Source organism: Lacinutrix neustonica (genome assembly GCF_026625145.1).
GTDB lineage: Bacteria > Bacteroidota > Bacteroidia > Flavobacteriales > Flavobacteriaceae > Lacinutrix > Lacinutrix neustonica.
The window spans coordinates 692056-749726 of record NZ_CP113088.1 but is presented as its reverse complement, the minus strand read 5'-3'; the positions used below and the strand labels follow the sequence as shown (position 1 = coordinate 749726).

Here is a 57671-nt window from a genome sequence, read left to right as displayed (position 1 = left end):
CCATGTGATTGTGGTTATTAAAGGCGCAAATACCATTACGGTTTTTAAGGACAAATTATATATCAATACCACAGGGAATCCAGGCTTAGCAACAGCAGGCAGCGGAGATGTGTTAACAGGAATGATTACTGGTTTAGTGTCGCAGGGTTATGAAGCATTAGCTTCTGCTATTTTCTCCGTTTACTTACATGGGCGCTCTGCAGATTTGTTAATAGAAAATCTTGGGTATCAAAGTTTAATAGCGAGTCATGTTATCGAGGGTATAGGTGAGGCCTACATCGATTTATTTAAACAACCAGAGCCACCTCAGTTAGAAGACGTTGATGAGGATACCAATAAAAAATCAAAAACGAACAGGAAGAAAAAGAAATAACCATAAAAAAGGCGACCATTTTAAAATGGTCGCCTTTTTTTAATTAGAGTAGTTATAAGTTCAAATATTTTCTAAACTATTAAGTACTTCTCTTAATTTAGGACTCGAAGGTCTTGGTGCATCGGCATTAACAATGTTTCCTGCGGGATCAATTAAAATAAAACGAGGAATCCCTTTTATTTCAAAGCCTTGAACAAAATCTGATTGCCACCCTTTATCTGATAATACTTGAATACCTCCCAAGTCTTTTTCTTTAATCATGGTTTTCCAACCTGCTCTTGCAGCAGCAGCATCACGATTTTTATAACCTCTGCCATCATCAACAGACAAACTTAAAAATGCTATATTTTTATCATGAAATTCTTTTTCTATTTCTTTCAAAGCTGGTATTTCTTTAATGCAAGGACCACACCAAGTTGCCCATACGTCGACGTAGACATATTTGCCTTTTAAATCGGATAAAGAAGTGGTACCTCCTTTTGCGTTTTCATAGTTCTCAAAAGCAGGAGCAGGTTTCCCAATATAATCTGCAAATTTAGAAGCTCTAGCCTGAGCAGATGCCATATTTTGCTTATATGCATTAAAGATGCCATCCTTAAACGCCTCTAAGCCCTTCTTCTCTTGAGAAAGTAAGGTAGAATCTATATTTTTGTTTTTATCTAAAAAGGCAGTCAACTTGGCATGAATTTCTGCTGTTGTAGATTTAAAATCGGCTTCTTCAAAATCCCAAAGTCCAGGAGGATAAAGCGTTTCTTCCATTAAAGCTTTTTGTGCTAAATAATTATTAGTTTCAGCGCCCACACCTTCATAGGTAATACTTTCGTCAAACCGTTTCGTGTCTATTGTAACATTTAAATCATAACCGTTCTTTAAATAGAGGTTTGTACTTTCTCCACCATCGTAAAAATTATAGAGTCCTGCGTCTACTTTTAAAGTATCTCTAAAAGTGCCATCGTCGTTTACCTTTATGGTTTTTGAATAGGTTTGTGTTCTTAATACCACAGAATCACTGTTTTTATCTGTAATCTTACCGAAAAAGTAACATAATCTTTAGGTGCTTCTTTACAACCTACTATTGCTAAAGCAGAAAGGCATATTAATAGTTTTTTCATTAATTGAAAGTTTTAGTTCGATCAAAAATAATTGATTATAATTATCTTTATTATGATTTTCATAAATTATTAACATTTCTTGCATATCAGTATACGAATGATGACTTTTGAGCCTGTACAAATAAATTTATGAATACTACACATTATATCTCTTCTGAAGTTTTAGAATTAACGACTGTTCATGCTATTATTAATGAGCAAAAACAGATACAATTATCTGAAGACGCAAAGCAACGTATTATTAATTGTCGCACGTTTTTAAATGAAAAACTAAAAGTTGAAACCAAACCCATTTATGGTATCAATACCGGTTTTGGTTCTTTATATAATGTAAAGATTTCTAATGAAAATCTAACAAAGCTTCAGGAAAACTTAGTCATGTCTCACGCTTGCGGTACAGGAGAACAAGTGCCACAAGAGGTTGTAAAACTCATGTTGCTTTTAAAAATACAATCACTTAATTACGGCCATTCCGGAAGTCAGTTAGCAACGGTTGAACGCTTAATCGATTTTTATAATCATGATATTTTACCAGTAATTTACACACAGGGTTCGCTGGGAGCCTCCGGCGATTTAGCTCCTTTGGCGCATTTGTCACTGCCATTAATTGGTAAAGGCAAAGTTAATTACAAAGGCGCTGTGTTGCCTTCGGAAGTGGTGCTCAAAAAATTCAACTGGCAACCTATTCAACTGCAATCTAAAGAAGGATTAGCCTTGCTGAATGGCACCCAGTTCATGAGTGCTTATGGTATTCACTTACTTTTAAAATCTTTTAAACTCTCGTATTTAGCTGATTTGATTGGAAGTGTTTCTTTAGACGCTTTTGATGGCGGATTAGCCCCTTTTAATGAATTAGTACATTTGGTTAGACCACACAATGGGCAAATAAAAACAGCTGCACGGGTGCGTGAGTTTCTAGAAGGAAGCGTGCTAATCAATCAAGAAAAACAACACGTTCAAGACCCCTACTCATTTCGTTGTATTCCGCAAGTGCATGGTGCAACAAAGGATACCTTGAATTTCGTGCTAAAGACGTTTAAAACAGAAATTAATTCCGTGACCGATAATCCTAATATTTTTTCAAAAGACGACGAAATTATCTCTGGTGGAAACTTTCACGGTCAGCCTTTAGCATTAGCATTAGATTATTTAAAAATTGCTATGGCCGAATTGGGAAATATTTCTGAGCGTCGTGTATTCCAACTAGTTTCTCGGACTAAGAGGCTTGCCAGCTTTTCTCGGTTAATAATCCAGGATTGAACTCCGGACTTATGATTCCGCAGTATACCGCGGCTAGTATTGTGAGTGCCAATAAACAATTAGCGACTCCAGCAAGTGTTGATAGTATTGTGTCTAGTAACGGCCAAGAAGACCATGTTAGTATGGGTGCCAATGCCGCAACTCAAGCCTATACGTTGATTAATAATGTGGAACGTATTTTGGCTATCGAATTACTTAACGCATCCCAAGCTTTAGCCTTTAGAATGCCTTTAACATCGTCCGCATTTATTGAGCAGTTTCTGCAAGCCTATAGAGTGGAGGTGCCTTTTATAGAAGAAGATGAAGTGCTGCATGATAGCATAGAAGCGTCTATACAATTCATTCAGCAGCTTAATATTGATGTGAACGAGTTGTTTGATTAAACGGCGTTTAGTAAATTTTTAGCCCAATGTTCTGCGGCAGAGGTCTCATTAAAGACTTCAAAGGGTTTTTGCAAGAAGTTTTTTTCGTAATTCGCACTACTAGCGGCAAAATAATTAAATGCAACAACCGCAAAACCTTTAAGGCTTTCTACTTGGGAAGAGCGACTATAAATAGAGGGATCTACAGAATAAGAATGAATCCGTTCTGTAATGTATACAAACGGTTTTTTTTGGAAATGATTTAATAAGAAAACTGTAATGACATGGCTCTTTTCAGGACATAAGGTAACACCTTCATTAACGTTGCAGATGACATAATCTTCAAAAAGTCTAATTTTACAAAACTCTAATTCTATAGTCATTTAAAAGTGATTTGGGAATTCAAAATTAGTACTTAAAAAGGGATATACATAACTCACGGACTAGTTTTAGACCGTAGTAAATAACATCTATAAAAGGTCTCCTTTCAATATATTTTGTGCGTTACAAAAGTGATCAGTTCATACAATTACAGCTCTGCTAATAGCTACCTTTTACTTTATTTTGGGGATACTAGATTGGTTTGTAATTTTAGTTTGGTGCATAAAAAAAGCTTCCATATGAAAACATATCGAAGCTTTTTAATTTATAGGTATTATTATTTATTTTATGATTCAGCTGGTTTCTCAGCTTTTTCAATAGTGATTTTTATTTCATCATTTTTCTTATCCAAGTCCATTTTTATCACGTCCCCATCAGTAACTTGAGCGGTGATAATTTCTTCTGCTAACGCATCTTCAACATATTTTTGAATCGCTCGTTTTAAAGGTCGTGCACCATATTGCTTATCAAACCCTTTTTCTGCAATATAATCTTTAGCTGCTTTCGTTAATTTAAGTGTATACCCTAAACCTGTGATACGATCTAATAATTTGTCTAATTCAATGTCTATAATCTTATTGATATCCTCCTTTTCTAAGGAATTGAAAACCACAACATCGTCAATTCTGTTTAAAAATTCAGGCGCAAAAGATTTTTTCAAAGCATTTTGAATCACTGCACGGGCATTCGCATCTTCCTGAGATTTTTGAGAGGCCGTACCAAAACCGATACCCGTACCAAAATCCTTTAATTTACGTGCTCCAATATTTGAAGTCATAATCACAATCGTGTTTCTGAAATCAATTTTTCTACCTAAAGAATCGGTTAAATACCCATCATCTAAAACTTGTAAAAGCATATTAAAGACATCGGGATGGGCTTTCTCAATTTCATCTAATAGAATAACAGCATAAGGTTTACGTCTTACTTTCTCTGTTAATTGTCCACCCTCTTCATACCCCACATATCCTGGAGGCGCACCAACCAAACGAGAAATAGCAAATTTCTCCATGTATTCACTCATGTCTATACGAATGAGAGAGTCTTCACTATCAAACAACTCTCGAGACAACACTTTGGCTAACTGTGTTTTACCAACACCTGTTTGACCTAAAAAGATAAACGACCCAATAGGCTTATTAGGATCTTTAAGTCCAGCACGATTACGTTGAATGGCTTTCACTACTTTAGCAACCGCTTCATCTTGACCGATAACTTTTCCTTTAATAAGCTCAGGAAGTTTAGCTAGTTTGTTGCTTTCGGTCTGCGCAATACGATTCACAGGTACCCCGGTCATCATAGAAACAACATCTGCTACGTTGTCTTCCGTTACGGTGACTTTATGTAATTTGGTGTCTTCTTCCCATTTTTCTTGTGCGATGGCTAACTCTTTTTCTAACCGTTTTTCATCATCTCTTAAACGGGCAGCTTCTTCGTATTTCTGTTTTTTAACCACAGAGTTTTTAGTCACTCTAACCTCTTCAAGTTTCTTTTCTAACTCAATGATTTGTTTTGGAACATTGATGTTAGTTATGTGAACGCGGGATCCAGCTTCGTCTAAAGCATCAATGGCTTTGTCCGGAAGAAAACGCTCAGTCATGTATCGATTGGTTAACTTCACACAAGCTACAATGGCTTCGTCTGTATAAGATACATTATGATGTTCCTCGTATTTACTTTTTATATTGTTTAGAATTTCTATAGTTTCATCTACTGTAGTGGGTTCTACTATCACTTTTTGAAAACGACGTTCTAGAGCGCCATCTTTCTCAATGTATTGTCTGTATTCATCCAGTGTTGTGGCTCCTACACATTGTATTTCACCGCGCGCTAATGCCGGCTTAAACATGTTTGAGGCATCCAAACTTCCCGTAGCACCTCCAGCGCCTACAATGGTATGAATTTCGTCAATAAAAAGAATCACATCATCGTTTTTTTCTAGTTCGTTCATTACGGCTTTCATACGCTCTTCAAACTGGCCACGGTATTTGGTTCCAGCAACAAGGCTTGCTAAGTCTAAAGTCACGACACGTTTGTTAAATAAAATACGTGATACCTTACGTTTAACAATACGGTTCGCTAAGCCTTCTGCTATGGCCGATTTACCAACTCCTGGTTCACCAATAAGTAAGGGGTTGTTTTTCTTTCTGCGTGACAGAATCTGAGACACACGTTCAATTTCTTTATCACGTCCAACGACAGGGTCTAGTTTTCCTTCTTCTGCCATTGCTGTTAAATCACGCCCAAAGTTATCTAAAACAGGTGTTTTAGACTTCTTATTACCTTTTCCGGTAGGTGTATTGAAAATGTCTTTAGACTCGTTGCCTTCATTAGCTTGAGAATCATCATCTTGAAATGACTCCGCTTTAGGCTCTATGTAATTATCGTCGTTTGTAATCATAGACTTGAATTGTTCTTTTACGTTATCATAATCCACTTTTAACTTATTTAAAAGCTTTGTAGTCGGATCGTTTTCATTTCTTAAAATACATAATAACAAGTGAGCTGTATTGATGGACGTGCTCTGAAACAATTTAGCTTCTAAAAACGTAGTTTTTAAAGCGCGTTCTGCTTGTCTTGTTAAGTGTAAGTTCTTTTTTTCGTTTGAGGTGATGGTTACATTGGGGTTAGCGGGACTTAAAATTTCCACTTTACGCCTTAAATGATTTAAATCAATATCTAGGGCGTGTAATATATTAATGGCTTTCCCATTACCATCTCTCAATAAACCAAGCATTAAATGTTCTGTCCCTATAAAATCATGACCTAACCGAAGTGCTTCCTCTTTGCTATATGCTATAACATCTTTTACTCTTGGTGAAAAATTATCATCCATAAATTGTTTCCTTTCTGCATTAAATTTACTAAATCATAATATCAATCGCAAAAACTATTCCTTAAATATTATGTCTGTAGCTAATAGACAAAAAAAACTTTATAAAATCAAAACAATTAACAAGATACTTATTAAGAGAGAACAGGCGTAATTGTTAATAAATACCTTTAAAAAAGAAAGCTTCAAGGCCTACTATCACTAATGAAATATTTATATTAGCACGTTTTGAAATACTTATAAAAACTAAATAATATTTTATATGGCAGAAGGAGAAAAACTGATTCCAATCAATATTGAAGATGAAATGAAATCGGCTTACATTGATTATTCAATGTCAGTCATTGTGTCACGTGCTTTACCAGACGTAAGAGATGGATTAAAGCCAGTTCATAGACGTGTACTATATGGTATGCACGAACTGGGTGTTAGAGCAAATAGTGCACATAAAAAATCTGCAAGAATTGTGGGTGAGGTTTTAGGTAAGTATCACCCACACGGTGATACTTCGGTTTATGATGCAATGGTGCGTATGGCTCAGGAATGGAGTTTGCGTTATATGTTAGTTGATGGTCAAGGTAACTTTGGATCTGTAGATGGCGATAGCCCTGCAGCCATGCGTTATACTGAAGCAAGAATGCGAAAAATATCTGAGGATATGCTTGCTGATATTGACAAAGAAACAGTAGATCACAAATTAAATTTTGATGATACATTAGAGGAACCAACCGTTTTACCAACACGTATTCCGGGCCTTTTAGTTAATGGAGCTTACGGTATTGCGGTAGGTATGGCAACAAATATGCCACCACATAACTTAACAGAAGTTGTCGATGGAACCATTGCCTATATTGAGAATAATGACATTGAGATTGATGAATTAATGCAACACATTAAAGCGCCGGATTTTCCAACAGGAGGAACTATTTATGGTTATGATGGTGTTAAAGAAGCATTTCATACAGGTCGAGGACGTATAGTAATGCGGGGGAAAACAGTATTGGAGGAGGTTCATGGTCGCGAATGTATTATCGTAAATGAGATTCCATATCAGGTCAACAAAGCAGACATGATTAAGAAGACTGCAGATTTGGTTAATGAAAAGAAAATCGAAGGTATTGCTACTATTCGTGATGAATCTGATAGAAATGGAATGCGAATTGTTTACGTGTTAAAGCGTGATGCCATTCCAAATATCGTTCTTAATAAACTATATAAATATACCGCATTACAATCGTCGTTCAGTGTTAACAATATTGCATTGGTTAATGGGCGTCCACAACTATTAAATTTAAAAGAGCTCATTCATTATTTTGTTGAGCACAGGCATGATGTTGTAGTAAGAAGAACAACATACGAACTACGCAAAGCAGAAGAACGCGCGCATATCTTAGAGGGTTTAATTATTGCTTCAGACAATATAGATGAAGTTATTAAAATAATAAGAGCCTCTTCGAATGCAGATGAAGCTAGGACGAACTTAATAGAACGTTTTAAACTTTCTGAAATTCAAGCCAAAGCAATTGTTGAAATGCGTCTACGTCAATTAACAGGACTAGAGCAAGACAAGCTAAGAGGAGAGTACGATGAAATAATGAAAACGATAATTGAATTAAAGGATATCCTCGACAAAAAAGAGCGTCGTATGGCTATCATTAAGGAAGAATTAGTGGTTGTTCGCGATAAATATGGTGATGAGCGTCGTTCAGTTATTGAATATGCAGGGCGAGATTTAAGTATCGAAGATATGATTCCAAATGAACAAGTAGTCATTACTATTTCTCATGCGGGTTATATTAAACGTACGTCTTTAAATGAATACAAAACCCAAAATAGAGGAGGTGTTGGACAGAAAGCATCAACCACGCGTAATGAGGATTTCTTGGAACATTTATTTGTGGGTACTAACCACCAATACATGCTATTCTTTACTCAAAAAGGAAAATGTTTCCGGATGCGTGTGTATGAAATTCCTGAAGGAAGTAAAACTTCAAAAGGAAGAGCCATTCAAAACCTTATTAATATTGAGCAAGATGACAAAGTGATGGCGTTTATTTGTACTCAAGATCTTAAAGATGAAGACTACATTAATAGTCATTACGTTATTATGGCGACTAAAAAAGGTCAAGTTAAAAAGACCTCTTTAGAGCAATATTCACGTCCAAGAACCAATGGTATTAACGCCATTACGATTAAAGAGGATGATGTTTTATTAGAAGCAAAATTAACTACAGGCGAAAGCCAAGTTATGTTAGCCTTAAAATCGGGTAAAGCCATTCGTTTTGAAGAAGCCAAAACACGACCAATGGGGCGTAGTGCTTCGGTGTAAGAGGTATTCGTTTACAAAATGAAGACACAGATGAGGTTATTGGAATGATTGCTGTAGACGATATGGAAAGTGGCATCCTTGTCGTATCAGAGAATGGGTATGGTAAACGATCTAGTCTAGAAGACTATAGAATTACTAATCGCGGCGGAAAAGGTGTAAAAACGATTTCTATTACAGAAAAAACTGGTAACTTAGTATCTATTAAGAGTGTAACCGATGAGGATGACTTAATGATTATCAATAAATCGGGGATAGCCATTAGAATGGCGGTAGCCAATTTACGAGTGATGGGTCGTGCGACACAAGGCGTTAAACTGATTAATTTAAAAGGCAAAGATTCTATTGCCGCAGTTGCAAAAGTGATGCATGAGGACGAAGAAGTTATTGAAGAAGGTATTGAAGGCGTTGAAAATCCGGATGAAATAGACAATGGCACGACTCTTGCTTCTAACGAAGAAGAATAAAAAAATCTTTAAATAAAAATTATAATTTAACATGAAAAAACAATTAATTCTCTCATTAGCATTAATGATAACCTTTTTTTCTTTTGCACAAAAGAAAGAATTAAGAGAGCTAGAGAAAGCAGTAAAAAATAATAATTATGCAGAAGCTAAAGCTGCAGTTTTAGAATTAGAGCCATTACTTTCATCTATGGACGATAAAAGCAAAGCGAAATTTTATCTTAATAAAGGAAAAGCATTCTTTGCCAATGGTGCTGGTTCCGGCGAAGAGGTAATGATGGCTGTAGAAAGTCTTGAAAATATATCTCGGAAATTCCTATGCTGATGAAGTTGCAGATTTGAGAAAATTAATGGAAAATGACTTACTTCAAAAAGCAAACACTTTATTTACAAATAAAAATTTTAAAGAAGCAGAAATGGCTTTCGCTAATTTGCACGAAGTTGTTCCTGCTGATGCCGAGTATTTATATTATGCAGCAGTAAGTGCAGTAAGTGGACAAGATTTCGATGCCGCTTTAAAACATTATTTAAAGCTTAAAGAATTAGGATATACTGGAGTTAAAACGGAGTATTTTGCCATAAACAAAGAGACTGGTGAAGAAGAGGTTTTTGATAAGGCAACAAGAGATTTGTATGTAAAAACAATTAAATCTCATATTGCTCCTGGCGAAAGAGATACAAAATCTAAAGCTCCCGAAATCACAAAAAACATCGCTTTTATTTATCTTCAGCAAGATAAAATGGATGAAGCATTGACTGCCATTAAAGAGGCGAGAGCTACAGATCCATTAAACTCTGATTTAGTCATTACAGAAGCTAACATCTATTACAAGTTAGGTGATACTCAAGAGTATGAGCGTTTAATTAAAGAAGCTACCGCTAGGGACCCGGAAAATAAAGATTTATTATTTAATCTAGGGGTTCTATCTTCAAAAGCAGGAAAGAAAGAAGAGGCGAAAAAGTACTACTTGAAAGTGGTATCATTGGATTCAAACAATGTGAATGCATTAACCAATCTAGCTGTTTTAATATTGGATGAAGATAAAGCTATTGTAGAAGAAATGAATGGATTGGGTAATTCTAGTGCAGATAACCAACGTTATGATGAATTAATTGCCAAACGTAAAATTGTCTATAAAGAAGCGATTCCTTATTTAGAAAAAGTAGTGAACAGTGGTAATGCAGATGCAGACGTTGCTAGAACACTTATGAATATTTATTCGGCAGTAGGAGAAGCGGCAAAAGCTAAAGAAATTAAAGTGAATTTTAACCTTTAGTAACACGTTCAACGATATAAAAAAAACCGCTTTTTTGAAAAGCGGTTTTTTTATATGATTTTTTTAATGACACGAAGTTTATGAGTGTGTATGTGTTTATCTACATTATAAATACCGGAATGATCTAATCGATCAATACGAACTTTGCCATGAGCATGAATGATGTAGTTGTCTTTCATAATGATACCTACGTGTACAATATGCCCCTCAGCATTATCAAAAAAGGCTAAATCCCCAGGGTCACTTTCTTCTATAAAGCTTAAAGCCTCACCTTGAGTGGCCTGTTGCGAAGCATCTCGTAATAATTTGTAGCCGTTAAGTTTGTAAACCATCTCGGGTAAACCCGAACAATCAATACCAAACGGCGTTTTACCTCCCCATAGGTAGGGTGTGTTTAAATAGGAAAAAGCTGTGTTTATAAGCGCTTCTTTTCTTTGTATTATGTTAGAAGCATGGCCATCAAAATGATGATTTAAAAATTTTAATCCGTTTAATGTGGACCCTAAAGGAATGGAATATAATTGTTTATGGTCATCTTCAATAAACTCAATTAGATCTGTAGATAAATTTGGTTTCTCTTGGATGATGATACCATAAGCTTCTTCCGATAGTTCTATATATTGCTTTTTGTCAATCCAACCTTCATATTGGTCAAATGCTAAACGGATTTTACACCAAAATTTTCGTTCTTCTATGATTTTAAAAACATCACCATACAACACTTGCGAAACCATTTCGCTAGTGTCTGCTGCTTCAAGTCTTAAAGGAACAATGCTTAAGTTGCAAATGCCGTATTGCATTAATCTACCAAATTTAATTACGTTCTATAACCATTGCTGAGGCGCCACCACCACCATTACAAATGGCTGCAGCTCCAATTTTAGCATTATTTTGTTCTAATACATTAAGTAACGTAATAAGAATTCTAACCCCCGAACAACCTAGTGGATGTCCTAATGATACCGCGCCACCATTAACATTAACATTACTATCTTCTAGGCCTAAGATTTTCATGTTTGCTAAGCCTACTACAGCAAAAGCTTCATTAAACTCAAAGAAATCAACATCTGTTATATCGATACCAGCACGCTTAAGTGCTTTTGGTAATGCTTTAGCTGGAGCGGTTGTAAACCATTTTGGTTCGTGTGCAGCATCGGCATAACCTTTAATAGTAGCCAAAGGCTTTAAACCTAATTCATCTGCTTTTTCTCTACTCATTAAAACCATGGCGCCAGCACCATCGTTTATAGTAGACGCGTTAGCAGCGGTAACCGTACCGTCTTTACTGAAAGCAGGACGTAAGGTTGGAATTTTGTCCATTCTCACGTTGCTATATTCTTCATCTTTTGTTACAATGATGGGTTCTCCGCGACGTTGCGGTACTGCTACGGGTACAACTTCATTGTTAAATCGTCCATTCTCCCAAGCATCAGCCGAGCGCTTATAAGATTGTATCGCATACGCATCTTGATCTTCACGTGAAAAACTGTATTCGGTAGCACAAGCATCCGCACAAACCCCCATCGCATTTTGATCATAAACATCAACGAGTCCATCTTTTTGCATCCCGTCTACAAGTGTCGTTGGTCCAAATTTTGTGGCCGTTCTTGCATAATGATAATGCGGAATCAAACTCATGTTTTCCATCCCTCCAGCAACAATAATATCGGCATCACCTAGAGCAATAGCTTGAGCCGCTTGCATAACGGTTTTCATTCCGTAAGCACAAACTTTATTGATAGTCGTACAAGGTACGGTGTCCGGAATACCCGCGAAAATAGCAGCTTGTCTCGCTGGTGCTTGTCCCGTGCCAGCTTGTACAACATTACCCATTAATACTTCTTGAACCAATTCGGATTTAGATTTATTTTGTCTAATGCGCCTTTAATCGCAATGGCGCCCAGTTTTGGCGCAGGAATAGTAGATAAAGCACCTAGAAAACTTCCAATTGGAGTACGTGCGGCAGAAACAATAACAACTTCTTTATTCATGATGAGAGTATAAATATAATTCGTTGCGAAATTAATGAATTTTTCCTAAAAATGGGAGGCATAAATTGAATATAACAGAGAATAGAAAACAATATTTGTTACATTTGAAATTAGAAATTAATTTTCAATTCATAATGAAGGACTTAATCAATAAATTCTATAAAAATCACTCACTAATATATAAAGCACTTCTTTTTATTTCTACTACTTTTTTAATTGTTTACCTATTTCCTAAAAGCGGAAAATTTAAATATAATTTTGAAAAAGGAAAACCTTGGCAGTCTGAAACACTCTATGCCCCTTTCGATTTTGCGATTCAAAAAACAGAAGAGGAGTTAACGCAAGAAAAAAATAATATTGAAAAGAATAGCACCAGGTATTTTGAACTGGATAACGCTGTAGCGCCGTTTGTGTTAAATGAATTTAACAACACTTTTAATAAAGCCATTCCGGACTCAATAAAAAAGAACAGGTCCCGATTAAAAAGGATAGGAAGAGATATTATTAAGGACCTGTATGACTATGGCGTACTAAACGATATTACCACTATTAAAGATAATGCCAACATCACCATTTTAGATAACCGGGTTGAAAAGAAAAAAACAGATTTTGGAAGTCTTTATAACCTATCTGAAGTTAGCAAAAAAATAGATTCGGAATTAGAAAATTCAAATTTAAAGGTCTATTCAAAACCGCTAACGGCTTTGTTTTTCAATATTATAAAACCAAACGTGACTTATAATAGGGATTTAACTGAAAAGGCTCTACAGGAAGCAATGGGTAAAATATCTTATACAAGAGGCAGTATTGAAAAGGGGACCTTAATTATTTCTAAAGGAGAGGTCGTTGAAGGCAACAAATTTTTAATTTTAACCTCGTTAAAGTCTGAATATAAATCGCAAGTTTGGAACGAATCAAATTACAATTTAATCATTTTTTCCTACACACTATTAGTAGCTTTAGCCCTGCTAATGCTTCTATTATTTCTAAGAAAATATAGGTTAACAGTCTTTAATAACAATACAAAAGTCACCTTTATATTCTTTAATATTTTATTAATGGTGTTGCTAACAACACTATTGGTTAATTATAATTCTTTATATATTTATATTGTACCTATCGCTATTTTGCCTTTGGTTTTAAAAGCCTTTTTTGATGCGCGTTTAGGGCTGTTTACACATGTTATTACCGTTTTGTTATTGGGTTCTATAGTGCCTAATAGTTATGAATATATGTTCTTACAAATTATAGCTGGAATAGTCACTATTTTAACGGTTTCAGAATTATATAAACGCGCGAACCTATTTATATCGGTTGGACAGATTACCTTAGTTTATATCATCGCCTATTTTGCGTTTTTTGTTATTCATGAGGGCAGTGTTGATACCTTAAAATGGGAAACTTTCGGAATGTTTATTCTGTGCGGTCTAGCGACTTTATTTGTACAACCCCTTATTTATATTTATGAAAACCTTTTCGGATTGGTCTCAGATGTATCGCTTTTAGAATTGTCAGACACCAATACAAAACTTTTAAAACGGTTATCTAATGAAGCTCCAGGCACTTTTCACCATTCCTTAAACGTTGCGAATTTGGCAGAAGCATCAGCCAATGAAATTGGAGCCAATGCCATGTTAATACGGGTGGGAGCACTGTATCATGATATTGGTAAGATGAATAATCCTACCTATTTCACAGAAAATCAATCTTCAGGATTAAATCCGCATGACGAATTATCACCAAAAGAAAGTGCTAAAATAATTATAGATCATGTCCTTGACGGTATAGAAATAGCAAAGAAAAACAATCTTCCAGATCGTGTGATTGATTTTATTAGAACCCACCACGGTACAAGCAGTGTTTATTATTTTTATAAGAAAGCACAAGAGGTCAATGAAAATGTAGACATCGACGATTTTTCATACCCAGGGCCGAAGCCTTTTAGTAAAGAAACGGCAATACTAATGATGTGTGATAGTGTTGAAGCCGCTTCAAAAAGTTTAAAGGAGCCCACATCGACAAAAATTGATAATTTTGTAGAAAGTATCTTAAGTAAACAAATGGAAGATGGACAATTTTTAAATGCCAATATAACTTTTAAAGAAATTCAGGCCATAAAAAAAGTGCTAAAGCGCAAGCTTGCAAATATTTATCATTTAAGAATAGAATATCCAGAATAATTATTAAAAAAAAATAAATAAATTTGTTGCGTTATATAAGATGTTGTCTTACATTTGCATCCGCAATTAGAGCAGAGTTCATAAACAATTGGAGAGGTGCCTGAGTGGCCGAAAGGAGCGGTTTGCTAAATCGTCGTAGGTGGAAACACTTACCCAGGGTTCGAATCCCTGTCTCTCCGCAATATTAGATAACCGGGAATCGGGGTGTAGCGTAGCCCGGTTATCGCGCCGCGTTTGGGACGCGGAGGTCGCAGGTTCGAATCCTGCCACCCCGACTTTTTAGTTTGAAAATCACTTTTAAACTTGTAATGCTAAGGGCTCTTAGCTCAGCTGGATAGAGCACCTCCCTTCTAAGGAGGCGGTCGAAGGTTCGAATCCTTCAGGGCTCACAGAATCCCTTTCATTTATTTGAAAGGGATTTTTTGTTTCTAATAGATATTTAAAACTTATAACTTTATTTCATGGCTAAAACGGGACGTCCTAAAAACACGAAAAATAAGACTAAGCATTCTAAGCTTATGGATAAAAAAAAGAATAAACTTCGTCAGGGAAAAATAGACCGCAAAGAAAAATTGAAGGCTATTATTGCGCGCTCTAAAGCGAGTAATAGCGAAGAAGAATAATGTACATCTGTAATTAGCGGGTTCAAAATCGGTTAAATTATCGTTAATCTCAACATAAAAAAGGCTCAATAGTTGTAAATTATACTTCTAAAATGTAACTATTGAAATTTATAAAATTCACTAAAAAAGGGATTTACTGTATTCCAGGGCGGTTCTATCTTGACCCTTGGTATCCTGTGGATCACGCCATCATATCACACGGCCATGCCGATCATGCCAGATGGGGAAATAAAAAATATTTTTGTCATCACCATTCTAAAGCCATCCTTCAGCATAGAATAGGAGGCGACATACTTATTGAGAGTATGGGGTATAATGAAACACGTACTATTAATCAGGTTAAAGTGAGTTTTCATCCGGCAGGGCATATTATTGGTTCCGCTCAAATACGTTTAGAATACCAAGGAGAAGTTGTGGTGTTTACAGGCGACTATAAAACACAAGCAGACTTTATTACTGAGCCTTTTGAACCGGTTAAATGCCATACTTTTATTACCGAAAGTACTTTTGGTCTTCCCATTTACCACTGGAAAACAGAGCAACAACTCCAGGAGCAACTTCACCATTGGGTACTACAAAATCAAACGAATAACAAAACGAGTGTTTTTATTGGTTACTCATTGGGAAAATCGCAACGTATTATATCTTTAGTCGATGGTTTAGATACCATTTATGTGCATCGCGCTATCCATAATATAAATCAAGCGATTACCAGTTCTCGTATTCATTTGCCGAAAACAACGTTACTCACTTCAGATTTATACAAAAAAGACATCCGAGAATAAGATTGTTATTTTGCCTCCTGCATTATTAGGTTCTAAAATGCTAAAACAAATTCCTAATGCAGCCGTTGCCATTTGCTCGGGGTGGATGCAAATTCGTGGAAATAGACGATGGAAAGCCGTTGATGCTGGATTTGCAGTAAGTGATCATGCCGATTGGAATGGGTTATTATCTGCGGTGAAAGCCTCTGAAGCAGAAAAAGTCTATGTCACTCACGGTTCGCAAGCAACCTTTTCTAAATATTTGAACGAAATAGGCATTCCTGCTGAAGAGCTCATTACAGAGTATGGTGACGAGCAATTGGGCGCAGAAGAGGCTAAAGAAAAGCAAAGTGTGGCACTATGAAAAACTTTTCAGAATTAATAAGTGCTTTAGAAATAACCAATAAAACCAATGCGAAAATTGAGGCCTTGGTTCATTATTTTAAAAACGCTCCTGAGCAAGACCGCTTGTGGCTTATTGCCATCTTTACTGGTAAGCGCCCACCAAGACCCGTAAAAACAAGTTTAATGAAACAATGGGCTTTTGAGATTACAAAGTTACCGTGAATGGCTGTTTCTCGAGAGCTATAGCACGGTTGGTGATTTAGGGGAAACCATTGCATTAATTCTTCCGGACCCAATAAAAATCCTAGATAAATCGCTTCACGAATGGATGACGGAGCTGATGGCCTTAAAACCAAAGTCTGATGCAGAGAAAAAGGATTACGTGTTAAATGCTTGGTCCGGTCTACACATGCAAGAACGCCTTATTTTTAATAAATTAATTGGGGGAAGTTTTAGAATTGGTGTGTCTAAAAAAACCTTGGTTAACGCCTTAGCAAAGCTGTCCGGTATTGATGCCAATCAACTCATGCATAGTATTATTGGTCATTGGGACGTCAATTCTATTTCATTTGATGCACTTATTAATGGAACACACATTAACTACGATAATTCGAAACCCTATCCCTTTTGTTTGGCCTATGCCTTGGAAAAGGAGTTAATTGATTTGGGTAAACCTGAAGACTGGCAAGTAGAATATAAATGGGATGGTATTCGTGGCCAAATAGTTAAACGCAATAATGAAATTTACATCTGGTCTCGCGGCGAAGAACTAGTGACCGAACAGTTTCCTGAATTAATAGAATCAATTTCAATATTAAAGGGGGATTTTGTTATTGACGGAGAAATTCTCGCAGTGAAGGACAGTGCGGTCTTGTTGTTTAATGATTTACAAAAACGTTTGAATCGTAAAAACGTTTCTAAAAAATTAATGGAGGAAGTGCCTATTGGTTTTTATGTTTACGATGTGATGGAATGGAATGGTGAAGATTTAAGGCAGCATTCCATGCAAAGTCGAAGACTTCAACTGGAAAAATTATTTGAAAACCCTACGATTCCGGACAATTTGAAATTATCTGAAGTGATTCAGTTTAAACATTGGAATGCGTTAGACACCTTTAGAAACCATGCGAGAAGTTTTAATAGTGAGGGTCTCATGTTGAAACAAAAAAAATCCGTGTATCACGTAGGAAGAAAAAAGGCGATTGGTGGAAATGGAAAGTGGAGCCTCTCACTATAGATGCCGTAATGATCTATGCACAAAAGGGTAGTGGAAGACGAAGCAGTAAATACACAGACTATACATTTGCTGTAAAAAAGGATGAGGGTTTAGTAACCGTGGCCAAAGCCTACTCCGGATTAACAGATGTTGAAATTACAGAAATATCACGTTGGGTGAATAAGAATGCTATTGAAAAATTCGGGCCCGTGCGTACCGTAAAACCGGAACTGGTTTTCGAGATTGCTTTCGAAGGTATCGCCTATAGTAAACGCCATAAATGCGGGGTGGCCCTGCGTTTTCCAAGAATCAAACGTTGGCGTAAGGACAAGCCCGTAAATGAAATAGATACTATAGAATCTGTAACCGCATTAATTGAAACCAATTAAATGAGTGTATTCAAAGAGAGTGACGGTTATAAAATCATTGAAAATTGGCTAGCAGAGAAAGACCAAACGCCTTTTAGCTTTCAATTGAAAACCTGGCATAAATACAGCAATGGTTATTACGGAATGGTCGTTGCACCTACTGGTTTTGGTAAGACGTTTTCCGTTTTTTTAGCCGTTGTTATAGATTATCTCAACACACGAGAATCTTATAAAAAAGGATTAAAATTAATATGGGTGAGTCCGCTGCGATCTCTCGCAAAAGATTTAGCAAAAGCCATGTCTCAGGCTGTAGATGACCTAGGTCTCGATTGGACAGTAGAAACTAGAAATGGCGATACGCCACAAAAAGACCGACGGCGTCAAGAACGCTTAATGCCGAGATGTGTTATTAACGACTCCGGAAACCATGCATCTATTATTTTCACAGAAAAATAATTCAAAATGGTTTAAACACGTCAAATGTTTTGCTGTAGACGAGTGGCACGAGTTGTTAGGAAGTAAAAGAGGTGTGCTTACTGAATTAGCTGCCGCCGGAGTTTTATCGTTATCTCCAAAATTACGTGTTTGGGGAATTACGGCGACCATAGGCAACCTAGAAGAAGCTAAGACTGTTTTAATTCCCTATTCCGGGATGAAAACGACGATGATCACAGCGAAAGAGAAAAAGAAGATCATGATTACGTCACTTCTGCCGGATGCCGTTGAAGTATTGCCATGGGCAGGACATTTGGGAAAAACAATGGCTTCTAAAATCATACCTATTATTTATGAGAATAACACCACCCTAATATTTACAAACACCGGAAACCGGAGTGAATTGTGGTATCAAATTATATTGGAACAAGATCCAGATTTGGCAGGACAGATAGCCATTCACCATGGTTCCATAGATAAGAACGTGCGTAACTGGATTGAAGACAGTATTTCTGAAGGCCTCTTAAAAGCAGTCGTTTGTACGTCTTCACTCGATTTAGGTGTTGATTTCAAACCTGTGGATTGCGTGATTCAAATAGGGTCTCCAAAGGGAATTGCCCGTTTTATGCAGCGTGCAGGCAGAAGTGGTCATTCCCCTTATGAAGTGTCCAAAATCTATTTTGTACCAACAAATTCCTTACAACTTATTGAAGCATCCGCTTTAAAAGAAGCGGTAAAACAAGAACAAATAGAGGCCCGTGAGCCCATGGTTTTAACGTATGATATTCTCGGTTCAGTTTTTAGTCACATTAGCTGTTGGTGAAGGGTTTAAAGCAGAGGAAACTTACAAGCTATTAAAACAAGTACATGCGTTTCATTACCTCACTCCGAGAGGATTTTTCATGGGCATTACAATTTATTACTCAAGGAGGAACCACACTAAAGGCTTACGAAGAATTTCATAAAGTGGTGTTGGAGGACGATGGAAAATATAAAGTAAAGAGCAGACGCATATCCATGTTGCATCGCATGAATATTGGTGTGATTGTTAGTGATGCCATGCTACTGGTTAAGTTTATTTACGGGGGGTATATTGGCATGATAGAGGAGTACTTTATTTCAAAACTGAAACCCGGAAGTACTTTTATTTTGGGCGGAAGAAGGCTAGAGATGATTCAAATTAAAGACATGTCTGTTTTAGTAAAGAGAAGCAAAGCCAAAAATGCTATGACACCAAGTTGGATGGGCGGGCGTTTACCTTTAACCTCATATTTAAGTCATTTTTTAAGATTAAAATTGTCTGAGGCTTTACATCCCGGGAATAAAGAGCGGGAACTAAGGTTTTTACATCCGTTAATCGTTCGACAGGCCAAATATTCACATATTCCAAAAGCAGATGAGTTTTTGGTGGAACTTATTGAAACAAAAGATGGGTTTCACTTATTCATGTATCCTTTTGAAGGGCGCTTGGTTCACGAAGTTATTGCGGCATTAATCGCTTACCGGTTAAGTAAGATTAAACCACTAACCTTTACTATTGCGATGAATGATTATGGTTTTGAATTATTGAGTGATCAAGACATCCCATTGCATGACGCTAATATTGAAGCCATTTTATCAAAAGAAAATCTCATGGAGGATGTCATTGCCAGTATCAATGCCAGTGAAATGGCCTCTCGTAAATTTAGAGACATAGCGGTTATTGCAGGTTTAGTTGTGCAATCACAACCTGGTACCCGAAAAAACAATAAGAGTTTACAGTCGTCTTCGGGGTTGATTTTTAGAGTACTTGAGGATTACGAGCCCAATAATTTATTATTAAAGCAAGCTTATGCCGAAGTTTTTAATCAGCAATTAGAAGAAGTACGCTTGCGAGCTGCTTTTGAACGGATAGAAAAAAGTAAAATCATTTTAAAAAGAGCAAAATCTTTTACACCTTTGAGTTTTCCTATAAAAGTAGATCGGTTACGAAGCACCATGAGTAATGAGGATTTAGGGAAACGAATACAACGCATACAGCAACAGGTTTTTAAGCTCGATTAATTTTTGAAACTCCATACAAAAGACATTATTATTAAAGAAGAGATGCTAACGCTTACCAATCAACGTGCCTTGTTTTGGAGGGCACAACAGGCTTTAGTGTTATCAGATTTACATATTGGGAAATCGGCTCACTTTAGAAAAAGTGGCATTCCTATTAGCGATCAGGTCCTTCAAAAGGATTTAGAAAGACTAAAAGCCTTAATACTTCATTTTAACGCGCGACAACTTATTATTGTTGGTGATTTATTTCACGCAGAAGTTAATAGCGATATACAAACCTTTAAAACGTGGCTTCTACAATTTGAAGGCTTGGAGTTGTATTTAGTTATTGGGAACCATGATAGAGTGTCAAATACGATTTATGAAGCCCTTAACATTAAAATTTCAAATCCAGCTTTAGAGATTCTTCCTTTTCGTTTTATTCATGATAAAGTCAAACCTGTGGAAGCGCATTTTATAATTTCCGGCCATACACATCCAGGTGTTGTGATTAGAGGTAAAGCCAAGCAGAGCATAAAGTTACCGTGTTATCAAGTAACCAATTTTCAATTAATATTACCAGCGTTTAGCTTGTTTACAGGTTTGAATACTAAAGGTGGTCCGAACATTGTAAAAATTATGCTTTTACAAACTCCGGTATTTTTGAAGTTTAACGTTTTACATGCTTTAAAAGAAAATCTTCAACTTTAACGTTTTCATCTTTCGTGTGCAAAACAGCTATGTCCCCCGTAGCCTCCATAACAACAGCACGAACTTGTGACAATTTTAAAACATTGGCCTCTCTTAATTTAGAACGTAAATCATCTTCGGTGACTCTTACCTTTTTAAGATTTTGATATAAAATGTCCTGGCCATCCATTAAAAGTAATGGCGCATTATCGACCGTGTTTCTAATGATTTGATATCTGCGCAAATAGGCCATACCTAGTTGTAAACTATAGGTAATCACTAAACCAATAACACCATCCTGAAGGCTTACAGATTTAGAAACAATGGTGGTGGCAATAATACTACCAATAGCGACCGTCATGGAAAAATCGAAGCTTGACATTTTAGAAAAGCTGCGTTTCCCTGCAATACGGGTACAAATTATAGTCGCTATATAAATACCTGTAGCTGTTAGTATAATGCTTAAAAAAGCATTGCCATTGAATGTAAACCAGTCCGTCATAATTTTTTGTTTAAAGATAAGATTTGCGGTTTGTAACGATGTGCGCTAAATAAAAGAGAATTGATGCTATACCTTTTTACAAGCAATTATAATTTTCTTGTTTTCTAAATTGGTCGTGAAAAAAAGATAATCGTTTCCACCATCTTTTAAACCTAATTTTTTACGAATTTGTTGTACCGTCTCGGGGAAATTACGAGTGGCCACATTCGCTTTAGCAACTTGTATAACACGCTTGAATTGTTTTTTATTGTAAGGTAAAATGTGTTCCACTTTAAAACGCCTTCCAGGAAAATCGATTAATTTTTTTGAAGTATATAAATGAGAATGTTTATGTAATTTATTAAGCTGAAGTTTTTCTGCTAGAATTTCAAAGGCACCCCCTTTTAAGATGGCAGCATTTGGCTCATATAAATAGGTGAGTGGTTCACCTAAGTCGGCAACAGCCTGAGATTCTTCATTCAAATAGAAGTCAAAATGATCTTCAGATTCTTTTTGGATATTGACCGTTTTTATTTCAGTAGCACCCGTAAAATCACGCTCTAAAATCCAAAGGAGTTCCTTTACTTCATTCTTTACAGCAACAATATGAATCGCTTTTACTGCTTGTAATTCGTTTATCCCTATAGAAAGGTCAAGCAAAGGCGATGTTTTAATCATGATATTTTTAGAATATTTAAAAAATAATTCTAGAAAATGGGGAACGTTTGGTAAACAGTCTTTTAATAAAAAGACTTTCCCTTTACTGTCATCGCGTCTTGATGGGTCGATATAAATCCAATCAAAAGGGGTGTTCAAGCTTATTAGCGTTTTCATCCCATCTTTGGGAAAACAACTTATATTTTTGACTTCTAATTGCTTAATATTGTGACTTGCTATTTGAGATAAATGAGGATTCAACTCACAATGTGTCACGTGTTGTATGTTTTTTGAGAAGTAATAACTATCCACTCCAAAACCACCAGTGATATCTATTAAGCTATGACCGCCAACTAAACTCGCCTTATATTTAGCAGTGATTTCAGAAGAGGTCTGTTCTATATTTAACTTATTAGGGTAGTAGATGTTTTTGGAAGAAAACCAGGTGGGTAATTTCTTTTCACTACGTGTTCGCGCTTCAATTTGTTCTATGATTTCTAGAGTGTCAACTTGAGGGAAAGTCGTGCCTTTTAATACAAGAGCCGTCGTATCTGAACTCATATTGTTCTGTATAAACTCCTGAATTTCTTTATTTAAAATGGATTTGTTCAAGTTGTTAGTCTCTATCTAATCCTTTGGTTAGTTTTTTAACCACTCTATATTCTGATAGGAATTCCTTGGCGATCACTTTGATAGCTGTATAAACAGGAATGGCCAAAATTAACCCCACGATGCCAAACAGTAATCCTGCGATAATAATGATAATAAAAATCTCTAAGGGATGTGATTTTACACTTTTAGAAAATATAAACGGCTGGCTAAAAAAGTTATCGACCAATTGCGCTATGATAAAACCAATTAAAACATAGATGGTTTTAGGTAATATGACTTCACTAAAGCTCTCTCCCAGATTACTAGACATGGTTAGTAAAACGATTAATACAGCACTAATCATTGGTCCTACATAAGGAATAACATTTAACAAGGCACAAAGCGATGCAATGATGACTGCGTTTTCAATACCAAAAATGAGTAGTATAATCGAGTAAATCGAAAATAATATAAGCAACTGTAAGAGCAACCCCCCAAAATAGCGCGATAACAAATCTCGTATAACGAATAAAGACTTTTTTATACGGTGGTCATTTTCAATGGGGAATAGAGCGATAACGCTGTTACCAAATAAAGAACTGTCTTTTAAAAAGAAAAAGGAGATAAATAATACCGAAAACAATCCAATACTAAAACTACCAAAACCTGTAAGCACTGCATTAATAAAATTTGGAATAAGGCTAAAATTTAATCCGAGAAAACACCTTAGAGTCTTTAATAGATTCTTCAACATCTTGATGGTTTAATTTGAAATGCGTAATAAATTCCTGATATAAATTTTCAAAATTTCCTTGTAATTTATCAATATCTAATAGCGATAAGTTTTTACTCTGCTCCATAGCTAGAGGTATAAACATGCTTATTACACCAGCTAAAATTAAAAAAAAGATAAACATCGTAACTACAACGGCTAGAGTATCTCCAAACTTTAATTTAGCCATCAAAAAGCGTTTTAAGGGGCGGCCTAATAATGAAACGACACCAGCAATGGCGATATAGGCAATGACAGACTGAATGCTATATACAAAATACATTAGAATAACGATACCAACGAGAATAGCGATAGCCCTTAAGATACCGTTTGAAATTGTTTTTGAAGTCAAAATAAATTAATTAATGTGTAAATCTACTCAATTCACACCAATGATAAACCTCACAAAAGGAAAAAATTTTAACGCGATTGCTTCGTTATTTCATATAATGCGATCGTTGCCGCTTGCACCACGTTCATACTGCTGTTTTGGCCAAACATATCGATATGAATAATCGCATCGCTTTGTTTCAATACCGCTTCGGTGACACCAAAATTTTCGTCCCCAATAACTAAAGCCATTGGTTTGGTGGTTAGGAAGTTAAACGAGTGAATGGGAGCACTATTCTCTGTAATTTCTAATGCTATTATTTGATAGTTTTCAGCTCTTAATTGGGAAATAACTTCCGAAACATCTTCAAAAACTTCATATTTCACTACCTTTTCTGTGGCTCGAGACGTTTTGGTCATCTTTCTGCCCAAAGGTATAGTACTTCCACAAAAAACAAGTTTTTCAATTCCAAAAGCATCCGCGGTACGAAACAGACTTCCAATGTTGGGGGCATTAGTCACCTGGTCACAAACTAAAACGATTGGGAATTTTTGTTTTTTAAAATTGTTGGTGTAGTGGTCGAGTTGCAAATTTAAGAGGTCTATAAATTAGTATTCCGGATATGAGTTCGCGGTGTGCGCTTTGAGATAGGGTAGCGGATTAATTCTCAAAAGCATACTTCACAATATTAGCGCCCATTTGAAATGCTTTTAATCTAATATCTGCTGGATCATTATGAACTTCGGGGTCTTCCCAGCCATCGCCCAAATCACTTTCAATAGTTAATAATAAAACCAAACGTGACTCATAAAACAAGCCCAACGCCTGTGGTCTTTTACCGTCATGTTCATGAATTTTTGGTAAGCCTTTTGTAAATGTAAAGGCCGTGCTAAAAATAGCATGATTGGAGGGTAATTCTTTTAATTCTTGATTTGGAAACACTTTCTTAAGTTCCTTGATAACATAATCTTTCATGCCATAATTGTCATCAATATGTAAAAAGCCACCGCTTTGAAGGTAGGTTCTTAAGTTCTCGGCTTCTTCATCACTAAAAAAAACATTGCCATGACCTGTCATGTGTAGCAATGGATATTGAAAAATGTCAATACTACCAGCTTCAACCGTTTCTCGCCTGGTATTCATTTTTGTCGCAATGTTAGCATTACAAAATTGAATTAAATTAGGTAAAGCTGTAGGATTAGAATACCAATCGCCACCACCTTTATATTTTAAAACGGCTAAATCTTGACCAAAAAGAAGTACAGAAAAAAGAAAGGAGAAAATAGATAGATATAACTTCATTTTATATTTCATTCACAAAGGCTACGCTATGGCAGGCCACAATAGCCGCTGTTTCAGTGCGTAAACGTGTTTCACCCAAAGTTACGGGAATAAAATTATTAACAAGCGCATTTTCTATTTCTTTAACAGAAAAATCACCTTCAGGACCAATCAATAGCGTAATGTCCTTTTCTCGGCTTTAGCATTTTTTTTAATGATTTTCTATCGGTTTCCTCACAATGGGCAATAAACAAGTCGCCTTTAAAGGTTTGCTTTATGAAGTCTTTGTAGGGAATGGCATCATTCAATTTTGGTAAATAACAATGTAGGGATTGCTTCATGGCCGCTTGTAAAATCTTTTCAAAGCGCTCCGTTTTAACTACTTTACGTTCACTATGGTCACATAGTATGGGAGTAATTTCTGTAACACCAATTTCAGTAGCCTTTTCCAAAAACCACTCGTAGCGGTCATTCATTTTTGTGGGAGCAACAGCCAAATGCAAATGATACGATAGGGGTTTTTGTGTTTCACACGATACGATAGTTACCACACAGTTTTTAATATCTGCACTACTAATTTCAGCAGTAAACAAATCGCCTTTACCATTAGTAATATTAAGAACATCGCCAATGGTTTTACGCAACACTTTTACAATGTGTTTACTTTCTTCTTTCGAGAAGGCAAATTGCGCTTGTTCTTTATTTATTTCCGGACTGTAAAAGAGTTGCATTGATGTTTATTTTCATTTGTTTTTAAATGGGATACTTTCGCTAGACATGACCTGCTGTGCCTATTTAACTAAAGTTTAAACGCATCTAAATTTAGATGTTGATACATTTTAATTATAAGTTATCGTTTTTTAGATCTTCAACCGGGCGGAAGCCATAATATCACCAGTAGCAAAGTCGCTCTCTAAATATTTTAAATACCCAACAATAGCAATCATACCGGCATTATCTGTGGTAAATTCAAATTTTGGGACGTAGGTCGTCCATCCAAATTTTTGCTCGCCTTCTTTTAATGCTTTTCTAATTCCTGAATTGGCTGAAACGCCACCACCAATGGCAATGTGTGTAATGCTAGTTTGTTTGCTGGCTAATTTTAATTTATCAATTAGAATACCAATAATAGTGTATTGGATGGAAGCACAAATATCATTTAGGTTTTCTGAAATGAAATTAGGGTTCTTTTTCACCTCACGTTGTATAAAATACAACACAGCTGTTTTAAATCCCGAAAAACTAAAATTTAAACCCTCTACTTTTGGTCTTGTAAACGAGTAAGCTTTAGGATTTCCCATTTGTGCGCGCCTGTCTATCTCCTGGACCGGCAGGGTAGCCTAATCCTAAGATTTTGCCACTTTTATCATAGGCTTCACCCACAGCATCGTCTATGGTTTCACCAATAACTTCCATTTTAAAATGTGATTCAACTTTCACAATTTGTGTGTGACCACCGAAATAGTCATCGCTAAAAAGGGGAATGGCGGTTGCTCAAAACCGGCTTCTTTTATGAAATGTGCCAAAATATGCGCTTGCATGTGGTTCACATCTATTAATGGGATATTTAATCCGTAAGCTAAAGACTTAGCAAAAGAAGTGCCAACCAGCAAAGAGCCCATCAAACCAGGGCCACGAGTAAAAGCGATAGCGTGTAATTGTTCTTTAGTAATATTGGCTTGTTTTAATGCTTGATGTACTACCGGTACTATGTTTTGCTGGTGTGCACGTGAGGCTAACTGCGGGACTACACCACCAAATTCTTCATGAATTTTCTCGGTTAGCAACGACGTTGCTTAAAACCACATTATTACATAAAACAGCGGCCGAAGTATCATCACAAGACGACTCAATACCAAGGATGTAAATATTTTGTGAGGACATTCGTTATTTTCGGCATTATAATTGTTAATTTTGACTAATAATAATTAGTTATTAATCTTTAACAAAGGTAGTTTTTTATAACTTAAATTCCATATCAAGAAGTTTCTTAAAATAGTCGGTAAATTAGTAGCAATTGTATTGCTCTTGTTCATCATTTTGGTGTTGTTTCTTTCTATTCCTGCTGTTCAGACTTACTTAGGAAAATATGCTACTAAGCGCGTTAATGATGATTTCAAAACCAATATAAATATTGGGAAAATTGGTTTGCAATTTAATGGAGACATTGAGTTAAAAGAGATTTTAATTCGCGATTATAGAAAAGACACCTTAATTAGTGCTTCAGAATTAAACACGTCCATCCTAAGTTTTAATAACCTTGTTAATGGGACGCTTAATTTTGGCGATATAGATTTAGAAGATTTAATTTTCAATGTTAAAACGTATAAAGATGAAACAAAAACAAATCTAGATGTTTTTGTAGCTCGTTTTGATATTAATAATCCAAGATCCGAAAAGAATACTTTTCTTTTGTCTTCTAGTGATGTTTCCATTTATAATGGTACGTTTAGGTTTATTGATGAAAACAAAGAGTATCCAAACGTGCTTCTATTCGATAAATTGGATGTCAATGCCACGAATTTCTTAATTAACGGGAGTGAGGTCGAAGCCGGAATAAACACCCTGTCGTTTTTAGATAAAAGAGGGTTGGTTATGCAGAACATGTCCACTAATTTTAAGTATACTTTAAACACGATGGTGTTTGATGACTTAATTATAAAAACTAAAAAATCCGCGCTAAAAGGAGACTTAACCTTTAATTATAATAGGGAGGATCTCGCAGATTTTGTAAACAAAGTAAATATCGAAGCTCGATTTACCGATGCTAACGTCGCCTTAGATGAACTCAATATGTTTTATGATGAGTTTGGTGTTGGCCAACGGGCCAAGTTTAATACTAGTATTTCACGGAACGTTAAATAATTTGCAGTTTGATAACTTAAGATTAAATACCAGTAGTAATACTAGGGTCTATGGGGACTTGAATTTTAAAAATTTGATAAGTAAAACGACCAATGATTTTGAAATGCAAGGCGTTTTCTCAAACCTATCATCTAACTATAGAGATTTAAAAAGCCTTCTTCCTAACGTTTTAGGTGCTTCCATTCCTTCTATTTTTGGTAAGTTGGGGAATTTCAATATTAACGGAACCACGAAAATAACAACGACAAAGATTGATGCCGACTTAGATATTTTAACTCAAATAGGGATTGCCCGTTCTAATTTAAGCATCTCGAATGTTAACAATATTGAAACGGCTACTTATAAGGGGAAAATTATTTTCGATGATTTTAATATTGGCAAATTTTTAGAAGATCCAAACCTTGGTAAAATTTCAGCCAATTTAGAGGTAGATGGGAAAGGGTTTAAAAAAGAAAACTTGAGCTCTAGAATTAAAGGAGATGTTTATTCCATAAATTATAATAAGTACGATTATAAAAACATAAATGTAAATGGAACATACCAACAGAGTGTGTTTAATGGAGCGCTCCTAGTTGACGATAAAAATTTAAAACTAGACTTTAACGGCCTTGCAGATTTCTCTAAAGCCATTAATGCATTCGATTTTACAGCAAATATAGAATATCTCAATCTTAAGGCTTTAAACTTTTACAATCGTGATGAAACTTCAGAATTTAAAGGCATAGTAGAAATGAACATGAGAGGCACCTCACTTGATGATGCCGTAGGTAATATTTCTTTTAATACAACCAACTACAAAAATGAAAATGATGATTATTATTTTGATGATTTTCAAATTACTTCAAGTTTTAAAGACAAAGAACGTTTTATAACAATTAATTCGCCGAGATATCATTGAGGGTTCAATGAATGGAGAATTCAAAATAAATGATATAGGCAAGCTTTTTGAAAACTCAATAAAAAGTATTTATACCAGTGAGGCACCCAATCTAATTGCTACAGATCAATATATAGACTTCAATTTTAAGATTTATAATAAGATTGTTGAAGTCTTTTATTCTGATTTGAAACTTGGCAAAAACACCTTTATTAAGGGGCGTGTAGAAACGGATGAAAAAGAGTTTAAACTCACTTTTAAATCCCCAAAAATAGAATTGCTTAATTATTTTGCTAATGACATTGAGATTCAAGTAGATAATAAAAACCCACTATTTAACACCTATATTGAGATCGATAGTTTAAACACGAAATTTTATGACATCTCTAAATTTAATCTTATTAACGTGACTATAAACGATACGTTATACATGCGAAGTGAGTTTAAAGGAGGTAAAAATAATAGTGACGATTATAATTTAAGCTTTTACCATACGCTTAATGAGAAAAACAATTCAGTGGTTGGCTTTAAAAGGAGTGAAGTTATATTTAAAGAGAGCATTTGGGAAATTAATAGAGCAGGGGACAAGTATAATAAAATAGAATTCGATCGGGGCTTTCAATCCATAAATATTGAACAGCTGGTTATGAGCCATCAAAATGAACAAATAGATCTTTCTCGGTGTTATTCGAGATTCCACTTATAAAGATTTAAAATTGAATTTTAAAGACGTCGATTTAGCAAAAATCACGCCCGAGTCGATAGTTTAACCTTAGCAGGTAATGTGAATGGAAAATTAGACATACTCCAAAAAAACGGAAGTTATTTACCAAATTCAACGATTACTATTGATGACTTAGAGGTTAATCACAACTATTTAGGGTCTTTTGATGCTAAAATAACAGGAAATTCTAGCTTAACGCGTTATACTGTAGATGCTAAGATTAAGAATGACGATGCAAAATCGTTTCAAGCCATAGGAGATATCGATGTAACAAAGAATAAATCCTATATTGATGTAGATCTCAAGTTTAAAGATTTTAAGCTGGATATTTTAACGCCGTTCTTAGATCCAGTACTTAACAAAATTCGAGGCGATTTAAACGGTACAGCCAAGGTGGAAGGTGACTTGAATAAACCAAATATGAATGGCGAGTTAACAATAGATCGGGGCGGATTAAATGTGCCGCTTCTAAATGTAGATTTTGGTTTTCAAAACAAAGCCTCGGTAACCTTAAAAGAGCAAACCTTTACTTTTAATAAAGTAAAAATCACAGATACTAAAGAAAATACCAAAGGTGTCTTAGATGGCTCTATTAGCCATGTTAATTTTAGTAACTGGAAATTAGATCTCACTATTGACACAGATAGATTAATGGTTTTAGATACCAAGTTTACTGAAGAATCTCTGTATTACGGTAAGGGGTTCATTGGTGGTACTGCAAAAATATTTGGACCCACGCAAGCCTTGCGAATTTCTGCAGAGGCAGAAACGAAAAAGGGAACGACTTTCTTTATCCCTCTAAGCGATGTTGAGACGTTTGGCGACAATTCATTCATTCATTTTTTAAGTCCGGAAGAGAAGGATGCAAAATACTCTGGTCAAGAGGTTAAAATTGATAACGTTTCGGGAGTGGAATTGTTTTTTGATTTAGATGTTACCAATGATGCGCTTATTGAAATTGTTATGGATCGCACAACGGGCAGTAGTATTAGTGGTAGAGGAGCAGGACAGTTATTATTTAACATCAATACAAATGGTAAGTTTGAAATGTTTGGTGACTTTATCGTATATGAGGGGGTTTATAACTTCTTATTTGGGGGGGTGGTTCAAAAAGAATTTAGTGTGCGTCCGTTTGAAAGTACCTTAGCATGGAATGGAGATCCTTTAGATGCTGCTATAAATATTCAAGCCATCTATAAATTAAGGACCAATCCTTCGGCATTATTAGATAATCCTATACGACAAAGTATTCCTGTAGAGTTGGAGATAAATTTAACGGGGCAATTGGCGAAACCGGAACCGGAATTTACCTTTAATTTCCCTAATGTAACTTCTACAATAAAATCGGAGTTGAATTATAGATTAGACTCCAAAGACGAAAGAGACAACCAAGCCTTATATATTTTGGCAACAGGCAGTTTTAATCGCCAAAATAAAGACATAAACATTACGGGGACCATCACAGAAAGACTGAATGGCTTAATTAATGGTTTTTTTACTGATAATGATAGTAAAATTAATATTGGTTTAAATTATGAAGCGGGTTTAAATCGACCAGATCTAATTACAGAAGACCGTTTAGGGGTGACGCTTCAAACACAAATAACAGATCGTGTTTTGATTAATGGTAAAGTGGGTGTGCCAATAGGGGGTGCAGGTGCCACAGAATCTGTAATAGCTGGAGACGTACAAATAGACTTTTTATTAAATGAAGATGGTACATTAACAGCTACCGTTTTTAACCGAGAAAATAGTATTAGAAACTTTGGAGAAGAAATAGGATATACTCAAGGTTTAGGTATTAATTATACGGTAGATTTTGATACGTTTGGAGAACTGCTTCGTCGAATTTTTAACAAAAAAGAAAAGCCGACTCTTGAAACAGAAGATCAAAATAATTCTCAAAAGGAAAACAATGCATTGCCGAGATGGTATTGGTATTAAAAGTAAATAAAAATCATTTTTTTTATGGCCAACATCTCTCCCATTTCTCTATTAATTTAAGGTTTTTTCAACATTTTTATTAACTAAAACGTTATAGTGATTTTGCTGCTGTTAATTTTTAACAAAAGCATAGTATTATCTAGATTTACTTTATTAGCTTTAACTTTTTAAAGGAAAATAGATGTCCAAAAAAATGAAGAAAATAGGGGTGATGACCTCCGGGGGAGATGCTCCAGGAATGAATGCTGCCATTCGCGCTGTGGCCGAACTTGTGCCTACCACAATATAGAGTGCGTTGGGATTTATCGTGGCTACGAAGGCATGATTGAAGGCGATTTTAAAGATTTAACAGCCGTGAAATGTTAAAGGTATTATTAATAAAGGAGGTACAATTTTAAAATCTGCACGTTCAAAAGAATTTAGAACACCTGAAGGTCGAAAAAAAGCTTACAACGCATTAAAAGAAAAAGAAATAGATGGCTTAGTACTTATTGGAGGTGATGGTACATTTACAGGGGCCTTAATTTTTAATCAGGAATTTGATTTTCCAGTCATGGGTATTCCTGGAACGATTGATAATGACATCTACGGTACCTCTCACACGTTAGGCTATGACACTGCTTTAAATACGGTAGTTGATGTCATTGATAAAATTAGAGATACAGCCAGTTCACACAATAGATTATTTTTTGTTGAAGTTATGGGACGTGATGCGGGGCACATAGCTTTAAATGTTGGGGTTGGTGCTGGAGCAGAAGAAATATTGATTCCTGAAGAAAACCTAGGTTTAGATCGCCTATTAGAATCCTTAAGAAGAAGTAAAGCCTCCGGTAAATCGTCAAGTATTGTTGTGGTTGCTGAAGGGGATAAAATAGGAAAAAATGTCTTTGAACTTAAAGATTACGTAGAAGAAAACATGACAGAATACGAAGTGCGTGTTTCGGTTTTAGGACACATGCAACGGGGCGGTTCTCCTTCTTGTTTCGACCGCGTTCTCGCTAGTAGAATGGGAGTAAAAGCTGTTGAGAGTCTCATGGAAGGTGTTTCTAATCAAATGGTGGGTTTATTAAATGATAAAATAGCATTAACACCATTAGAAAAAGCCATTAAAGGGCAATCTAAAATTAATAAAGAATTAATTCGGGTGTCAGATATTATGACCACGTAAACTACAAAACCTATAAGAGTGTTTCAACTCTTAGGAACTTATATCAATAAATATAATATTAAATAACATAGAATAAGATGTCAAAATTAAAATTAGGAATTAACGGATTTGGGAGAATAGGGCGTATCGTATTTAGAGCGACAATAAAGCGCGAAAATGTTGAAGTGGTAGCGATCAATGATTTATTAGATGTTGATCATTTGGCTTATTTGTTAAAATATGACTCAGTTCATGGGCGCTTTGATGGCACTGTTGAAGTTAAAGATGGCAATCTTGTTGTCGATGGGAAAACCATTAGGGTAACTGCAGAACGTGATCCTAAAAACTTAAAATGGAACGAGGTAGGCGTAGAAGTTGTAGCCGAATGTACCGGTATTTTTACCACTATGGAAACGGCACAATATCACATTGATGGTGGTGCAAAGAAAGTCGTGATTTCAGCACCAAGCAAAGATGCCCCAATGTTTGTTATGGGCGTTAATGATTCTAAATTGACTGCAGACCACAACATTGTGTCTAACGCATCGTGTACAACTAATTGTTTAGCCCCAATGGCTAAAGTGTTAGAAGATAACTTTGGTATTGAAGAAGCCTTAATGACCACTATTCATGCCACGACCTCAACACAGTTTACTGTAGATTCACCGTCTCGCAAAAACTACCGTTTAGGGCGCTCAGCTTTAAACAATATTATTCCCTCTTCAACGGGCGCTGCAAAAGCTGTAGGTAAAGTCATTCCGGAATTAGAAGGAAAATTAACAGGGATGGCTTTTAGAGTGCCTACGGTAGATGTTTCGGTAGTTGATTTAACGGTAAGAACAAAAAAAGAAACGTCATTAGAAGAGATAAAGGCAGCGTTTAAAAAAGCGGCTCATGGTGACATGAAAGGGGTTTTAGGCTATACCGAAGATGCTGTAGTTTCTCAGGACTTTGTTAGCGAAACCCGTACTAGTGTTTTTGACGCAGACTCAGCAATAGAATTGAATTCAAGATTTTTTAAATTAGTATCATGGTATGATAATGAATTTGGATATTCTAATAAACTAGTAGATTTAGCTGAAAAAGTAAATTCATTATAAAACAGAGTTATATATAGCGCAGTACTTAAGTTCTAAATCGTATTTCAGCTTGAGGTTGCGCTTTTTATTTCATTAAACACCAATTGACTTATGATACTCATCGTTGACAGTGGTTCTACTAAATGTGATTGGATTGCAGTGGATAATCAGGGAAAACAATTACGTGAAAAAATTAGAACAAAGGGTTTGAATCCAGCTATTTTATCGGAAAAGAAACTAAGAAAAACGATAAAAAAGAGTAAGGACTTAGTAGACATAAAAGAAAAAGTAGAACATGTATTTTTTTATGGCGCTGGCTGTGGCACAGAGAACCCTAGATTAATGCTCAAAGTCGTTTTGCAGGAATTCTTTATAAATGCAGATATTGCAGTGAAAGAAGATACTATGGCGGCGGTTTATGCGACAATAGATTCTAGAGATCAAGCGGCGGTTGTTTGTATTTTGGGCACTGGATCAAATTGTAGCTATTATGATGGAAAAATACTACACCAGCGCGTAAATTCTTTAGGATATACTCTAATGGATGATGCCTCCGGAAATTATTATGGAAAGCAATTGATTAGAGATTATTATTTTAATCATATGCCGGAAGATATAAAAATATCTTTTGCAGGTAAATATAATATGGAATCAGATTTTATTAAATATAACTTGTACAAACAACCAAATCCGAATGCCTATTTGGCTCAATTTGCAGAATTTATGATCTTGAATAGAGACTCAGCCTACATTCAAAAGTTAATAAAAGAGGGCATTCGACTCTTTGCAAAAAACATGATTTTTCAATACAAAGAAGAAATAAAAACGGTACCCGTTCATTTTGCGGGGTCAATTGCATTCTTTTGTAAGTCTGAAATAAAAGAAGTGGCAGAGGAAATGGGCTTTAGAATAGGGAACTTTGAGCGTAGACCCATTGAGGGCTTAGTCAATTTCCATACCGATGCTTTAAAAAAATAAGGGAGGCCCTTTTAATCATAGGAGCTTCGGTCATTTATACGAGTATAGACGGCCGAAGTTTTTTTGTTTAAATAAGAGTTTTACTCTTTTACTGCAATCATGCTAATTTCAACATTCACAAATTTAGGCAAATTGGCGACTTCAACCGTTTCACGTGCAGGGGCTGTTTCATCATTAAAATAAGTAGCATAAACGGCATTTATTTTAGAGAAGTTATTCATATCACTAATAAATATCGATGTTTTTACAACTTGTTCAAAAGTCATGTCTGCTGCATCCAAAACAGCTTTCATGTTTTCCATTACTTGTTTTGTTTCTGTAATGATATCGTCAATCACCAATACGCCAGTTTCAGGATGTAAGGCGATTTGTCCTGAGGTATATAAGGTGTTTCCGCTTAAAACAGCTTGGTTGTAAGGGCCTATTGGGGCCGGAGCTTTAGAGGTGGATATGATTTTTTTCATAAGGAAAAGAGTTTTTAAGTTCCCGCGAAAGCAGAAATCTCATTAATATTTTTTGAATACAGATGGCTAAGAACGGGTTTACGCTATTACAAACTTTGATCGGGTTGTCTGCGTTTTTCGTATTTTAAATCCTTTAATATACTTGATTTAATACCTATAAAAAAGTTCCAAGAGGTTCTTGTGCTAAATGGAATCCAACTAAAATTCATACGCCAACTTAGTAAATCACGTTCAAAGCGCAATTGGGTATAAGTAAAACCTTGATTTTTAAAATCGTAACCCGAAGAAGCGCCCACAGTCCATCGTGGTGCAATATCAATATCACCAGAAAACATTAAAGAGTGTGATGATATTTCACTTTGTCTAGTTGAATTAGAGTAGTTAACCGCATAGGCCAGTCGTAAACTCCAAGGAATCTTATAATTATACAAAGCGCTCGGTACTTCCTCTTCCTCCTCTTTATCACCAAATTGTTGGTCTGCAAAATCCTGAGAGCGACCAAATAAATCATCATCACGACCACCACTTTGCAATGTTTCATTACGACTTCGATCACTTGTTCTTTCGTCACCTTTACCATCTTTACTACTTAAACTGTAGCCTAAAGTAAGGTTAGCACTTGTTAATCTAAACAGACTTCCACCATTATCAATATTAAATTTGTCAACACGCCTATTATTGTTATCTAGGGCATAGGGGTCTAATGTGGCTCCAAAGTTTACATTCATTTTACTTTGAAACAATTGTGTCCCACCACTCATTCTCACAGGACTGAGACGTAAAGAGTCCCCTGCTAAATTATAAGACGTTGAAAAGTTCAAATTATTTAACAGAATAATTTTCTTTGGTTCGGTTTTGGTACTGTCTTTATCTCTCACTTTAGCCTCAAAATTATTGGAGAGCGACAACCCAATAGAACTAGAATAGGTTTTATTTGGAGCACCGTATAAACTCCCTTCAAACCGAGAAAATTCGAGATCTTCAATTGGATTACCATTAATATCTGTGACTTCATACGTGTCATAATATTTATCGAATGCTGGATTAATATTATAACTTACACTTGGTCTCATTACGTGTCTAATAGCTTTTAACTTCTTATTCTCTCCATTTTTTTCGAAATTGAATAAGCCATATATAGTAGTCCCTATACTCGAGCTAAAATTGTAAGTTCTATAGGCATCGAACCCTTTTATGTCTTCTGTTATGGTCTCATTGTTTTCAGAGTCGTAATAGCGATCTATAGTGTTTAAGGTCCATGTTTCGTCAAAATTTGTACTGGCACTTACGCTAAAGTAATTAAACACCTTAAAATTAGTGGTTAATGGTATGGAGTGTTTCATTCCTATTACGGCATCATCGAACATTTCCGATTTGAAGAAGAGTGAATCTGTCGTGGTAATTCTATTCTCGCCTCTTACATTATATTGTAAGTTAACATTTTGAATAATTCCTTTTTTAGAACCAAACTTAGGAGCAAAGGGATACACACGGCCCACGCTGGCTTGCAATGTAGGTAAAGTCATGTTTATGCTTTCGGTTTGCGTATTTTGTGAATGGGTTGCTGTTAAACTCATATTTACCTGGGGCTCCCCTTGAAACGTTTTAGAGTAGGACACAGAAGACGCTAATGTGTTATTTAAAAAACTGGCGGCATTAACTTGGTTTACGGATTGTTGGTAATAATTACTACTACCAAGGTTTACAGAGGCTGAAAATCTAGAATTAGGATTAGATTTGGTGTCTTGAGAATGCGACCAACGCAAATTGTAAATGTTTGATTTTGAATAATCCGGAAAGCCCCGTTCGCTATCAATTAAATTCTCAAATCTAAAGGAAAGATTACCGTTATATTTATAGCGCTTTTTGTATCTGTTTTCAAAGCGTAATCCATAACTCCCATTGGTATAATAATCACCGAGAACAGCCAAGTCTACATAATCGCTTATTGCAAAATAATACCCACCATTTTGGATAAAATAACCTCTATTATTATCTCCGAAACTTGGAAAAATCACACCAGAGGTTTGCTTTTTACTTAATGGAAAAAAAAGCAAAAGGCACAAAAATTGGTGTTGGTACCTCGTAAATATACATACGAGTAGCCCCTGTTATTACTTTTGAACCCGGAACGATCTTAGCACGGTTCATTAACAAATAGTATTACGGATCTTCTAAATCTTTCGCCGTGGTAAATTTGGCATTTTTCACGAAATAAACCGAATCATTTTCTTTTTTGGTAAGTTCAGAAATGATAGTGCCACCACTTTCTTCTGTAACACTATTCCAGATTAAAGCTTTTTCGCTATTAAAATTAAAACGTATAGAATCCGGCTCAACCACTTGGGCGCCCTGTTTAAAAATTGGTTTTTGAGAATACTCGCCTAAAGAATCTTTTAAACGGCCGGCATACACTTCATTTTTAGTGTAATCAATGACAATAATTCCCGCCGTGATTTCCATATCCTGATAGCTAATTTTTGCTTCATTAAACAAGTACATTTTTTGATCTTTACGATTAAAAGAGGTATAGTCCTTAGCGCTATATGTTACGATGTCCTGTAATAATGCTGGTTTTGGCTTTATGGAATCTGTTTTGATGGAGTCTGTTTCTACAACAGGTTTGGCGTTTAAAGTATTGGTGTTTAAAGTAAGGGAATCTTGTGGTGTTACAGGGGCTTCTTCTTCTTCTTCTTCTTCTTCTTCTTTAGAAGGTACGTTTATGCTTTCTTTTTCGCCATCGACTTGAGAAAAGCCAAAAGTGTTGATAAACACTGTAAAACTTAGGGCAAAAAGTATATGAAATCTATTTGTATGCAACGCTTTTAAATGTATTTTTGCTAAAGTATGGCTCGGTTTTTGAATTGCCAAAATTACATTATTTTTTTGTGAATAATTTATCATTCACTAAAATTTAAAAACCAATACTAAATAGAAACAATATGGGTTATAATAATATAAAAACGCAGATGAAAAGGATTTTCTTATCAACTACAATAATATTAACACTGGGTGTTGGTAGGACTCTTAATGCGCAAATAGCTAAAAAAGAGCAATTTATTGTTGTTTTAGATGCAGGGCATGGGGGTCGCGAACCTGGAAAAGTTGCTAAAAGTGGTTTAAAAGAGAAAGATATTACTCTTAAAATCATCTTAGCAGTTGGTAAAGAGTTAGAAAAGAATGAAGATATAAAGGTGGTCTATACAAGAAAAACAGACACCTTTGTTGATTTATTTGTTAGAGGAAGTATTGCTAATAAGGCCAATGCCGATTTATTTGTTTCTGTACATTGTAATGCGCACTATTCACAAGCGGCAGGGTCCGAAACCTATGTCCTTGGAATCCATAGAAACGACACCAACTTTGAAGTTGCAAAGGCAGAGAATTCGGTAATTTTTTTAGAAGATAATTATCAAGAAAATTATAACGGATTTGACCCAAATTCTCCGAGTCTTTTGTTGGCTTGACATTAATGCAAGAAGCTTACCTTGATCAAAGCATTCAATTAGCCAAGAATATTCAAGATAACTTCACCTATGCGCTCAAAAGAAAAAACAGAGGGGTTAAGCAAGCGGGTTTTATCGTATTGCACCAAACAGTGATGCCTAGTGTTCTAGTAGAATCTGGTTTTATTACTAATAATGAAGAAGGGAAATATTTAAACTCGTTAAAAGGTCAGACAGAAATGGCTTCAGCTATTTCAAAAGCGATTCTTAAATATAAAAGTACCGTTGAATCTAATGTTAGTGAGGTTGCTTATAGTGTCGAAGAGGCTGTGGAAGACGATCAAATACCTATAGAAGAAAATATTATTAGTAATATTGTTTTTAAAGTACAAATTGCTGCAGGGTCTACAAAATTAGAGCCAAAGGCTAATAACTTTAAGGGACTTGAAGCTGTTTCCCGTGAAAAGGAAGGCGATTTTTACAAATATTTTTATGGTTATACTTCAGATTATAACAAAATACAAACCATGCAAGAGCAAGCGCGAATAAAAGGATTTAAAAGTGCTTTTATAGTGGCCTATAAAGACGGAAATCGTATAAGTTTGGAAAAAGCACTAAATCAAGGCTCAAAATAACGATTTACTATTTATTTTATTTTATTTTTGTTTTCAATCTTAACCATACAACTTTGAAGATCTCAAGAGAAATTAAAACTGCTATTTTAGTCATTTTAGGAATAATACTATTCATATTTGGTTTCAGTTATTTAAAAGGCAATAATTTATTAGATAACTCGCGTATTATTTATGCAGAATATAATAATGTAGATGGGCTAACACCATCAACCCCGGTAACTATTAATGGTTATGCCGTAGGAAAAGTTTTAGATATTTATTTTAAAGATGCCAACTCGGGGACTCTGGTGGTTAAAATGGATATTGATACAGACTTTGAGTTTTCAAAAAATAGTCAGGCCTTATTGTATCAAAATGGATTTATAGGAGGTAAAGCGGTAGCGATAATCCCTGCCTATGATGGTGGTGCTAATGCTGAAAATGAAGATTATTTACAAGGCACTATAAAAGCTGGGATGACAGAGATTTTAAACGATAAGTTAGAACCTCTGCAGCATACGATTGAAAATGTAATGTCTGAAACCGATACACTTTTAGTTAATGTGAATTCTATTTTTGATAAGCAAACAAGAGCGAACTTGAGAGCAAGTATTGCCAATTTGAATACGACGATCATTTCATTTAATAAAACGACCCAGTCGTTAAATGAACTTTTAGAAAATAATAAGTCCAAATTAAATAATACACTATCAAATGCCGAGAACATGACTGAAAATTTCTCTAAGTTTTCAGATTCTTTGTCTAAAATTAATTTAGCAGGAACTATAAAGAGTCTGCAAGAAACGGTTGAGAAATTTGACAATGTATTAGCCAGTGTAGAAAATGGAGAGGGGTCTTTAGGAAAATTACTAAAGGACGATAAAATGTATGAAAACCTTACTGGAGCTTCCAAGCAAATGGAAGCACTATTGCAGGACATGAAATTAAATCCTAAGCGCTATGTTCATTTTTCTATTTTTGGTAAAAAACCAAAACGTTACGATGCAGAAGGTAATGAAATAGAAGATAGCACTGAAGATCCTAAAGATTAAATGACATAAACCAAAGAAATGAATTACTTACCAAACATCATTTTCGCCATTATTCTTGTAGTAGGAATTGGTTACTTTTCAAGAAACGTAAAAAAACTGTGGCGTAATATAAAATTAGGTCAAGATAAAGACGTGAGTGATAATAAACCACAGCGTTGGAAAAACATGGCAATGATAGCCTTAGGACAAAGCAAAATGGTTAAACGTCCTATAGCCGGTTTTTTTCATGTTGTTGTTTACGTAGGCTTTATCATTATCAATATTGAAGTATTAGAAATTATAATCGACGGTTTATTAGGGACTCATAGAATAGGCCACAAGTATTTGCCGAAGCAGTATATGGTTTTCTCATAGGTAGCTTTGAAATTTTAGCTGTAGCCGTATTAGTTGCGGTCATTGTATTCTGGTTGCGTAGAAATGTTATTAAACTGAAACGTTTTTTAAGTGCTGAAATGAAGGGTTGGCCTAAAAGCGATGGTAATATCATTCTTTATTTTGAAGTGGTATTAATGTGTTTATTTTTAATAATGAATGCGACAGACGCTACTTTTCAAAGTTATAATTCGGGAAATGTAATTAGTCAGTTCATCACACCACTGTTTTCTCGGATTATCGCAAAATAGCCTTCATTTAGTAGAACGTAGTGCTTGGTGGTTACATATTGTAGGTATTTTGGTATTCTTAAATTACTTATATTTTTCAAAGCATTTACACATTTTATTGGCCTTTCCAAACACGTATTATGGAAAATTAAGACCTAAGGGACAGTTTGAAAACAATGATGCAGTAACTAAAGAAGTCAAGCTCATGATGGATCCCGATGCAGATCCATTTGCTGCACCAACCGAATCGGAAACAGAAGAACCGCCATCAAAATTTGGTGCAAGTGATGTCCAGGATCTAAGTTGGGTAAACCTCTTAAATGCATATACGTGTACAGAATGTGGGCGTTGTACTAGCGAATGTCCAGCGAATCAAACGGGTAAAAAACTCTCTCCTCGTAAAATTATGATGGATACAAGAGACCGTTTAGAAGAAGTAGGCAAAAATATAGATGCTAATAAAGGAATCTTTGTAGACGATGGTAAGCAGTTGTTAAACGATTACATTACTAAAGAAGAATTATGGGCATGTACCACGTGTAACGCTTGTGTTGAAGCTTGTCCTGTGAGTATCGACCCCTTAAATATTATAATGGAAATGCGTCGTTATCTTGTGATGGAAGAAAGTGCGGCTCCAATGGAACTTAATAATATGATGACCAACATAGAAAATAATGGCGCACCATGGCCTTATAATCAAATGGATCGGTTGAACTGGAAAAATGAATAAATGGTAGGAGTTCCTACCGCATAGTAGACAGGCAATATAAAAGTTTAGGCTTTGGTAGTGACTTGTTTTAGGATGTTTTAACAAAGCCCAATACTTAAAATTAAAAGGGGTAATTGAAATGAAAAAAAAATCACTCTTATATAAGCTTGTCATGATGCTTGTAGTAGTGTGTCCCATTTCAACCATTTTTGCCCAAGGGTATAAACAAGATTCGTTGCAAATAAAGGCCTATACCGAAATAGAATTCCGTAACAGTCGGCCTCAAGGCATCAAATTAAGAAAAGTGTTTTGTGATTACTGTTCGAAAAAACAATTGCGGTTATTGGGAGAAGACGCTATTAGAAGAACAGAAAGCGAAAAATACGACCCAAAGAATATAATACAGAACGGTAAAAAGAAATTGGCGGTTTATATAAGAATAGCAAAAACAGATTTTGCAGCAATAAAAGAAGACGAGTAAAAACTCATAAATAAAATAAAATGAGCGAACAATTAGTAGTGCCAACTATGGCAGAAATGATGGCAGAAGGTAAACAACCGAAGTATTATTCGGGTAGGTTGTGCTGGTAGCTTTGATGACAGAGCAAAAAAAATAACCAAAGCATTTGTAAAACTGCTTAATAGAGCGCATGTTTCTTTTGCCGTATTAGGAGCGGAGGAAAGTTGTACTGGAGATCCCGCAAAACGATCAGGAAACGAGTTTTTATTTCAAATGCAGGCCGTTACAAACATAGAGGTTATGAATGCTTATGAGATTAAGAAAGTGGTCACAGCCTGTCCGCATTGTTTTAACACCCTTAAAAACGAATATCCAGGTTTAGGTGGTAATTATGACGTCGTTCATCACACTCAGTTTTTAAAAGATTTGTTGGATGCAGGACGTTTAACCATTGAAGGCGGCCAATTTAAAGGGAAACGTATTACGTTTCATGATCCCTGTTATTTAGGACGCGCAAATAATGTATATGAAGCACCCGAGAGACCTAATTAGGAAATTGGATGCCGAGTTGGTAGAAATGAAAAGCTGTAAATCTAGAGGGTTATGCTGTGGCGCAGGAGGTGCACAAATGTTTAAGGAACCAGAGCCGGGAAATAAAGATATTAACATAGAGCGTACAGAACAGGCTTTAGAAACCAAACCACAGATTATTGCAGCGGGATGCCCCTTTTGTAACACCATGATGACAGACGGTGTTAAAGGAAAGGAAAAAGAAAGCGAAATTGCAGTCATGGATATTGCCGAATTAATCGCTAACGCTCAGGATTTATAATACACCCATGTTTACTAATTCAGAAATTAAAATTGAAAATTTACCTAAAGCTGAAGCGGTATCCTTAAACCCAATATCTAAAAGTTATTTATATATTATATCCATTAATATTGCTATTCAGTATAGCGTTTTATTTGGGCTCCTTATTCTAGCGCATGTCTTTATAAAAAAAGAATGGGTGTCTAGTGCTTTTTATTATGCTATTACTGTGTTGTTGTTATTGTTTGTTTTTCAGTGTGTTATTAGTTATTTGAGCTTTAAAAAGCGAGGGTATGCCCTGAGAACTCAAGATATCATTTATGCAAAAGGGTGGTTAAATCATCAAAGAACAACCGTTCCATTTATTAGAATTCAACATTTGGAAACCAAGCAAAGTTTTATCGCTAAAAAATTGAAGTTAGCGTCCTTATACGTATATACTGCTGGCGAATCGGGTGGAGATTTATCTATTTCAGGTTTACCAATAGATGAAGCCATTAACATTCATTCGCTTTTAACCAGTAAGATTAATGAACACGTTTAATTTTCAAGAACCATCAAGACAATCTGTTAGAGGAATTGTTGTGCTTTTTGGATTAAACAGCTACAAAATTATTAAAAGTCTTTTTGTGTTCATTGCCGCCTTTTCTTATAGTTTGATTAAGAATAAAGCTTTGTTTGGAGTCTCAATAAGTACCGTTTTACTCCTCCTTGTTTTAATACTTCTTTTGGTATTAACGAGGTCCATTCTTCAATATTTAAATTTTAAATTTCATGTTTACAGTGACGATTTTTTCCTTTCAAAAGGGATTATTAATAAAGAAAACATAAGCGTTTCAAAGACCAAAATTCAGAATATATATATCAAACAAAATGTGTTACAACAACTTATTCATGTTGTTCAATTAGATATAGAAACCGCGGGTGATGCAAAAGCTGAAGTCAAAATAATCGCATTAAGTCGATCATTAGCAATTGCCTTAAAAGAAGAATTACTTTTGAATATCAGTAACGCGGAAGTCACCGCAGAATTTCTTAAAGAAGACCATATTTATTATAAAGCGTCTATTAAAAAATTGCTTTTAGAGGGGTTTAGTCAGAATCATATTAAAAGTTTTCTTATAATCTTTGGTTTTATTGGTGGGTTGTATTCCACTTATGAAAATTTTTTAGAAAATTTAAAAATAGGAGAGACGTTTAAAGCCTTTATGATTCAAAATCAACAAGCTATAGGTTTTTTAATTGTGTTGTCTGTTAGTATTGTATTAGTCGCTTTATTTATATCCATTCTTTTCTCTATAGTAAACACCTTTTTGCTCAATTATAATTTACAGGTCATTGAACACAAAAAAACAGTTGAAATCAAAAAGGGCTTATTTAATAAAGTAGCGATTAATTTATTGCCTTCAAGAATTCAAAATATTGAGATTGTAACCAATAGAGTGAAGCAGTATTTCGGATTAAATACCTTGCGCATTAAACAAGCCATGGTAGATAAAAAGTTACTTAAACACTTTTCAATTGTAGGGTTGAGCGCGTCACAAGCCACTTATTTGTCTCAAAAATTCATTACGAGCTTTACACGTATTCAAGAAAAAGCAAAACCTGAAAAATATTATATCCGTATTTTATTTTTAAAAGCACTCTTCCCCTTTGTTTTCATCAATTTCATTAGTTTTCTCATCTTTAATATGAATTTTTGGATAGTAAACATCATTAGTATTCCATTATTGTCATTACTCATCTATTGGCGCTACAAAAAAGCGTATTATAGTATAAATGACACCCTTTTGGTTGTTGGTAGTGGTTCTATGTCTACCAGTACTCAAGTATTGGAAATACATAAAATTCAAGCCGTAGCGACAAAACAAGGTCTTTTTCAAAAAATTAGAAAAATCGCTACCGTCCAAGTATTTACTGCTTCAAAAGTCACCAATATACTTTATGTTAAAGAAGATACCGCTCATGCGATTGTGAATTTTTTATTATATCAAGTAGAATCGCAGCGAAAAGATTGGATGTAAAACTGTATTTTTGTACTATAATTAATGCTAAAAAGATAAATCGTGCTAGTAGAATTCAATACGTTACCGGAAGAATCAAAAATGCGGATCTATCAGGCTAATCGTTCCTTTTCTGAAACGGAGTTAGAAGAAATAAAAGACAAGCTTAATACTTTTATTACCAATTGGACGGCACATGGAAGTGATTTACAAGCGGGATATGAGATTCGATATAAGCGTTTCATTATATTGGCTATAAATCAAGAGGCTCAGGCAGCCACAGGGTGCAGTATTGACGCATCAGTCCGTTTTATTCAACAATTAGAGAAAGAATATCAAGTTGATTTAATGGATAAAATGAACGTATCTTATAAACAAGGAGAATACGTGGCTTATAAAACATTGACCGATTTTAGAATCATGGCAAAACAAAAGGCGGTTTCTAAAAACACCATCGTTTTTAATAATTTAGTGACTAACATTGCAGAGTTTAACGAAAATTGGGAGGTGCCTGCAAGTGAGAGTTGGCACAATAGATTTATTAATTAGACCCATTTTTCTTTGGATTGACTACTAAAAAACGCCTCTACTTTCTAATAGACTTTTTACTTTATGGCTAACGAAATAATTTTATTAAACATCTCCGGTCCGAGATAAACCGGGGTTAACCTCAAGTTTAACTGCTGTTTTAGCAGCATATGATGCGAAAGTATTAGATATTGGTCAGGCAAACATTCACGAAACCTTATCATTAGGCATTTTATTTGAAATTGAATCTGGTGAAAGTTCAGCGCCTGTATTAAAAGATCTATTATTCAAGTCTTACGAACTGGGAATCAAAGCGAAGTTTACGCCGATTACGCTAGACGATTACGAGCATTGGGTCACACTCCAAGGAAAGGATCGTTATATTGTTACCGTGCTAGGAGAACAATTGTCGGCAGAACAAATATCAAAAGTTACCAATATCATTTCTGAAAAGGAATTAAATATTGATGCCATAAAACGCTTAACGGGGCGTACTTCCCTAGTTCAAAAGGAAGAGTATCCTAGAGCTTCTATAGAATTGTCGATACGAGGACATATTGAAGATAAAGCCGATATTACTAAAAAATTCATGCAGGTTTCTAGAGACTTGGATGTAGATATTGCCTTTCAGGAAGATAACATTTATAGACGAAACAGACGCTTGGTATGCTTCGATATGGATTCTACTTTAATACAAGCCGAAGTGATTGATAAACTGGCGGAATTGGCTGGTGTTGGCGATGAAGTTAAAGCAATTACGGAAGCCGCCATGCAAGGAGAAATTGACTTTAATGAAAGTTTTATCAGTCGTATGAAACTATTAAAAGGCTTAAGTGAAGACGTACTACATGATGTCGCCGTTAACTTACCACTAACCAAAGGCGTGAGAAGATTAATGTCTACTTTAAAAAGTTACGGCTTTAAAACAGCTATTCTTTACGGAGGCTTCACTTATTTTGGGCACTATTTACAGAAGGAATTAGATATGGACTACGTGTACGCAAACCAGCTGGAAATCGTTGATGGAGTATTAACAGGTGGCTATCTTGGGGAAATTGTCGATGGTAACAAAAAAGCAGAATACCTTAAAGAAATCGCAGAAAAAGAAGGCTTGAATATTAGTCAAACCATTGCTGTTGGTGATGGAGCTAACGATCTACCGATGCTCAATCTAGCTGGTTTAGGGATCGCTTTTCATGCGAAACCAACGGTAAAAGACAATGCTCAAAGTTCGATATCAAGTATAGGTCTAGATGGTGTATTGTATCTCTTGGGGTATCACGACAAACATATAGATTTGTTGGAATAACACAAAGTAATCAGGACAAGAATACAATTTTGCTTTTCAATGTATTCTCTAATCTAACCTATAAAAAAAGCAATATTTTCTTTTTCTCTAGATTGTAAAAGTGCTAAAAGCTTACTCGATTGGTTAGGTTGGGATTTTCGACTGGAGTACATGACCAAAAAATGACAATCCATTCTTGACATACCAATTAATATACAGCATCTTCTATCAATCAGAGTTTATGACACAATAGAGACTGTGATTAATAGGCTTACATTGCGTATATTAAAAGTGAACCCAAAACTACTGTGATAGCAGATAATAGTTTTAGGATCACTATATAGATTAACCTGCAATTATATTTTAAAAGTCATTACTGGTTTAGACGCGTGATTGGCAATATCTTCAGAAATACTCCCTGAAAAGAAATGAGAAATTCCTGTTCTTCCGTGTGTCGCAATCGCAATTAAATCTGCATTCATATCATTGGCGCAATTTAAAATTCCCTTTTCAACAGTATAATCATTTACATAATAGACCTGTTTTAAATGTTCTAAATGACCATCTGCTTTTTCTAGAAAATTAAAAACTTGTGCTTTCATTTTTGTTGAGCTCATAAAATTCTCGTTAGGTAAATTGACATACACTAAATGCATGGTAACACCTAGCGTATTAAAAAATGTTCTCGCTTTCTCGGTAAGGTTTGACAGCTTCTTCAGAGAAATCACAAGCAAAGAGTACTGTGTTAAAATCTACTGAAACCGGACCCTTTTTAATGACTAATACAGGAATGAACGAGTGTCTAACGACTTTTTCTGTGTTCGAGCCAACAAACGCTTCTTTGATACCGCTAGCGCCGTGCGACCCCATAACAATGAGGTCTGCGTTATGCTCCTGAGCGACATCATTAACTTCCGAAAAGACTTTAAAATGTTTAATAATAGGAGTGATGGTAACGCCTTCTAAAAAGTCTTTATCCATAAATTCATTAAACTTTTTTTCCGCTAACTTCATGAAAAAGAGCGTTTCAGTCTGTAATTCATTGCTTCCTTTTGTTAGTATAGTTTCAGAAATCTCCAGCATGTGTAACGCTAAAATTTCAGCATTGTGTTTCTGTGCTAATTTAGCAGCCGTTTCTAAAGCGTATTCAGACTGTTTAGAAAAGTCTATAGGTACGATAATTTTTTTCATAATAATTTGGTGTTTAAACTGTCATTGAGAACAGTTGCGTTTCGGGTTTTTTTCTTTGTAGTAAAACATCAAAAGCCATGCAGATGTTTCTTATAAATGGTTTCCCTTTTTCAGTAACAACTATTGATTTTGATTGGATTTCTATGAGGTTATCCCTTTCCATTTCTTTAAGCCTCATGAGTGTCTCTCGGTAAGTCATTAAAACGTAAAGTGTTATCATCCCAAGCCGTTTTAAAGTGGCACATAAGGTTTAGAATATGCTGCCTGATGATAAGATCTTCATTATTTAAAATATGACCTCTAGAAATGGGTAAAATTTGAGCCTCTATTAAATGATAATAGTCTTCAATGCTTTTAGTGTTTTGTGCAAATCCGTACCAACTATCACTTATAGCCGAGACTCCTAAACCAATCATGGCTTGTGTTTTAGACGGTGTATACCCCATAAAATTTCGGTGTAAATTGTTGTCTTCCCTGGCTAGGTATAAGGTGTCTGTTTTAAGAGAAAAATGATCCATCCCAATGTCAAGATAGCCTGCCTCTGAAAGTCGTTTTTTACCTATTTCGTATTGCTTGCGTTTGGTAATACCACTTGGTACATCTGTATCCTTATAGCCACGTTGCCCGTTGCCTTTTATCCAAGGGACGTGGGCATAACTATAAAAAGCAATACGATCTGGAAGTAGCGCTTTTGTTTTTTCTATGGTGTCTTCCACATGGGCTTCTGTTTGAAAAGGAAGTCCAAAAATGATATCGTGACCAATAGAGGTGTAACCTATCTGTCTAGCCATTTCAGTTACTTTTTTGACATGTTCAAAGGGTTGAATTCTGTGTATGGCTTTTTGTACGGTTAAATTATAATCTTGTACGCCAAAACTGACCCGTCTAAAGCCCAAATGATAAAGCGTTTGTAAATGCGCTTCAGTAGTATTGTTGGGGTGACCTTCAAAACTAAATACATAATCTTCCGCGAGGGTGGCACTTTTAAGAATGTCAGTAATAAGCGCGTTTAAATGTTCCGGACTAAAAAAAGTGGGTGTACCACCACCAAGATGTAGCTCTTTAATTTTTGGTTTTATATTGAATAGTTTACAATATAAATGCCATTCTTTAAGGACTGCATTTATATATGGGGTTTCTACCTCATGTCTTTTGGTTATACGTTTGTTGCAACCACAAAAGGTGCATAAACTCTCGCAAAAAGGTAAATGAATATATAGGCTAATTCCTTCAGTACTATTACTTTCGTTAAAAGACTGGATTAAAGACGCTTTCCATTTTTTTAAAGAAAACGAATCCATATCCCAATAGGGGACGGTTGGATAACTAGTGTAGCGCGGACCCGAAATATTGTATTTACTAACTAAAGAATGACACATATATGATTAAATTGTTTTGGTAAAATTACAGTAAGAATGTATTCTACAACATGATTTATATCATACTTAAAGGTACTCAAAATTATAATAAAGTTATTTGTTTTTTGAAGGAATCACTAAAAAAGGAATATTTAAATGAAAGCTTATCTGGTTTATTTTTGCTTTAAAAAACACGTTTTCAAAAAAGGAGTGCTTGTTGTTCATCATAACCAGTAAATTGATGCGTGCTTTCATTTGAAAGTTTGAAATAGCTACTGAAACATCTTGATTGCTTAGCTCATGAAAAATATTAGAAATGGTTTTAAAATACGTTTCTAACTTGTGTTTGTTTTTTTCTTGTTTTTCAGTAAGATCCTGGCCATAGGAAACATGCAACACATGTATTCTAGCCTTGTGATTGGAAGCAATATTTATAATAGGTTGTAGTTGTTTTTGTGTAAAAGGCACCTCATAATCTGAAGGAAATAAAATCTCATGCGGTGCTTCATACTCAAAATTGTCTCGGAATAGCTAAAACAGGACATTTTGAATTTTTAATGGTATGTACCGTATTGGTTCCAAAGAGAACTTCCTTTAAACCGGAAGCACCTTTAGTGCCCATCACTATTAGATCCATGACGTTAGCTTTGTAGAGTTCCTCTATTTCGCCAATTAAGGTGTTAAAGGCAGAAATACTAGAATACGTATGATTAGGATTACCAAATTCCTGCTCCATACGCGTCTTCATTTCTTCAAGTCTTCTCTCAGAATTCTCTCTAACGATGCTTTCTAAACTCATTTGTGGGGAGGTAACCAAAACCTGCTCCATATGATAAAAAATAGGGGTGTACGTGTTTAGTAAGCAAAAATTACACGTGTCATCTTTAAACAATTGTAAGGCGTAAACAATGGCGTTCCAGGAATTATCTGAGAAATCTGTGGGTAATAGTATGTTTTTCATTTTATATGGATTAACAATTAATAATCGCGTCTCATATTTTGCATAGCCAAAAAAGGAACATCTATATGTAAGGTCATTTTATCTACTGCAGATTCAAATAGAATATTCTCTAGAAACGAATGCCTGGTATTGACCATGACCAATAAATCACTGTTGTTTTCTTTCATATGAATATAAATGGCATTGGTCATGTTTTTATTATCTACTACTTTAAAATTCACTTCGTTCTTAGGTAGTTCTTCAGTTATAAACCTTTTGTTATCTTCTTGACGTCTCGGAAAGTTTTTCGTGCTTTGAGATGTATAACAAATCTATCACTGCCCGATATGGAGCGGCTATTTCGCATAATAATTTCAACTCTCTTCTTTTGTAAGGAATCATAAAATTAGTAGGAAAAACAATGTGTTTAGGTTGTTTATAGTGGTAGTGTTCGGGATTACTAAAACCGGACATTGTACATATTTTAAGACTTGTAGTGTGTGGCTTCCAAAAGTAATAGCGCTATCATTTGTTTTTCCTTTTGTTCCCATAACAATGAGATCTATATTTTTATCGGTCGCTATTTTATCTGCTTCATCTATAAGAGAATTGTACGCAGAAATCGTATGGTAGGTATATTTAGGATTGGGAGAAAGGGTGTTTGCAACCTCTAAAAACGATTTGAGATAGTCTTGAGAACGGGTTCTAACACTCTCTACGACCTCTTCAAAAACATCCTGATTAAGTAAACGCTCGTCATTGTAAATGTCATCTTCGTAAGCATGTAAAAAATAAAATTCGGCTCTTTCATATTTGAACAGCTCTAAAGCATATTTTAAAGCATTCAAGGCGTTATCTGAAAAATCGGTTGGAATTAGTATGCTTTTCATAGTACAATCTTTTTAGAGTATTAAATTAACACGTATTCAAAAAAGAAACCATGATATTTATCAGATGTGAGATGTGTTTTTATTGAAAACAAAAAAAGGAACGCTATTCTGCATTCCTTTTTAAGTCTCATTGCCTAAGGTTTAGATTACCTCAAACTTCATTAAGTGTCGTTCAATAGAAACATAATGAATATAGAGCAATTGATTAATAGCCATTTTTATGATAGAAACAGGAAGTTTTAGGCTTCCTGTTTCTTTATAAGTGATTAATTTTACTACTTGACAAATAGTAATCCTAAAGATTTCTTTGCTTGAAAGATAGCCAAAGTATTTGCTGCCAAATAAACTAAATTTGATCACTTCTACATGCTATAAGGTCTTACGATTTATAGATGTATGTTAAAGTCTTATATACGTCTCTTTTAAGAAAAAAACTAAAGTAATATACAAATAATTTTTAAAATATGATATATATCAGTGTCATAAAATTAATATAGAATAAAACCATAGGCAACATTGAGTAAATACATTCCAATAATTAGTAATAAGGTATAAAGTGTTTGCACCAGTTTTACATTAACTAATATTAACCAAGACGAAGTGCGCTTTGGAAAAATGAATAAGAATAGGCCAATAGATAATGAAAACCAACCTATTAATGTGATAACAATTTTCCAACTAGGTTCCCAAATATTATGAAACAATAAGTTTAATAGGCCGATAATTATTGCTAGGAATGCAGATAATATAAGAAATTTCTCATCTTTTAAGTCCTGAAAAATTTGTTTAATTCGTCTAGGGTTTATACTTAATATAACAAAGAAAATGATAATATACCACCCCCAAAACTTGGCTAAAAAGATTGAAATGTCCATAATAGTTATTTTTTATTCGTGTAACACCAAAAAAGGTATTTCGGTTTGATAACTTATTTCTTCAACTCTTGTATGAAATAATATTTGCTGAAAATAGTTTAGGTTTTTTGCAACCATGGCAATCATACTGATCCCTCGGCTTTCCACAAAACACTGTACGGCGCTTTCCACTCTTTTATTTGTTAAAAAGTGAAAACTATGATGATGACTATTAAAATAATCATCTAAAAATTCTTTGTTTTTTTGTTGATCATTATTCAATTGAAACTCTTTTTTACTAATATGAAGTATTTTTAAGGCGCTTTCATGACGTTCTAAAATATCTGTAAGGGGTATTAACGTTTTTACACCGTAGAATTGTAAAAAATCTGTAGGAAAAGCAATTTCCTCAAGACTTGTAAATTTCGCGTTTTCCGGCACCACTAACGTGGTACAATGAACCTTGGTTATAATATCTCCAGTATTGGTGCCAACGATGTGCCTTTGTATGCTAGAAGCACCCTTAGTACTCATAATAATGAGGTCTATTTTTTTTTCTTCCACGTGTTTTCTTATAGACTCAATAAAAAAATTGTAATCGGTAAGTGTGTAAAACGTGTGGTTTTTATTATTAGGGAATGCTTCTGAAATGCGCATTAAAAATTGGCGTAGCTTTTTTTTTGCGGGCTTAGTATATGTGTTTTCTATTACTTCGGAACATTGGAGTAAGGTAATTCACTAGTCATGACGTCACTCAATCTATTGACGTGTAATAAATAGAATGTACAGGGCTCTTTTTCAAGGAAATTAAGCGCATAAACAATGGCATTCCATGAATTCTCAGAAAAATCTGTTGGTAATAGAATAGTCTTCATTTAAATTTATCTTAATTAACACCTGCTTGTAGTTTGTTAATACGAGCGTGGGTATAAGACAAATGTATAGGGAAGGATTTTTTTAAAAAATGATATAAATCATATTCGTGATTTCTTCCTTTAACTTACTGCTTTTAGTCCTTCAAGATCAAGAATTCGAATGTTTCTGCCTTCAATTTCAATAAGGCCTTGCTTTTTAAAAGTAGACATGGTTCTAATAAGTGTTTCTGTTGCAATACCAGCAACACTAGCTAAATCGTTTCTTGATATTTTTATAGGATCTTCGGGATTACGATTTAATTTCTCTGCAAATTTCAAAAGGGTTGCCGCAGTTTTTTTATTAACCGAACTATAGGCCATTTGAAGCAATTGATTCTTTACTCCGTAAATGTCATCTGTTAAGAGTTGTATTAACTCTAAAGTTACTTTGTGATTACTATTTAAAACGGACTTGAGTTCATTTTTAGAAATACCCACCAGTTCTACGTTTTCCATTGCGGTAGCTGTTTCCTGATAAGGAATGTTTTGGGTAAACGACGTATAGCCAAACAAATCATCCTCTTTATGTAAAGCGGTTGTTAATTCTTTACCTTGTTCATCCAATTTATGACATTTAATCACTCCTTTAATTACCAAGTAAATATAATTTGAGTTATGTCCTTCTGTGTAGATGATGTCATCTTTGGTGTAAGAAAAAAGATTACCATTATCATCAAAGAAATTTTTAAGATCATTTAATGTTCTAAGTTCATTGTCATTTGTTTCTTCAGCAGGATTGGCTTGCTGAGTTTTTAAATCCATTAAAATAGAAACCTTAGCTAAACGGCTTTCTATGGCACTAATGAGCTCATCTTCGCTAAAAGGTTTTGTAATATAGTCGTCTGCACCCAAGTCCATGCCTTTTCTAACATCTTGCCTTTCGGTTTTGGCTGATAAAAAGATAAAAGGGATATGCTTTGTATCGGCATTTTTAGACAAGCCATTCAGTACCCCGTAACCATCTAATTCTCGCATCATGATATCACACACGATAATGTCGGGCATTTTCTGCTTTGCAATTTCTAAACCTATTTTACCATTGGCTGCAGTATGGACTTTATAATTTGCTAGCTCTAATAACTCGCCCGTATTTTCACGTAATACAGCATCATCTTCTATTAATAAAACGTTTTTCATTGATTTGGTGTGTTTGGAATAATCATCGTAAATGTTGAACCTTTTTGTTCCTGACTTATAAAATGAATACTACCGCCTAAATTTTCAAGGTGTGTTTTTACAATATTTAAGCCTATGCCAGTACCTTGACTGAGTAACGCGTTTTCAGCTCTAAAATACCGATTAAAAATATTCTTTTGATCTTTTTTAGGGATACCAATACCACTATCTATGACTTCAAACACGGTTTGAGTTTGATCTTGATGGATATTTAATTGTATTGTAGTCTTTTCAGGGGAGTATTTAATGGCATTATGTACTAAATTTGAAAGAGACAGTTCAATCGTTTTTTCATCCTGAGTAAGTATGATATCATCTATGTTCTCGGGATAATTAATTTTTTGTCCTTCTTTCAAGAGCATGTTTGCATTGTAAATCACCTCATTAACCACTTTGCTTAACTTAAAAGTTGTAAACTTATAAGTCACCTTTCCTGTTTCCAATTTTTCTACAGATAAGAAATCATTTAGAATACTATTAAGATAATGCACTTTGTTGGTAATCGTTTCAATATGTTTATCGCGTTTCTCTTGCTGGGTTTCTAGGGTGTACTTACTAAGCAACATACTAGAGGTTAGAATCCCTGTTAATGGTGTTTTAAATTCATGCGAGACTAGAGAGAGAAACTTTGTTTTAAGCTCATTAAGTTCTTTTTCAGTTTCTAATGCGTCTTTTAATTGTTTTGTTCGCTCTTCCACTGTTTTTTCAAGTCTTTGGGTATAGTTTTTTAGCTCGGTAATATCCATAATAATAGCAACAAATACTGATTTATCACCTAAAGTAGACAACTGTAAATGTACTTGTATTGGATAAAAAGAGCCATCTCGACGCTGGTGTCTTGTTTCAAATTCAATATTTTCTTCCTGTCCGTCTAATAACGGATCAATAATTTTTTGAAAGGTAACCTCAGATAAATCTGGTTTAATATCAAGCGGTGTCATTGTTTTTAATTCCGCTAAAGAATACCCAATATTTTTCTGCCCGCCATAGTTAACATTTACAAATTTCAGGGTTTTAGCATCGAAAACGAAAATCTCATTAAGGGATTCATCAAAAATGGTTGCTAGGTGATTGCGTTCCTGTTCGCTAATTTTTTGCTCAGTAACATCATTTTGAATCCCTATAAAATGCGTAATAACCCCGCTTTTATCCTTAACAGGAGTAATATTTAAATCGTTCCGAATAATGTGCCGTCTTTTTTATAATTTCTAATAACGGTTTGACAACTCTTACCTTGTTTTACAGCTTGTCTTAGTGCTTTTACACTCTCTTGGTCTCTATCATCAGCCTGTAAAAACCGACAGTTTTTATTTAATATCTCCGCTTCAGAATAGCCCGTTAATTTCTCAAAAGCGGGATTACAATAAATGATCGGATTATCTTTTTTAAGGGCATCTGTGATAATAATTCCATTACTGGCAGATTGTAGTGCCTCACTTTTCATCATTAAATCCCGTTCCTTTTCCTTACGTTCGGTAATGTCTATAACCAATGCCATAACATAGGTCTTATCATAAATGGTAAAGGGATTTAAACCCACTTCTACGGGAAACGTATCGCCACTTTTTTTAGTTCCAAAAAGGGCACGGCCCTTTCCCATGGTGCGTTTTTCACTATGTTTATAAAAGGTGTCAAAATGATGATCATGGTTTTTATGGTATTCTCGTGGAATTAAAGTGCTAATGGGTTGCTCTAGTAATTCGTCTTTAGCATAGCCAAACATAGCCTCTGTTGACGCGTTTACTGCGACGATATTTTGATGTTCATCTACGATAAGAATGCCTTCTGAGATGGCTTCAGATAAAATTTGAAAAACATCCTGATTATTCTGAAACATTGCGGATTTTTGTAGTTTGTATTTTTGATAAAATTACAAAAAATATATAACGAATGAATTGGTATTACTGATATATATCATTGTTAAGTTAGGAAAGACCCTTTAGTTTCGCTTGGTAAACATATGGTAACATGAAAGGGGAAAACAATTATCCACGCGCTTTTTACCAAAATCTAGGCAAACTGTTCTATGCGATAGCATTAGCTGATGGTGAAGTGCATGAGGTAGAAATTAGTACTTTAGAGCATGTCATAGAAAAGGAATGGGCCACGGGGTCAGAAGCTTTCCCTATTCTTGACGTTTTTAATTGGTTACATGAGGATCAAGAATATAATGCTGAAGATTGTTTTAAAAGTTTTATGGCCTTTAAAAATAATAACGAAGCCTTATTCACAAATCAAATAAAACATTTAATTTTAAGCACAGCAAACAAAGTGGCTTCCAGTTTTGCAAGAAAAAATAAGTCTGAACTCATCTTGCTTGCAAGATTAGATTTAGCCTTCAAAATTAAAAAATAAATGAAAAACAGTTTTAACACCATTATAAATTCAGAGATCCCTGTTTTAGTGGATTTTCATGCCAATTGGTGTGGGCCATGTAAACTATTAGCTCCCATCTTAAAAGAAGTAAAAGAAGTCCTTGGTGATCAGGTGAAAATCATAAAGATTGATGTGGATAAAAACCAGCCCTTAGCCTCAAAATACCAAGTTCGTGGCGTGCCAACATTGTTGCTTTTTAAAAATGGTAAACAATTGTGGCGCCAGTCCGAGTGTTACAAAAAAATGAGATTGTAACTATTATAAAGTCTCATCAATAATGCAAATTAACGAGTATATAGACCACACTTTACTTAAACCAACAGCAACTCCAGATCACATTATAACCTTGTGCGATGAAGCCAAGCAATATGAGTTCGTTGCGGTTTGTGTGAATGGTTGTTATGTTACTCTTGCAAAAGAGCAGTTGCTCAATTCAGAAATTAAAATAGCATCTGTTATTGGTTTTCCCTTAGGTGCCATGGCGACTAACGCTAAAGTCTTTGAAGCCAGCCAATCTGTTTTAGATGGCGCCGATGAGATTGATATGGTGATTAATTTGGGCTTACTTAAGGCAAAAGCTTTTAAAACTCTTGAACACGAGATTTTAGAAATAAAAAAGGAAATAGGAGACAGAGTGTTGAAAGTCATTTTTGAAACGTGCTATTTAACAGACACGGAAATAAAAATAGCCTGCAAATTATCTATAAACGCTGGGGCCGACTATATTAAAACCTCGACTGGCTTTGGTTCTGGTGGTGCTACGTTTGACACTGTTAAGTTAATGAAAGCGGAAGTTAAAGATCAATTGAAAATAAAAGCTTCAGGGGGCATAAAAAACACGACAACAGCTAAAAAATATATAGATTTAGGGGTCTCCCGAATTGGCACCTCCTCCGGAATACAAATTGTTTTAAACCCACAATAATTTTGAGTATACATATTGAAGCAAAAAAAGATGACATTGCAGAAACCGTATTATTGCCTGGTGATCCTATGCGCGCCAAATGGATTGCAGAAACCTTTTTAAAAGACACTGTTTGTTATAACGAAGTTCGCGGTATGTTAGGGTATACCGGAAGTTATAATGGGAAACGGGTATCTGTACAAGGCACAGGAATGGGGATACCATCTGCCTTAATTTACTGTCATGAATTAATTAATGACTACGGAGTTAAAAATTTAATACGCGTGGGCTCTGCAGGGTCGTATCACAAAGACGTAAAAATTCGCGATATCATTATTGCCA

At 35.0% G+C, this 57671-nt stretch carries 50 protein-coding genes, 3 tRNA genes and 14 pseudogenes (2 of these 67 only partly in view); 39 read left to right on the top strand and 28 right to left on the bottom strand.

Annotated elements, in window-relative coordinates; genetic code table 11:
• A pseudogene (locus N7U66_RS04075) lies at positions 1–373 on the top strand (NAD(P)H-hydrate dehydratase); it begins 1220 nt to the left of the window's first position.
• A 60-nt stretch (positions 374–433) separates the two neighbouring features.
• Here the strand turns inward: N7U66_RS04075 and N7U66_RS04070 are convergent.
• The gene (locus N7U66_RS04070) at positions 434–1375 is read right to left on the bottom strand and encodes a TlpA family protein disulfide reductase (protein ID WP_267677424.1); all 942 of its coding nucleotides are present in this window, start codon (positions 1373–1375) and stop codon (positions 434–436) included.
• 239 nt (positions 1376–1614) lie between these two features.
• Here N7U66_RS04070 and hutH point away from each other — a divergent pair.
• A pseudogene (gene hutH / locus N7U66_RS04065) lies at positions 1615–3128 on the top strand (histidine ammonia-lyase).
• On the opposite strand, the gene N7U66_RS04060 reads toward hutH, so the two are convergent.
• On the bottom strand, positions 3125–3490 hold the full coding sequence (locus tag N7U66_RS04060; RefSeq protein ID WP_267677423.1) for a hypothetical protein: 366 nt from the start codon (positions 3488–3490) through the stop codon (positions 3125–3127). The pseudogene hutH and the gene N7U66_RS04060 sit on opposite strands and share 4 nt — an antisense overlap.
• Positions 3491–3774: 284 nt before the next feature.
• On the bottom strand, positions 3775–6324 hold the full coding sequence (locus N7U66_RS04055; protein WP_267677422.1) for an ATP-dependent Clp protease ATP-binding subunit: 2550 nt from the start codon (positions 6322–6324) through the stop codon (positions 3775–3777).
• 259 nt (positions 6325–6583) lie between these two features.
• Here N7U66_RS04055 and gyrA point away from each other — a divergent pair.
• The 3 genes and pseudogenes from gyrA to N7U66_RS04040 all read left to right on the top strand — a co-directional run bounded on the left by gyrA (position 6584) and on the right by N7U66_RS04040 (position 10388).
• Positions 6584–9114 (top strand): annotated as a pseudogene (gyrA, locus tag N7U66_RS04050) (DNA gyrase subunit A).
• A 31-nt stretch (positions 9115–9145) separates the two neighbouring features.
• Complete coding sequence (locus N7U66_RS04045) at positions 9146–9436, top strand: hypothetical protein (protein ID WP_267677421.1); 291 nt, start codon at positions 9146–9148, stop codon at positions 9434–9436.
• Complete coding sequence (locus N7U66_RS04040; RefSeq protein ID WP_267677420.1) at positions 9405–10388, top strand: tetratricopeptide repeat protein; 984 nt, start codon at positions 9405–9407, stop codon at positions 10386–10388. The genes N7U66_RS04045 and N7U66_RS04040 overlap by 32 nt, the downstream gene beginning before the upstream one ends.
• 50 nt (positions 10389–10438) lie before the next feature.
• On the opposite strand, the gene N7U66_RS04035 is transcribed toward N7U66_RS04040, so the two are convergent.
• Positions 10439–11188 (bottom strand): C40 family peptidase, encoded by a 750-nt coding sequence (locus N7U66_RS04035; RefSeq protein ID WP_267677419.1) that lies wholly within the window; start codon positions 11186–11188, stop codon positions 10439–10441.
• Between the two features lie 13 nt (positions 11189–11201).
• A pseudogene (locus N7U66_RS04030) lies at positions 11202–12379 on the bottom strand (acetyl-CoA C-acyltransferase).
• A gap of 134 nt (positions 12380–12513) precedes the next feature.
• Here N7U66_RS04030 and N7U66_RS04025 point away from each other — a divergent pair.
• The 13 genes and pseudogenes from N7U66_RS04025 to pdeM all read left to right on the top strand — a co-directional run bounded on the left by N7U66_RS04025 (position 12514) and on the right by pdeM (position 21043).
• Positions 12514–14559, top strand: a complete 2046-nt coding sequence (locus N7U66_RS04025) for an HD family phosphohydrolase (protein WP_267678605.1) — start codon at positions 12514–12516, stop codon at positions 14557–14559.
• Between the two features lie 90 nt (positions 14560–14649).
• Positions 14650–14738: transfer RNA gene (locus N7U66_RS04020), tRNA-Ser, on the top strand.
• A 21-nt stretch (positions 14739–14759) separates the two neighbouring features.
• Positions 14760–14834 (top strand) — tRNA-Pro (locus N7U66_RS04015).
• 40 nt (positions 14835–14874) lie between these two features.
• Positions 14875–14948: transfer RNA gene (locus N7U66_RS04010), tRNA-Arg, on the top strand.
• Positions 14949–15020: 72 nt separating this feature from the next.
• On the top strand, positions 15021–15182 hold the full coding sequence (locus tag N7U66_RS04005; protein ID WP_267677418.1) for a hypothetical protein: 162 nt from the start codon (positions 15021–15023) through the stop codon (positions 15180–15182).
• Between the two features lie 101 nt (positions 15183–15283).
• Positions 15284–15967, top strand: coding sequence for a hypothetical protein (locus N7U66_RS04000; protein WP_267677417.1), 684 nt, complete (start codon positions 15284–15286; stop codon positions 15965–15967).
• 10 nt (positions 15968–15977) lie between these two features.
• A complete protein-coding gene (locus tag N7U66_RS03995) occupies positions 15978–16310 on the top strand; it encodes a hypothetical protein (RefSeq protein WP_267677416.1) in 333 nt (110 codons plus the stop codon).
• A pseudogene (locus N7U66_RS03990) lies at positions 16307–17896 on the top strand (ATP-dependent DNA ligase). The gene N7U66_RS03995 and the pseudogene N7U66_RS03990 overlap by 4 nt, the downstream one beginning before the upstream one ends.
• Positions 17897–18331 (top strand): DEAD/DEAH box helicase, encoded by a 435-nt coding sequence (locus tag N7U66_RS21390; protein WP_313791412.1) that lies wholly within the window; start codon positions 17897–17899, stop codon positions 18329–18331. It begins immediately after the preceding pseudogene.
• The gene (locus N7U66_RS21385; RefSeq protein ID WP_313791411.1) at positions 18303–19133 is read left to right on the top strand and encodes a helicase-related protein; all 831 of its coding nucleotides are present in this window, start codon (positions 18303–18305) and stop codon (positions 19131–19133) included. Before N7U66_RS21390 ends, N7U66_RS21385 begins: the two co-directional genes overlap by 29 nt.
• The gene (locus N7U66_RS21380) at positions 19090–19275 is read left to right on the top strand and encodes a hypothetical protein (RefSeq protein ID WP_313791410.1); all 186 of its coding nucleotides are present in this window, start codon (positions 19090–19092) and stop codon (positions 19273–19275) included. Before N7U66_RS21385 ends, N7U66_RS21380 begins: the two co-directional genes overlap by 44 nt.
• Complete coding sequence (locus N7U66_RS21375) at positions 19187–20353, top strand: DEAD/DEAH box helicase family protein (RefSeq protein ID WP_313791556.1); 1167 nt, start codon at positions 19187–19189, stop codon at positions 20351–20353. The genes N7U66_RS21380 and N7U66_RS21375 overlap by 89 nt, the downstream gene beginning before the upstream one ends.
• A 3-nt stretch (positions 20354–20356) precedes the next feature.
• On the top strand, positions 20357–21043 hold the full coding sequence (gene pdeM, locus N7U66_RS03980; protein WP_267677415.1) for a ligase-associated DNA damage response endonuclease PdeM: 687 nt from the start codon (positions 20357–20359) through the stop codon (positions 21041–21043).
• On the opposite strand, the gene N7U66_RS03975 is transcribed toward pdeM, so the two are convergent.
• From N7U66_RS03975 to tsaD, 8 genes and pseudogenes are all read right to left on the bottom strand, one after another.
• A complete protein-coding gene (locus N7U66_RS03975) occupies positions 21003–21524 on the bottom strand; it encodes a DUF421 domain-containing protein (protein ID WP_267677414.1) in 522 nt (173 codons plus the stop codon). The genes pdeM and N7U66_RS03975 overlap by 41 nt on opposite strands.
• Positions 21525–21590: 66 nt before the next feature.
• Positions 21591–22772 (bottom strand): THUMP-like domain-containing protein, encoded by a 1182-nt coding sequence (locus tag N7U66_RS03970; RefSeq protein ID WP_267677413.1) that lies wholly within the window; start codon positions 22770–22772, stop codon positions 21591–21593.
• A gap of 4 nt (positions 22773–22776) precedes the next feature.
• The gene (locus N7U66_RS21370; RefSeq protein ID WP_313791409.1) at positions 22777–23427 is read right to left on the bottom strand and encodes an AI-2E family transporter; all 651 of its coding nucleotides are present in this window, start codon (positions 23425–23427) and stop codon (positions 22777–22779) included.
• Positions 23428–23452: 25 nt separating this feature from the next.
• Positions 23453–23875, bottom strand: a complete 423-nt coding sequence (locus N7U66_RS21365) for an AI-2E family transporter (protein ID WP_313791408.1) — start codon at positions 23873–23875, stop codon at positions 23453–23455.
• Positions 23876–23943: 68 nt separating this feature from the next.
• Positions 23944–24444 (bottom strand): TrmH family RNA methyltransferase, encoded by a 501-nt coding sequence (locus tag N7U66_RS03960; protein WP_267677412.1) that lies wholly within the window; start codon positions 24442–24444, stop codon positions 23944–23946.
• A 70-nt stretch (positions 24445–24514) separates the two neighbouring features.
• On the bottom strand, positions 24515–25156 hold the full coding sequence (locus N7U66_RS03955; RefSeq protein WP_267677411.1) for a DUF4159 domain-containing protein: 642 nt from the start codon (positions 25154–25156) through the stop codon (positions 24515–24517).
• Position 25157: 1 nt separating this feature from the next.
• Positions 25158–25866, bottom strand: a pseudogene (locus N7U66_RS03950) (16S rRNA (uracil(1498)-N(3))-methyltransferase).
• Between the two features lie 129 nt (positions 25867–25995).
• A pseudogene (gene tsaD, locus N7U66_RS03945) lies at positions 25996–27019 on the bottom strand (tRNA (adenosine(37)-N6)-threonylcarbamoyltransferase complex transferase subunit TsaD).
• A gap of 138 nt (positions 27020–27157) precedes the next feature.
• On the opposite strand from tsaD, the gene N7U66_RS03940 reads away from it, so the two are divergent.
• The 7 genes and pseudogenes from N7U66_RS03940 (at position 27158) to N7U66_RS03910 (ending at position 34749) form a co-directional block, all read left to right on the top strand.
• Complete coding sequence (locus tag N7U66_RS03940; protein WP_267677410.1) at positions 27158–28000, top strand: hypothetical protein; 843 nt, start codon at positions 27158–27160, stop codon at positions 27998–28000.
• Positions 27918–28898, top strand: a complete 981-nt coding sequence (locus tag N7U66_RS03935) for a hypothetical protein (RefSeq protein ID WP_267677409.1) — start codon at positions 27918–27920, stop codon at positions 28896–28898. Before N7U66_RS03940 ends, N7U66_RS03935 begins: the two co-directional genes overlap by 83 nt.
• A 7-nt stretch (positions 28899–28905) precedes the next feature.
• Positions 28906–29583 (top strand): hypothetical protein, encoded by a 678-nt coding sequence (locus N7U66_RS03930; RefSeq protein WP_267677408.1) that lies wholly within the window; start codon positions 28906–28908, stop codon positions 29581–29583.
• A 78-nt stretch (positions 29584–29661) separates the two neighbouring features.
• Positions 29662–31545 (top strand): translocation/assembly module TamB domain-containing protein, encoded by a 1884-nt coding sequence (locus tag N7U66_RS03925; RefSeq protein ID WP_267677407.1) that lies wholly within the window; start codon positions 29662–29664, stop codon positions 31543–31545.
• 181 nt (positions 31546–31726) lie between these two features.
• Positions 31727–32713: pseudogene (gene pfkA / locus N7U66_RS03920) on the top strand (6-phosphofructokinase).
• 77 nt (positions 32714–32790) lie between these two features.
• Entirely contained in the window at positions 32791–33792 is a 1002-nt protein-coding gene (gene gap, locus N7U66_RS03915; RefSeq protein ID WP_267677406.1) for a type I glyceraldehyde-3-phosphate dehydrogenase, read from the top strand.
• A gap of 90 nt (positions 33793–33882) precedes the next feature.
• Complete coding sequence (locus N7U66_RS03910; protein ID WP_267677405.1) at positions 33883–34749, top strand: N-acetylglucosamine kinase; 867 nt, start codon at positions 33883–33885, stop codon at positions 34747–34749.
• Between the two features lie 80 nt (positions 34750–34829).
• On the opposite strand, the gene N7U66_RS03905 is transcribed toward N7U66_RS03910, so the two are convergent.
• Both N7U66_RS03905 and N7U66_RS03900 read right to left on the bottom strand, forming a co-directional pair.
• Positions 34830–35213 carry a Rid family detoxifying hydrolase gene (locus N7U66_RS03905; RefSeq protein ID WP_267677404.1) on the bottom strand — a complete coding sequence of 128 codons (384 nt, stop codon included), beginning with the start codon at positions 35211–35213 and terminating at the stop codon, positions 34830–34832.
• Between the two features lie 86 nt (positions 35214–35299).
• Positions 35300–38084 (bottom strand): annotated as a pseudogene (locus tag N7U66_RS03900) (putative LPS assembly protein LptD).
• Positions 38085–38182: 98 nt separating this feature from the next.
• On the opposite strand from N7U66_RS03900, the gene N7U66_RS21360 reads away from it, so the two are divergent.
• The 10 genes and pseudogenes from N7U66_RS21360 to serB all read left to right on the top strand — a co-directional run bounded on the left by N7U66_RS21360 (position 38183) and on the right by serB (position 46747).
• The gene (locus N7U66_RS21360) at positions 38183–38680 is read left to right on the top strand and encodes an N-acetylmuramoyl-L-alanine amidase family protein (protein WP_313791407.1); all 498 of its coding nucleotides are present in this window, start codon (positions 38183–38185) and stop codon (positions 38678–38680) included.
• A gap of 5 nt (positions 38681–38685) precedes the next feature.
• A complete protein-coding gene (locus N7U66_RS21355; protein ID WP_313791406.1) occupies positions 38686–39294 on the top strand; it encodes an N-acetylmuramoyl-L-alanine amidase family protein in 609 nt (202 codons plus the stop codon).
• Positions 39295–39347: 53 nt separating this feature from the next.
• Entirely contained in the window at positions 39348–40325 is a 978-nt protein-coding gene (locus N7U66_RS03890) for an MlaD family protein (RefSeq protein WP_267677403.1), read from the top strand.
• A gap of 18 nt (positions 40326–40343) precedes the next feature.
• Positions 40344–41657, top strand: a pseudogene (locus N7U66_RS03885) (4Fe-4S dicluster domain-containing protein).
• A 118-nt stretch (positions 41658–41775) separates the two neighbouring features.
• Positions 41776–42117, top strand: coding sequence for a hypothetical protein (locus N7U66_RS03880; RefSeq protein WP_267677402.1), 342 nt, complete (start codon positions 41776–41778; stop codon positions 42115–42117).
• 20 nt (positions 42118–42137) lie between these two features.
• Positions 42138–42928 (top strand): annotated as a pseudogene (locus N7U66_RS03875) ((Fe-S)-binding protein).
• A 7-nt stretch (positions 42929–42935) separates the two neighbouring features.
• The gene (locus tag N7U66_RS03870) at positions 42936–43451 is read left to right on the top strand and encodes a PH domain-containing protein (RefSeq protein ID WP_267677401.1); all 516 of its coding nucleotides are present in this window, start codon (positions 42936–42938) and stop codon (positions 43449–43451) included.
• Positions 43438–44931 carry a PH domain-containing protein gene (locus tag N7U66_RS03865; protein ID WP_267677400.1) on the top strand — a complete coding sequence of 498 codons (1494 nt, stop codon included), beginning with the start codon at positions 43438–43440 and terminating at the stop codon, positions 44929–44931. The genes N7U66_RS03870 and N7U66_RS03865 overlap by 14 nt, the downstream gene beginning before the upstream one ends.
• 42 nt (positions 44932–44973) lie before the next feature.
• Positions 44974–45459 (top strand): ABC transporter ATPase, encoded by a 486-nt coding sequence (locus N7U66_RS03860; RefSeq protein ID WP_267677399.1) that lies wholly within the window; start codon positions 44974–44976, stop codon positions 45457–45459.
• 63 nt (positions 45460–45522) lie between these two features.
• Positions 45523–46747 (top strand): annotated as a pseudogene (gene serB, locus N7U66_RS03855) (phosphoserine phosphatase SerB).
• Between the two features lie 335 nt (positions 46748–47082).
• Here the strand turns inward: serB and N7U66_RS21350 are convergent.
• From N7U66_RS21350 to N7U66_RS03795, 13 genes and pseudogenes are all read right to left on the bottom strand, one after another.
• Positions 47083–47382 (bottom strand): universal stress protein, encoded by a 300-nt coding sequence (locus N7U66_RS21350; protein WP_390886621.1) that lies wholly within the window; start codon positions 47380–47382, stop codon positions 47083–47085.
• A gap of 16 nt (positions 47383–47398) precedes the next feature.
• Positions 47399–47917: a universal stress protein gene (locus N7U66_RS21345; RefSeq protein ID WP_313791404.1), complete on the bottom strand. Its 519-nt coding sequence runs from the start codon at positions 47915–47917 to the stop codon at positions 47399–47401.
• Positions 47918–47930: 13 nt separating this feature from the next.
• A pseudogene (hemN, locus tag N7U66_RS03845) lies at positions 47931–49296 on the bottom strand (oxygen-independent coproporphyrinogen III oxidase).
• Positions 49297–49389: 93 nt separating this feature from the next.
• Positions 49390–49743 (bottom strand): adenine nucleotide alpha hydrolase family protein, encoded by a 354-nt coding sequence (locus N7U66_RS03840; protein ID WP_267677398.1) that lies wholly within the window; start codon positions 49741–49743, stop codon positions 49390–49392.
• A gap of 43 nt (positions 49744–49786) precedes the next feature.
• A complete protein-coding gene (locus tag N7U66_RS03835) occupies positions 49787–50236 on the bottom strand; it encodes a universal stress protein (RefSeq protein ID WP_267677397.1) in 450 nt (149 codons plus the stop codon).
• 17 nt (positions 50237–50253) lie between these two features.
• Positions 50254–50457 carry a universal stress protein gene (locus N7U66_RS03830; RefSeq protein ID WP_267677396.1) on the bottom strand — a complete coding sequence of 68 codons (204 nt, stop codon included), beginning with the start codon at positions 50455–50457 and terminating at the stop codon, positions 50254–50256.
• Positions 50458–50613: 156 nt separating this feature from the next.
• Positions 50614–51105: a universal stress protein gene (locus N7U66_RS03825; protein WP_267677395.1), complete on the bottom strand. Its 492-nt coding sequence runs from the start codon at positions 51103–51105 to the stop codon at positions 50614–50616.
• A 488-nt stretch (positions 51106–51593) separates the two neighbouring features.
• Entirely contained in the window at positions 51594–51980 is a 387-nt protein-coding gene (locus N7U66_RS03820; RefSeq protein WP_267677394.1) for a hypothetical protein, read from the bottom strand.
• A 12-nt stretch (positions 51981–51992) separates the two neighbouring features.
• Positions 51993–52616, bottom strand: coding sequence for a universal stress protein (locus N7U66_RS03815; protein WP_267677393.1), 624 nt, complete (start codon positions 52614–52616; stop codon positions 51993–51995).
• Between the two features lie 50 nt (positions 52617–52666).
• Positions 52667–52834, bottom strand: coding sequence for a universal stress protein (locus tag N7U66_RS03810; protein WP_267677392.1), 168 nt, complete (start codon positions 52832–52834; stop codon positions 52667–52669).
• Between the two features lie 120 nt (positions 52835–52954).
• Complete coding sequence (locus N7U66_RS03805) at positions 52955–54010, bottom strand: response regulator (protein WP_267677391.1); 1056 nt, start codon at positions 54008–54010, stop codon at positions 52955–52957.
• Positions 54007–55083, bottom strand: a complete 1077-nt coding sequence (locus N7U66_RS03800; protein ID WP_390886676.1) for a PAS domain-containing sensor histidine kinase — start codon at positions 55081–55083, stop codon at positions 54007–54009. Before N7U66_RS03800 ends, N7U66_RS03805 begins: the two co-directional genes overlap by 4 nt.
• A gap of 134 nt (positions 55084–55217) precedes the next feature.
• A complete protein-coding gene (locus tag N7U66_RS03795) occupies positions 55218–55886 on the bottom strand; it encodes a PAS domain-containing protein (RefSeq protein ID WP_267677390.1) in 669 nt (222 codons plus the stop codon).
• Between the two features lie 131 nt (positions 55887–56017).
• Between N7U66_RS03795 and N7U66_RS03790 the strand changes: the two genes are divergently transcribed.
• The 4 genes and pseudogenes from N7U66_RS03790 to deoD all read left to right on the top strand — a co-directional run.
• Positions 56018–56404, top strand: a complete 387-nt coding sequence (locus tag N7U66_RS03790) for a hypothetical protein (protein ID WP_267677389.1) — start codon at positions 56018–56020, stop codon at positions 56402–56404.
• Positions 56405–56703 (top strand): annotated as a pseudogene (gene trxA / locus N7U66_RS03785) (thioredoxin).
• Positions 56703–57350 carry a deoxyribose-phosphate aldolase gene (gene deoC, locus N7U66_RS03780; protein WP_267677388.1) on the top strand — a complete coding sequence of 216 codons (648 nt, stop codon included), beginning with the start codon at positions 56703–56705 and terminating at the stop codon, positions 57348–57350. Before trxA ends, deoC begins: the two are co-directional and overlap by 1 nt.
• Positions 57351–57352: 2 nt before the next feature.
• Positions 57353–57671, top strand: the beginning of a protein-coding gene (deoD, locus tag N7U66_RS03775; protein WP_267677387.1) for a purine-nucleoside phosphorylase. 380 nt of this gene lie beyond the right edge of the window; only the first 319 of its 699 coding nucleotides appear in the window; it begins with the start codon at positions 57353–57355; its stop codon lies off the right edge, out of view.

Bases quoted from the DNA above. Each gene is read 5' to 3' on its own strand.
- N7U66_RS03790 (WP_267677389.1), top strand. From the start codon at position 56,018: ATGAAAGGGGAAAACAATTATCCACGCGCTTTTTACCAAAATCTAGGC.
- N7U66_RS03820 (WP_267677394.1), bottom strand. From the start codon at position 51,980: ATGGACATTTCAATCTTTTTAGCCAAGTTTTGGGGGTGGTATATTATC.
- N7U66_RS21385 (WP_313791411.1), top strand. From the start codon at position 18,303: ATGCATCTATTATTTTCACAGAAAAATAATTCAAAATGGTTTAAACAC.
- N7U66_RS03975 (WP_267677414.1), bottom strand. From the start codon at position 21,524: ATGACGGACTGGTTTACATTCAATGGCAATGCTTTTTTAAGCATTATA.
- N7U66_RS03810 (WP_267677392.1), bottom strand. From the start codon at position 52,834: ATGAAGACTATTCTATTACCAACAGATTTTTCTGAGAATTCATGGAAT.
- N7U66_RS21350 (WP_390886621.1), bottom strand. From the start codon at position 47,382: ATGCATTTAGTGTATGTCAATTTACCTAACGAGAATTTTATGAGCTCA.
- N7U66_RS03795 (WP_267677390.1), bottom strand. From the start codon at position 55,886: ATGTTTCAGAATAATCAGGATGTTTTTCAAATTTTATCTGAAGCCATC.
- N7U66_RS04055 (WP_267677422.1), bottom strand. From the start codon at position 6,324: ATGGATGATAATTTTTCACCAAGAGTAAAAGATGTTATAGCATATAGC.
- N7U66_RS03815 (WP_267677393.1), bottom strand. From the start codon at position 52,616: ATGCGCATTTCAGAAGCATTCCCTAATAATAAAAACCACACGTTTTAC.
- N7U66_RS21390 (WP_313791412.1), top strand. From the start codon at position 17,897: ATGAGTGTATTCAAAGAGAGTGACGGTTATAAAATCATTGAAAATTGG.
- N7U66_RS03825 (WP_267677395.1), bottom strand. From the start codon at position 51,105: ATGAAAAGCATACTAATTCCAACCGATTTTTCAGATAACGCCTTGAAT.
- N7U66_RS03910 (WP_267677405.1), top strand. From the start codon at position 33,883: ATGATACTCATCGTTGACAGTGGTTCTACTAAATGTGATTGGATTGCA.
- N7U66_RS04035 (WP_267677419.1), bottom strand. From the start codon at position 11,188: ATGCAATACGGCATTTGCAACTTAAGCATTGTTCCTTTAAGACTTGAA.
- N7U66_RS03955 (WP_267677411.1), bottom strand. From the start codon at position 25,156: ATGAAGTTATATCTATCTATTTTCTCCTTTCTTTTTTCTGTACTTCTT.
- N7U66_RS03935 (WP_267677409.1), top strand. From the start codon at position 27,918: ATGAACTCAATATGTTTTATGATGAGTTTGGTGTTGGCCAACGGGCCA.
- N7U66_RS21360 (WP_313791407.1), top strand. From the start codon at position 38,183: ATGAAAAGGATTTTCTTATCAACTACAATAATATTAACACTGGGTGTT.
- N7U66_RS21380 (WP_313791410.1), top strand. From the start codon at position 19,090: ATGATATTCTCGGTTCAGTTTTTAGTCACATTAGCTGTTGGTGAAGGG.
- N7U66_RS04060 (WP_267677423.1), bottom strand. From the start codon at position 3,490: ATGACTATAGAATTAGAGTTTTGTAAAATTAGACTTTTTGAAGATTAT.
- N7U66_RS03905 (WP_267677404.1), bottom strand. From the start codon at position 35,213: ATGAAAAAAATCATATCCACCTCTAAAGCTCCGGCCCCAATAGGCCCT.
- N7U66_RS03870 (WP_267677401.1), top strand. From the start codon at position 42,936: ATGTTTACTAATTCAGAAATTAAAATTGAAAATTTACCTAAAGCTGAA.
- N7U66_RS21345 (WP_313791404.1), bottom strand. From the start codon at position 47,917: ATGAAAAAAATTATCGTACCTATAGACTTTTCTAAACAGTCTGAATAC.
- N7U66_RS03805 (WP_267677391.1), bottom strand. From the start codon at position 54,010: ATGAAAAACGTTTTATTAATAGAAGATGATGCTGTATTACGTGAAAAT.
- N7U66_RS04025 (WP_267678605.1), top strand. From the start codon at position 12,514: ATGAAGGACTTAATCAATAAATTCTATAAAAATCACTCACTAATATAT.
- N7U66_RS21355 (WP_313791406.1), top strand. From the start codon at position 38,686: ATGCAAGAAGCTTACCTTGATCAAAGCATTCAATTAGCCAAGAATATT.
- gap (WP_267677406.1), top strand. From the start codon at position 32,791: ATGTCAAAATTAAAATTAGGAATTAACGGATTTGGGAGAATAGGGCGT.
- N7U66_RS03835 (WP_267677397.1), bottom strand. From the start codon at position 50,236: ATGAAAAACATACTATTACCCACAGATTTCTCAGATAATTCCTGGAAC.
- N7U66_RS04045 (WP_267677421.1), top strand. From the start codon at position 9,146: ATGAAAAAACAATTAATTCTCTCATTAGCATTAATGATAACCTTTTTT.
- N7U66_RS03930 (WP_267677408.1), top strand. From the start codon at position 28,906: ATGAATGGAGAATTCAAAATAAATGATATAGGCAAGCTTTTTGAAAAC.
- N7U66_RS03880 (WP_267677402.1), top strand. From the start codon at position 41,776: ATGAAAAAAAAATCACTCTTATATAAGCTTGTCATGATGCTTGTAGTA.
- N7U66_RS03865 (WP_267677400.1), top strand. From the start codon at position 43,438: ATGAACACGTTTAATTTTCAAGAACCATCAAGACAATCTGTTAGAGGA.
- N7U66_RS04005 (WP_267677418.1), top strand. From the start codon at position 15,021: ATGGCTAAAACGGGACGTCCTAAAAACACGAAAAATAAGACTAAGCAT.
- deoC (WP_267677388.1), top strand. From the start codon at position 56,703: ATGCAAATTAACGAGTATATAGACCACACTTTACTTAAACCAACAGCA.